General features: G+C 71.4%; 54 protein-coding genes and 5 pseudogenes (1 of these 59 running past the window's edge). 31 read left to right on the top strand and 28 right to left on the bottom strand.

Annotation, left to right across the window (positions count from 1 at the left end; all coding sequences use genetic code 11):
• Window positions 1–157 precede the first annotated feature (157 nt).
• Entirely contained in the window at window positions 158–685 is a 528-nt protein-coding gene (locus ACWGH1_RS05425; protein ID WP_453408444.1) for a winged helix-turn-helix transcriptional regulator, read from the bottom strand.
• A 101-nt stretch (window positions 686–786) separates the two neighbouring features.
• On the opposite strand from ACWGH1_RS05425, the gene ACWGH1_RS05420 reads away from it, so the two are divergent.
• Window positions 787–2,184, top strand: a complete 1,398-nt coding sequence (locus tag ACWGH1_RS05420; RefSeq protein WP_453352682.1) for an MFS transporter — start codon at window positions 787–789, stop codon at window positions 2,182–2,184.
• Window positions 2,185–2,988: 804 nt separating this feature from the next.
• On the top strand, window positions 2,989–3,645 hold the full coding sequence (locus tag ACWGH1_RS05415) for a hypothetical protein (protein WP_453352681.1): 657 nt from the start codon (window positions 2,989–2,991) through the stop codon (window positions 3,643–3,645).
• A gap of 267 nt (window positions 3,646–3,912) precedes the next feature.
• On the opposite strand, the gene ACWGH1_RS05410 is transcribed toward ACWGH1_RS05415, so the two are convergent.
• From ACWGH1_RS05410 to ACWGH1_RS05395, 4 genes are all read right to left on the bottom strand, one after another.
• Window positions 3,913–4,665 carry a hypothetical protein gene (locus ACWGH1_RS05410; protein WP_453352680.1) on the bottom strand — a complete coding sequence of 251 codons (753 nt, stop codon included), beginning with the start codon at window positions 4,663–4,665 and terminating at the stop codon, window positions 3,913–3,915.
• A 107-nt stretch (window positions 4,666–4,772) separates the two neighbouring features.
• A complete protein-coding gene (locus tag ACWGH1_RS05405) occupies window positions 4,773–5,567 on the bottom strand; it encodes a TIGR04222 domain-containing membrane protein (protein WP_453352679.1) in 795 nt (264 codons plus the stop codon).
• Window positions 5,568–5,667: 100 nt separating this feature from the next.
• Complete coding sequence (locus tag ACWGH1_RS05400) at window positions 5,668–5,991, bottom strand: hypothetical protein (RefSeq protein WP_453352678.1); 324 nt, start codon at window positions 5,989–5,991, stop codon at window positions 5,668–5,670.
• A 239-nt stretch (window positions 5,992–6,230) separates the two neighbouring features.
• Complete coding sequence (locus ACWGH1_RS05395; RefSeq protein WP_453352677.1) at window positions 6,231–6,494, bottom strand: hypothetical protein; 264 nt, start codon at window positions 6,492–6,494, stop codon at window positions 6,231–6,233.
• 705 nt (window positions 6,495–7,199) lie between these two features.
• Between ACWGH1_RS05395 and ACWGH1_RS05390 the strand changes: the two genes are divergently transcribed.
• The gene (locus ACWGH1_RS05390; RefSeq protein ID WP_453352676.1) at window positions 7,200–7,415 is read left to right on the top strand and encodes a DUF6243 family protein; all 216 of its coding nucleotides are present in this window, start codon (window positions 7,200–7,202) and stop codon (window positions 7,413–7,415) included.
• Between the two features lie 586 nt (window positions 7,416–8,001).
• Window positions 8,002–8,752, top strand: a pseudogene (locus tag ACWGH1_RS05385) (winged helix-turn-helix domain-containing protein); the annotation flags it as partial.
• 11 nt (window positions 8,753–8,763) lie between these two features.
• Here ACWGH1_RS05385 and ACWGH1_RS05380 read toward each other — a convergent pair.
• Window positions 8,764–9,591: a DUF2182 domain-containing protein gene (locus ACWGH1_RS05380; protein WP_453352675.1), complete on the bottom strand. Its 828-nt coding sequence runs from the start codon at window positions 9,589–9,591 to the stop codon at window positions 8,764–8,766.
• A 200-nt stretch (window positions 9,592–9,791) separates the two neighbouring features.
• Between ACWGH1_RS05380 and ACWGH1_RS05375 the strand changes: the two genes are divergently transcribed.
• The gene (locus ACWGH1_RS05375; RefSeq protein WP_453352674.1) at window positions 9,792–10,445 is read left to right on the top strand and encodes a DUF1326 domain-containing protein; all 654 of its coding nucleotides are present in this window, start codon (window positions 9,792–9,794) and stop codon (window positions 10,443–10,445) included.
• Between the two features lie 1,456 nt (window positions 10,446–11,901).
• Here ACWGH1_RS05375 and ACWGH1_RS05370 read toward each other — a convergent pair.
• Window positions 11,902–12,753: a helix-turn-helix transcriptional regulator gene (locus ACWGH1_RS05370; RefSeq protein ID WP_453352775.1), complete on the bottom strand. Its 852-nt coding sequence runs from the start codon at window positions 12,751–12,753 to the stop codon at window positions 11,902–11,904.
• A 168-nt stretch (window positions 12,754–12,921) separates the two neighbouring features.
• Here ACWGH1_RS05370 and ACWGH1_RS05365 point away from each other — a divergent pair, with 168 nt between their 5' ends.
• Complete coding sequence (locus ACWGH1_RS05365) at window positions 12,922–13,221, top strand: putative quinol monooxygenase (protein WP_453352774.1); 300 nt, start codon at window positions 12,922–12,924, stop codon at window positions 13,219–13,221.
• 125 nt (window positions 13,222–13,346) lie between these two features.
• On the opposite strand, the gene ACWGH1_RS05360 is transcribed toward ACWGH1_RS05365, so the two are convergent.
• A complete protein-coding gene (locus ACWGH1_RS05360) occupies window positions 13,347–13,976 on the bottom strand; it encodes a TetR/AcrR family transcriptional regulator (protein WP_453352773.1) in 630 nt (209 codons plus the stop codon).
• 63 nt (window positions 13,977–14,039) lie between these two features.
• Here ACWGH1_RS05360 and ACWGH1_RS05355 point away from each other — a divergent pair, with 63 nt between their 5' ends.
• The 7 genes and pseudogenes from ACWGH1_RS05355 to ACWGH1_RS05325 form a co-directional block, all read left to right on the top strand.
• Complete coding sequence (locus tag ACWGH1_RS05355) at window positions 14,040–14,522, top strand: SRPBCC family protein (RefSeq protein ID WP_453352772.1); 483 nt, start codon at window positions 14,040–14,042, stop codon at window positions 14,520–14,522.
• Between the two features lie 194 nt (window positions 14,523–14,716).
• Window positions 14,717–15,244 (top strand): GNAT family N-acetyltransferase, encoded by a 528-nt coding sequence (locus ACWGH1_RS05350; protein ID WP_453352771.1) that lies wholly within the window; start codon window positions 14,717–14,719, stop codon window positions 15,242–15,244.
• A gap of 459 nt (window positions 15,245–15,703) precedes the next feature.
• A complete protein-coding gene (locus ACWGH1_RS05345; protein ID WP_453352770.1) occupies window positions 15,704–15,859 on the top strand; it encodes a hypothetical protein in 156 nt (51 codons plus the stop codon).
• Window positions 15,860–16,226: 367 nt separating this feature from the next.
• Window positions 16,227–16,594, top strand: a pseudogene (locus ACWGH1_RS05340) (VOC family protein).
• A 175-nt stretch (window positions 16,595–16,769) separates the two neighbouring features.
• Window positions 16,770–17,258, top strand: coding sequence for a GNAT family N-acetyltransferase (locus ACWGH1_RS05335; protein WP_453352769.1), 489 nt, complete (start codon window positions 16,770–16,772; stop codon window positions 17,256–17,258).
• 404 nt (window positions 17,259–17,662) lie between these two features.
• On the top strand, window positions 17,663–17,989 hold the full coding sequence (locus ACWGH1_RS05330; protein WP_453352768.1) for a hypothetical protein: 327 nt from the start codon (window positions 17,663–17,665) through the stop codon (window positions 17,987–17,989).
• Window positions 17,990–18,212: 223 nt separating this feature from the next.
• Window positions 18,213–18,532, top strand: a pseudogene (locus tag ACWGH1_RS05325) (dihydrofolate reductase family protein); the annotation flags it as partial.
• 73 nt (window positions 18,533–18,605) lie between these two features.
• Here the strand turns inward: ACWGH1_RS05325 and ACWGH1_RS05320 are convergent.
• From ACWGH1_RS05320 to ACWGH1_RS05310, 3 genes are read right to left on the bottom strand one after another with little or no spacing between them, the layout of a single operon-like run.
• The gene (locus tag ACWGH1_RS05320) at window positions 18,606–19,304 is read right to left on the bottom strand and encodes a B3/B4 domain-containing protein (protein WP_453352767.1); all 699 of its coding nucleotides are present in this window, start codon (window positions 19,302–19,304) and stop codon (window positions 18,606–18,608) included.
• A 45-nt stretch (window positions 19,305–19,349) separates the two neighbouring features.
• Entirely contained in the window at window positions 19,350–19,997 is a 648-nt protein-coding gene (locus ACWGH1_RS05315; protein WP_453352766.1) for an FMN-binding negative transcriptional regulator, read from the bottom strand.
• Window positions 19,998–20,025: 28 nt separating this feature from the next.
• Window positions 20,026–20,862, bottom strand: a complete 837-nt coding sequence (locus ACWGH1_RS05310) for an EamA family transporter (RefSeq protein WP_453352765.1) — start codon at window positions 20,860–20,862, stop codon at window positions 20,026–20,028.
• A gap of 115 nt (window positions 20,863–20,977) precedes the next feature.
• Between ACWGH1_RS05310 and ACWGH1_RS05305 the strand changes: the two genes are divergently transcribed.
• Window positions 20,978–21,562: a helix-turn-helix domain-containing protein gene (locus ACWGH1_RS05305; RefSeq protein ID WP_453352764.1), complete on the top strand. Its 585-nt coding sequence runs from the start codon at window positions 20,978–20,980 to the stop codon at window positions 21,560–21,562.
• Here ACWGH1_RS05305 and ACWGH1_RS05300 read toward each other — a convergent pair.
• From ACWGH1_RS05300 to ACWGH1_RS05255, 10 genes are all read right to left on the bottom strand, one after another.
• Window positions 21,529–22,377 carry a hypothetical protein gene (locus ACWGH1_RS05300; protein ID WP_453352763.1) on the bottom strand — a complete coding sequence of 283 codons (849 nt, stop codon included), beginning with the start codon at window positions 22,375–22,377 and terminating at the stop codon, window positions 21,529–21,531. The genes ACWGH1_RS05305 and ACWGH1_RS05300 overlap by 34 nt on opposite strands.
• 140 nt (window positions 22,378–22,517) lie before the next feature.
• Window positions 22,518–23,591 (bottom strand): polyprenyl synthetase family protein, encoded by a 1,074-nt coding sequence (locus tag ACWGH1_RS05295; protein WP_453352762.1) that lies wholly within the window; start codon window positions 23,589–23,591, stop codon window positions 22,518–22,520.
• Between the two features lie 310 nt (window positions 23,592–23,901).
• A complete protein-coding gene (locus ACWGH1_RS05290; protein ID WP_453352761.1) occupies window positions 23,902–25,059 on the bottom strand; it encodes an LLM class flavin-dependent oxidoreductase in 1,158 nt (385 codons plus the stop codon).
• A gap of 10 nt (window positions 25,060–25,069) precedes the next feature.
• Complete coding sequence (locus ACWGH1_RS05285; RefSeq protein WP_453352776.1) at window positions 25,070–26,116, bottom strand: LLM class flavin-dependent oxidoreductase; 1,047 nt, start codon at window positions 26,114–26,116, stop codon at window positions 25,070–25,072.
• Window positions 26,113–27,495: an NtaA/DmoA family FMN-dependent monooxygenase gene (locus ACWGH1_RS05280; RefSeq protein WP_453408443.1), complete on the bottom strand. Its 1,383-nt coding sequence runs from the start codon at window positions 27,493–27,495 to the stop codon at window positions 26,113–26,115. Before ACWGH1_RS05280 ends, ACWGH1_RS05285 begins: the two co-directional genes overlap by 4 nt.
• Window positions 27,496–27,518: 23 nt before the next feature.
• Complete coding sequence (locus ACWGH1_RS05275; protein ID WP_453356797.1) at window positions 27,519–28,730, bottom strand: LLM class flavin-dependent oxidoreductase; 1,212 nt, start codon at window positions 28,728–28,730, stop codon at window positions 27,519–27,521.
• A gap of 176 nt (window positions 28,731–28,906) precedes the next feature.
• Window positions 28,907–29,683 (bottom strand): GNAT family N-acetyltransferase, encoded by a 777-nt coding sequence (locus ACWGH1_RS05270; protein WP_453356796.1) that lies wholly within the window; start codon window positions 29,681–29,683, stop codon window positions 28,907–28,909.
• Between the two features lie 42 nt (window positions 29,684–29,725).
• The gene (locus ACWGH1_RS05265) at window positions 29,726–30,742 is read right to left on the bottom strand and encodes an ABC transporter substrate-binding protein (protein WP_453408442.1); all 1,017 of its coding nucleotides are present in this window, start codon (window positions 30,740–30,742) and stop codon (window positions 29,726–29,728) included.
• A gap of 54 nt (window positions 30,743–30,796) precedes the next feature.
• Complete coding sequence (locus ACWGH1_RS05260; RefSeq protein WP_453354661.1) at window positions 30,797–31,561, bottom strand: amino acid ABC transporter ATP-binding protein; 765 nt, start codon at window positions 31,559–31,561, stop codon at window positions 30,797–30,799.
• Between the two features lie 14 nt (window positions 31,562–31,575).
• Window positions 31,576–32,580 carry an amino acid ABC transporter permease gene (locus ACWGH1_RS05255; RefSeq protein WP_453354659.1) on the bottom strand — a complete coding sequence of 335 codons (1,005 nt, stop codon included), beginning with the start codon at window positions 32,578–32,580 and terminating at the stop codon, window positions 31,576–31,578.
• A gap of 747 nt (window positions 32,581–33,327) precedes the next feature.
• Here ACWGH1_RS05255 and ACWGH1_RS05250 point away from each other — a divergent pair.
• The 8 genes from ACWGH1_RS05250 (at window position 33,328) to ACWGH1_RS05215 (ending at window position 42,129) form a co-directional block, all read left to right on the top strand.
• A complete protein-coding gene (locus ACWGH1_RS05250; RefSeq protein WP_453354658.1) occupies window positions 33,328–34,539 on the top strand; it encodes an acyl-CoA dehydrogenase in 1,212 nt (403 codons plus the stop codon).
• Between the two features lie 148 nt (window positions 34,540–34,687).
• The gene (locus ACWGH1_RS05245; RefSeq protein WP_453354657.1) at window positions 34,688–35,146 is read left to right on the top strand and encodes an RrF2 family transcriptional regulator; all 459 of its coding nucleotides are present in this window, start codon (window positions 34,688–34,690) and stop codon (window positions 35,144–35,146) included.
• A gap of 169 nt (window positions 35,147–35,315) precedes the next feature.
• Entirely contained in the window at window positions 35,316–36,083 is a 768-nt protein-coding gene (locus ACWGH1_RS05240) for a GntR family transcriptional regulator (protein WP_453354656.1), read from the top strand.
• Between the two features lie 65 nt (window positions 36,084–36,148).
• The gene (locus tag ACWGH1_RS05235; RefSeq protein WP_453354655.1) at window positions 36,149–36,376 is read left to right on the top strand and encodes a 4Fe-4S dicluster domain-containing protein; all 228 of its coding nucleotides are present in this window, start codon (window positions 36,149–36,151) and stop codon (window positions 36,374–36,376) included.
• Window positions 36,377–36,390: 14 nt separating this feature from the next.
• Window positions 36,391–37,734 (top strand): ABC transporter substrate-binding protein, encoded by a 1,344-nt coding sequence (locus ACWGH1_RS05230; RefSeq protein ID WP_453354654.1) that lies wholly within the window; start codon window positions 36,391–36,393, stop codon window positions 37,732–37,734.
• The gene (locus ACWGH1_RS05225; RefSeq protein WP_453408441.1) at window positions 37,731–38,609 is read left to right on the top strand and encodes an ABC transporter permease; all 879 of its coding nucleotides are present in this window, start codon (window positions 37,731–37,733) and stop codon (window positions 38,607–38,609) included. The genes ACWGH1_RS05230 and ACWGH1_RS05225 overlap by 4 nt, the downstream gene beginning before the upstream one ends.
• Window positions 38,606–39,361 (top strand): ABC transporter ATP-binding protein, encoded by a 756-nt coding sequence (locus tag ACWGH1_RS05220; protein WP_453357206.1) that lies wholly within the window; start codon window positions 38,606–38,608, stop codon window positions 39,359–39,361. Before ACWGH1_RS05225 ends, ACWGH1_RS05220 begins: the two co-directional genes overlap by 4 nt.
• Window positions 39,362–39,381: 20 nt before the next feature.
• A complete protein-coding gene (locus ACWGH1_RS05215) occupies window positions 39,382–42,129 on the top strand; it encodes a fumarate reductase/succinate dehydrogenase flavoprotein subunit (RefSeq protein ID WP_453408454.1) in 2,748 nt (915 codons plus the stop codon).
• Window positions 42,130–42,521: 392 nt separating this feature from the next.
• Here the strand turns inward: ACWGH1_RS05215 and ACWGH1_RS05210 are convergent, their stop codons facing one another.
• Together ACWGH1_RS05210 and ACWGH1_RS05205 are read right to left on the bottom strand one after the other, a co-directional pair.
• Window positions 42,522–44,189, bottom strand: coding sequence for an amidohydrolase (locus tag ACWGH1_RS05210; protein ID WP_453352778.1), 1,668 nt, complete (start codon window positions 44,187–44,189; stop codon window positions 42,522–42,524).
• 149 nt (window positions 44,190–44,338) lie between these two features.
• A complete protein-coding gene (locus ACWGH1_RS05205) occupies window positions 44,339–45,742 on the bottom strand; it encodes a purine-cytosine permease family protein (RefSeq protein WP_453352779.1) in 1,404 nt (467 codons plus the stop codon).
• A 205-nt stretch (window positions 45,743–45,947) separates the two neighbouring features.
• On the opposite strand from ACWGH1_RS05205, the gene ACWGH1_RS05200 reads away from it, so the two are divergent.
• A complete protein-coding gene (locus tag ACWGH1_RS05200; RefSeq protein WP_453352791.1) occupies window positions 45,948–46,505 on the top strand; it encodes a TetR/AcrR family transcriptional regulator in 558 nt (185 codons plus the stop codon).
• Window positions 46,506–46,626: 121 nt separating this feature from the next.
• Window positions 46,627–47,016, top strand: a complete 390-nt coding sequence (locus tag ACWGH1_RS05195; protein ID WP_453352780.1) for a hypothetical protein — start codon at window positions 46,627–46,629, stop codon at window positions 47,014–47,016.
• Window positions 47,017–47,373: 357 nt separating this feature from the next.
• On the opposite strand, the gene hpf is transcribed toward ACWGH1_RS05195, so the two are convergent.
• Complete coding sequence (gene hpf / locus ACWGH1_RS05190; protein WP_453352781.1) at window positions 47,374–47,670, bottom strand: ribosome hibernation-promoting factor, HPF/YfiA family; 297 nt, start codon at window positions 47,668–47,670, stop codon at window positions 47,374–47,376.
• Window positions 47,671–47,828: 158 nt separating this feature from the next.
• A pseudogene (locus ACWGH1_RS05185) lies at window positions 47,829–48,201 on the bottom strand (winged helix-turn-helix transcriptional regulator).
• Between the two features lie 66 nt (window positions 48,202–48,267).
• On the opposite strand from ACWGH1_RS05185, the gene ACWGH1_RS05180 reads away from it, so the two are divergent.
• On the top strand, window positions 48,268–49,146 hold the full coding sequence (locus ACWGH1_RS05180; protein WP_453352782.1) for an NADPH-dependent F420 reductase: 879 nt from the start codon (window positions 48,268–48,270) through the stop codon (window positions 49,144–49,146).
• A 365-nt stretch (window positions 49,147–49,511) separates the two neighbouring features.
• On the opposite strand, the gene ACWGH1_RS05175 is transcribed toward ACWGH1_RS05180, so the two are convergent.
• Window positions 49,512–49,931 carry an arsenate reductase ArsC gene (locus ACWGH1_RS05175; protein ID WP_266608171.1) on the bottom strand — a complete coding sequence of 140 codons (420 nt, stop codon included), beginning with the start codon at window positions 49,929–49,931 and terminating at the stop codon, window positions 49,512–49,514.
• 338 nt (window positions 49,932–50,269) lie between these two features.
• Here ACWGH1_RS05175 and ACWGH1_RS05170 point away from each other — a divergent pair, with 338 nt between their 5' ends.
• The 3 genes and pseudogenes from ACWGH1_RS05170 (at window position 50,270) to ACWGH1_RS05160 (ending at window position 52,200) form a co-directional block, all read left to right on the top strand.
• Window positions 50,270–50,584, top strand: a complete 315-nt coding sequence (locus ACWGH1_RS05170; RefSeq protein ID WP_453352783.1) for an ArsR/SmtB family transcription factor — start codon at window positions 50,270–50,272, stop codon at window positions 50,582–50,584.
• Window positions 50,585–50,619: 35 nt separating this feature from the next.
• Window positions 50,620–51,411, top strand: coding sequence for an aquaporin (locus ACWGH1_RS05165; RefSeq protein WP_453352784.1), 792 nt, complete (start codon window positions 50,620–50,622; stop codon window positions 51,409–51,411).
• Window positions 51,408–52,200: pseudogene (locus tag ACWGH1_RS05160) on the top strand (hypothetical protein). The gene ACWGH1_RS05165 and the pseudogene ACWGH1_RS05160 overlap by 4 nt, the downstream one beginning before the upstream one ends.
• Here ACWGH1_RS05160 and ACWGH1_RS05155 read toward each other — a convergent pair.
• The gene (locus ACWGH1_RS05155) at window positions 52,193–52,666 is read right to left on the bottom strand and encodes an N-acetyltransferase family protein (RefSeq protein WP_453352785.1); all 474 of its coding nucleotides are present in this window, start codon (window positions 52,664–52,666) and stop codon (window positions 52,193–52,195) included. The pseudogene ACWGH1_RS05160 and the gene ACWGH1_RS05155 overlap by 8 nt on opposite strands.
• Window positions 52,667–52,677: 11 nt before the next feature.
• A complete protein-coding gene (locus ACWGH1_RS05150; RefSeq protein WP_453352786.1) occupies window positions 52,678–53,001 on the bottom strand; it encodes an ArsR/SmtB family transcription factor in 324 nt (107 codons plus the stop codon).
• Between the two features lie 103 nt (window positions 53,002–53,104).
• Between ACWGH1_RS05150 and ACWGH1_RS05145 the strand changes: the two genes are divergently transcribed.
• The 3 genes from ACWGH1_RS05145 to ACWGH1_RS05135 all read left to right on the top strand — a co-directional run.
• Window positions 53,105–53,503 carry a hypothetical protein gene (locus ACWGH1_RS05145; RefSeq protein WP_453352787.1) on the top strand — a complete coding sequence of 133 codons (399 nt, stop codon included), beginning with the start codon at window positions 53,105–53,107 and terminating at the stop codon, window positions 53,501–53,503.
• Between the two features lie 90 nt (window positions 53,504–53,593).
• Window positions 53,594–54,655: an urease accessory protein UreH domain-containing protein gene (locus ACWGH1_RS05140; RefSeq protein WP_453408440.1), complete on the top strand. Its 1,062-nt coding sequence runs from the start codon at window positions 53,594–53,596 to the stop codon at window positions 54,653–54,655.
• Window positions 54,652–54,824 carry the 5' portion of a heavy-metal-associated domain-containing protein gene (locus tag ACWGH1_RS05135; protein ID WP_453352789.1) on the top strand. Its footprint extends 46 nt past the window's final position, so 173 of the gene's 219 nt are visible here — the first part of the coding sequence; the start codon lies at window positions 54,652–54,654; the stop codon falls past the right edge of the window. Before ACWGH1_RS05140 ends, ACWGH1_RS05135 begins: the two co-directional genes overlap by 4 nt.

The raw sequence follows: 54,824 nt of genomic DNA, 5'->3' as shown, positions 1-54,824 counted from the left end.
GTTCACCGCCGCCACCCGGCGGCGGTAAACGGCTGTGCCCGCGCTTCCGTGATGGCTACGGCTTGGTGCGGTACGGCCTGTGCTGTTGGAAAGAGGGGCCGCGCTGCCTGTCCGGCCAACCGAGGCGTTACCCCGTCACTCCTGATCGCTGCTGAGTTCAGGAACCTTCGATCGGACCCGCTCGATCCCATCCAGGCGCCCGCACGTCGATCGTGAGACCTCCCGGCCCGACCTCCTCGCCGCAGGTCCGGCACGTCGACGTGAGATCGAGGTCGTGCTCGGCGTCGTGCTCGGATCCGGGCCCGCCGCGATGCCGGAAGGCGACCGGCGGAGTTTCCACCGCCCAGCGATCGCCCCAGGTCAGCAGCGCGCGCATCACCGGTGCGAGATCGCGGCCGGCCTCCGTGAGGTGGTATTCGAAGCGCGGTGGGCGCTCTCTGTAGGCGCGGCGCTCGACCACGCCCGCCTCTTCCAGTGCGCGCAGTCTGGCGGCGAGGCGGTCACGGGGGGCGCCGGTGTTGCGGACGATCTGGTCGAAGCGCTGGTTGCCGTAGAAGATCTCGCGGATCGCCAGGAGCGCCCAGCGCTCGCCGACGAGTTGTAGGGCGGCGGCCACGGAACACGGCCGACCGGGCACTTCGGGGTGCGGAACCGGGTTCTCGCCCTGCTTCGGATTCGAGGTCACGCCTCCATTCTCCCCCCAGTCCGTTGTGTTTTCAAACCCACACGGCTAGCCTCCGGTCCATGACAGTTGGAATTCCAAACCCACCAAGGGCCTCCCGAGCCGTGTTCGCGACGGTCGCGGCTGCGGTCTTCATGTCGAACCTCGACCTCTTCATCGTCAACGCAGCCCTCCCGGCGATCGGCCGCTCGTTCGGCGGCAGCGGCCTCGGCTCCCTCTCCTGGGTCCTCAACGGCTACGCGATCGTCTTCGCGGCGCTCCTCGTAGTCGCCGGCCGCGTCGCCGACCGCTCCGGCCACAAGCCGGTCTTCCTGACCGGATTGGCGGTGTTCACCCTCGCCTCGGTCGGCTGCGCACTCGCTCCCGACGTCGGGGCGCTGGTAGCGGCACGACTCGTGCAGGCCGCCGGCGCTGCGCTGCTGATGCCGACGTCGCTCGCGCTGCTGCTCGACACGACAGCGCCCGAGAAGCGCGCCGGGGCGGTGCGGGCCTGGGCGTCGATCGGCGGGATCGCCGCCGGACTCGGGCCGGTGGCCGGCGGGCTGCTGGTCGAGGCCGGATGGCGCTGGGTGTTCATCGTCAACGTGCCGGTGGGGATCGCGGCGTTCGTCCTCGGTGTCAAGGTGCTGCCGTCGCCCGGACGCGCTGGGGCCAAGAGGAGTCCGCTGCCCGACTTGTTCGGCGCCGCCCTTCTCACCGGATCGATCGCAACGCTCGCGCTCGGCCTGGTCCAGGCTCCTGACTGGGGCTGGACGAGCACGGGCACCCTCGGTGGCCTGGCTGCCGCTGTGCTGCTCGGCGTCTGGTTCGTCCTGCGCTCGGCCCGCCACCCGGTGCCGATCGTCGAGCTGCCGCTGCTCCGGGTTCCGGCATTCGCATCCGCCGCGGCGGCCCTGACGCTGTTCACCGTCGCGTTCGCCGGAATGCTGCTCGGCGCGGTGCTGTGGTGCCAGGGCGTGTGGGGCTACTCGGCTCTGCGCACCGGCTTCGCCATCGCCCCGGGACCACTGCTGGTGCCGCCGGTCGCGTTGCGGATCGGGCCCGCCGTCGCCAGGTTCGGTGCGGGCCGCATCGCGCTGGCAGGATCCGTCCTGTTCGCGGCCGGCATCCTGTGGTGGGCCGCGACTCTCGACACCGGCTCGGCCTACGCGGCCTCGCTCCTGCCCGGCATGATGCTGACCGGCCTCGGTGTCGGCATGACGCTCCCGGTCCTGACCGGGGCATCGGCGGCCGCCCTGCCGCCGGCCCGCTTCGCCACCGGCTCGGCCATCACCTCGATGGGCCGCCAGATCGGCGCGGTCCTCGGCGTCGCCATGCTGGTCGGCATCCTCGGAACCCCGGCCCCCGGACACGCTGTCGCCGCGTTCCAGCACGCCTGGTACGCGGTCGCCGTGGCGTCCCTGCTCGCCGCGTGCGCGACGGTCCCGCTCATCCGCAAGCCGCGACCGGCCGCCGACAACACGGCCGACGTGGTAGCGGCCGCGGAGGTCGGCGCCGCCTGAGAAGCGAGTCCCGTCCGTCGATGGACGGGACTCGCACTCGCCCGAAGGGCCGCCAAAGCCGGGGCTCTCCGAGCACGGCACCCGCGACCAGGTAGTCAGAGGAGTGAGCGCACCTGGGGTGAGCCGGAGACCACCGAGGTCAGATGCCGAAAGGAACGGTCCGGCATGCTCTCAGTGGCAGCCCGAAGCCGATGGCGCCGCGCACCAGATGGTGCGGGACGGACGTGCTGGCGTAGTCCCCGGTTTTCCTGTTGTTCATGGTCGCGGCGCAGCTGATCAGGCGGCTGTTGTCCGGGGGGAGACGCTGAGGTCGCCATAGGCCGACAGGGTGTGCGGACATGTACAGGCCCGCGATGATCTCGGCCGCCCGGCCATCCCCAGGTCGGTGCACGCGGTGCCACATCGATCCCGGGTCGCCTTCGCATGCAACCGGAGTGGCAGTCCGAGACATGTCTGCCGTACGGCCAGAGTCGCATCCAGGCACCTCGCCTGTGACAACCGAAGTCGCGGTCGAGCACGCACGCCAGGTGTACGGCCGCTTTGCGACTGCGGAATACCCGCGCCCTGGCCGGCGCCGTACAGACCGCTGCCTTGCTGGGAGCCATGTCGGACCTGATGCCGTGCGGGTCGGACCCGGGTCGATCGGCCTTCGCTCCGGTGCCGGCCTTCGGGCGGGGCGGGGGGCCAGGCGGGTGCCACGTAGTGGTGGGCCCGATCGGACGAGTCGGTAGGCGCCGTCAAGGCGCACGGCCCCGCTTGTAGATTCACGGGATGAGGGATCAACATGCTGCAGGTTTGCGTTGGTTGGGTGAGCGCGCTTACGAGGATCCGGCGGGACGGCTGCCGGGGATGGGCGCGGGCGTCTCGCTGACGGCCGTTCGCGGCGTGGATGCCGAGGAGTTCCTGATCCGTCTCGGCGCGGATCCCGGGCAGCTGGAGTGCGGGGACCTGTACAGCGAGCGCTTCGGCCTGGCCTTTCCCGACGGATTGGACATGGGGAACGTCAGCAGCGCGATGTACGGGGTGTGCGGGGACTGGGTGTACGTCCTGGAGGACGCGTGGGCCGCCACGTGGGCTCGTGGGTACAGGGAGGTGCCTGAGATGGACCCCCTGGTGGGCGAGGAGGTCGTCTGTCTCTCGCTGAATCGTGGCGTCGGGCCCTGCGTGATTCTGCACGCGCCGGGGGACGACGGGCGGACATGGCAGGCCGAGTTCGGAGAGGCGACAGGCCGGAACTCGGAGCTGGACGCTGCGCTGCGTGTTGCCGGCGCTGTGTTCCCGTCCGAGTACGACGGGGTGTCCGGCAAGGGGGCGGTGTCGCGGTACTACGAGGAGTACGCGGGCGAGATCCCGGCGCGTGTGTTCGACGGTGTGGGGCGGTACTGCGGCATCACGATCGATCGGGCCTCGGTGGAGACCGGGGCGCTTCCCCTGGTCCTTCTGCCGTCCCCGCTGGGCTGACTCGCCGACGGGCGAGGGTGCCTCTCCTGGGCTGCCCTCGCCGGCTTCCAACGGGTCGCCGCCGTTGTGCGGCCAGCGCGCAGACGCGGTCGACGGGGCGTCCCGAACGTGTCGGTGGCCCCGCATCACCCGCTCGTGCGGATGACGGGCCAATGGCGTCCCCGTCATGGTGCACAACTGCTATGTGAAGCCGGAGAAATGGCCGCCCATCGCGCCCTGGTTGCGAACGCGGGAGTTGGAGGAACCTCCACCCGCCCCTGCCGCCGCTCAGCGGCGATCGGCGCCGAAGGCTTCGCTCTCGCGCACCACTGCCAATGCGAAGGCCAGGCGCTTGTCCAGCCGGCCATCGCGCTTGACGAAGTACCAGCGCTTGTCGTCCGTGGTGCGGGGGAAGGTCAGTACCGCTTCCCCGTACTGGCCGACCGCGCCCTCCTCCTGCCCGTCCTCCGCGCCCACCGCCCAGACCACGGGTTTGAGGGGTGAACCGGAGTCTGTGCCTTCGTCGGACCCGAAGGACAGCAGGGAGTCCACGACCCCGTCGAGGACATGACCCACCCCGCGCCCGAGGGCCGCCCCGGGGCCGCCCCTCGCCCAGTTGCGGGGGGCCACGATGGCCGGATGCCCGGGCTGTTCCAGCCACAGGCCGTGCTGAGTGAGCCGCTTCGTGACCGGAGTGCGGCGGACCGAGCCGATCTCCCGGCCGACGGCGTTCCTCACCCGGTAGCGGTCGGAGCCTTCCGGAAGCACCGTGCACACCAACATTCGGCCGTCCTCGTCCTCGAAGAGGCGGAAGCCGCCCTTCGAGACCGGCCCGGCCGGTTCCACGGGGACGACGTGGAGGGCGGGGACCATGTACTCGATGCCCGCGCGCATCGTCATGAACCGGACCGCGTGCGCGCCCTCGCCCCGCTTCGACTTACGGAACGTGCGTCGCATCATCCTGCCCACCGTGAACTGGGTGATCTCGTCCCAGTGCACCGCCTCAAAGGACTCGTCCCGCCGGTTCCTTACGAATGCCATCAACCCTCACCCTTCCGGTCTCCCGGAGTCGTTCCCGGCGGCACGAGGATACGAGAGAGCCTGAGGGCCGCGAGCGGGTGATGACTGCCGCCCGCCGCACGCCCGAATCAGCCCCCGCACCCCCCGCCGCCGCCCGGCGAATCGTGCCAGCCGCCGCGTCCGCTGCGCTCCATGGGCTCCCACGGGGGGCGGGTCAGCAGTCCGCTTTCCTCGGTGAACCGGGGAAGCTGCGCGCGCAGCGCCGGGGCGCCGAACAGGGCCACGCTCAGCAACAACGCGCCCGGATCATGCCGCTCCGCGGCCCGAGGAACCCCCGCAAGGCCTTGGCGCAGCCGGAGCAGCTGGGCGCCGCGCGGGGTGAGCCGAGGGCGCGTCCACAATACGAGCGCGGCGATGTCGGCGAGGAGCGTGGCCCACAGCCACACCGTCTCCCCGCCACCTGCGACGGCCCAGACCGGTGCTGCGGCGAACACCGGGAGCAGCAGGGCCCGTGCGGCCCAGCGTCGCTTGACGGACACCAGCAGCCCCGCACGCTCCAACCCCCGGGCGGTCTCCCGGATAGCCGCCCGTACCGGGGCTTCGTTTTGCAACCGGCGGGGATGTGTTTTCCGGTAGAGCACGTCGTACTGGGCACGAGCCACCGGAGAGCAGCCGCGCGGCGGCCGCCGGTGCTCAACCGTCCGCACCGTCTGTCGGAACCCGGCGTCCACGGCTCCGGCCAGGTACAGCTCGACGAGCCCGGTTTGCGCCGCCCCCCGCGCTCCCCCACGCAACAGCCCCATCTCCACCGCCGACGATGCCCCGCGCGACGACCCGGCCCCGCCGCCACCGAACCGCACCACCGACGCCAGCAGCACCAGGCACCACGCCACACCCGTCGGCACCCCACCCGTGAAACCCACAGAGACCACCCCCCGGTTCAGCCTTCCCCGGTTGTCCGCCGCCCCAAGCCCCCGCTACGGCGGCGGGAACACTCATGCCCCACGCACCTGCCGACCCCCGTCATCGATGCCGCCCACCTACGCGGCCCCCGCCATCACCGGCGTGCCGCGCTCGCGCCTCCTCGCCGTACTCACCGCTGCTCCCGCGCCAGTACGCGGCCCGCACCTCCCCCTCGGCGAAGTCCCGGCGCGGCAGCCGCAGGCCGAGGGACACCTCCAAGGCGTGGAAGTACGGCTCGAACGTGCCGGTCAGTTCGGGGTGGTCCAGCTCGGCACGGTGCACCGCCCGGTGTGAGGAAGTCGAACTCGCCGCCGCGTAGACGGGAGACGCGGCCGCGCTCGCTCCAGCATCCCCCCAGTCGTCGACGCGGCGACCGTCCCGCATGAGTCGAAGGTGCAGATGGCTTTCGCGGAGGTGGCGGTCAGCTGCACGCTCTCCTTGATCCCGAGCGCCGCGTACGCCTCCTTGTCGGCGAAGGCCCGGCGGCGTGTCGTGGTACAGCAGAAACGTCCCCACGCTCACCGCCCAGCTCCAGGGGGGCGGCGTGTCCGGCCCCGGTGCGCGCGCTAAGGCGTGATCCGCCAGGTGCCGTGGCGCATGTCGAGCGTCGCCGTCAGGTCGGCTTACTGCGGAAACGGAACGCCCAGGTGCCACGGTTCCGGCAGGCCAGCCAGCCCGATCGAAACCAGATCCTCGGTGACGTGGCCCAGGGCTCCGATCCAGTGGGGTGCCGTGGCGATCAGCCGCTCAGGCAGCCACGGCCCGGGCTCGAGAACGCGCAAGGAGGGACTCTCGGCACGTTCAGCGAGGGCGGATCCGGCCAACAGGGTCAGCAGCCGCGCCAGGACCGCGGCCGGCAGGGCGGGGTTGCGGGTTTCCAGCAGCACGTAGCAGTCGTCGTGGCCGGAGAACCAGACAACTACAGATCGACCTTGGACTGCGGCAGCACCCCGGCCCCCTCGTTGTACATGCGCGGCGTCGGCCGGGACGCTGCACGGGCGGCCCGGCAGCTGGTTGTGCAACGGCACGGGTGTACGGCACCGAGCAGTGCGGCGGCGGTTCGGACGGTGGCCGATCTGGCTGCTGCCTTCCAGCTCTTCGACGACCTCCTCGGCATCCGCGCGGCCGACAGCGCACCGGCAAACCGGTCGGCTCGGACCGTGCCGGTCACTACCCGTTGCAGCCGCGCTGGGCGCCAATGACCGGGCCGCACCCGAGTTGCACACCCCGTAGGCGCCCCGGCCCAATGTCCCCCGCCGAGCCGGGCCGGGCGGCCCGCCTGGTCGAGGAGGCCGGAGGACGTCCCGGGGCGCAGCAGACCGGACTGCGCCGTCTCGGGTGACTGGGGATCGAGAACGGCTCTGTCCCGGCCCCTCGCCGGTTGCGGGGCGGGGACAGGCCCATCGGGGTGTTACAGCACCTCGGGGGGGTGGTGTGGGGGGCCGACGGGACCGGGTAACGTCTTTGTCATGTTCTTCCAGACGCCGATTTACGAGTGAGAGCGTGACGGGCCCCGCTGACGTCCTTCGACACCGCCGCCCGTCCCCCACCGATGAATCCGTAGATCACTTCAATCAATACCGGGAGAACCCGTGACCGACAGCAAGAACATCAACAACCCCGTGGGCCAGGGCGGTGGCCAGCGCAAGAAGCAGTCCCGCGCCGAACGGCAGAACAACGGTCCCCACCGCAACCTCGACCGCCAGGGCGCAGCCGACAAGAAGGCGGAGCTGGTGCGCAAGATGCGCGAGAAGGCAGGCGCAGCGGAGGAAGCCGGGCAGACGGGCGACGACACCGCACACAGCTGACGCACCGCTGCCGTACCAGGCGCGGCCGGTCCCGCTCAGCTCCAGGCCGATCACCGCGTCTCAGCAGGCCGCCTCGGCAGCCGCAGGGTCAGCAGCCCCCGTCCTCCACTCCGAGCTGTGCCAAGAGCGTCACCACTGTTGGCCATGCCCCAGCGCGGCGACACCGCAGCGATGGGTTTCGTAACTGATCTCCGAACCGGTGTGGGCGAGATCGGTTGCCGATCCGCGGAACCGGATCTGCGCACCGCCACCACCGTCGCCACAAATGCTCTGCTGATCGCAGAAAGCATCTGAGTGGCCACCGCCGCGTTGGTCGCGGACACCGGCTACGGCGCGAACGCTGACTTCCGCCACGACTTGGCAGACCGCGGACTTCGTGCCCGCCCATGTCCGCCTCGCGGGCCGTCGGCCGTCGGCCGTCGGCCGTCGGCCCAAGCCTGCCGCGGACGGGACGATCCCCCTCGTCCGGCCGATCGCCCAGTCGCCCCGCGATGAAGCGGAGCCCATGAAGTACTGGCTCCCCCGAATCCGGCCGCCGAGGTCCCCCGGGGGCCTGACCGCTGAGCATCGGGCGTTTCGGTAGGGGATCCGGCTTCAGGCCGACAAAAGGTTCGCGGCGGATGAGAAGACCGCGGTGATCGCGAGGGGCTTACGGGTGAGTGTGCGGTCGGTGGAGGCCGGCGCCGTGCCCGGCGCGAGGGCGGCACGGAGGCCTGCGCTCCGCAGGCCCGGCGATTTCTCCGACCGTCACTCGAGGAAGAACTCGGCAAGGGTCCGTCAGCACACGGCTTCGACGACGAACGCTGAACCCCGGCCCGGGCGCGTACGGTGATCCGCCGCCGCCTGCGGATGAACCTGTCGGTAGCGACGTACGGCGGCGGCTGAAACGGCGCGACTGGTCATGGCAGGCACCCGCCCGCAGAGCCCTTGAGCGTGACGAGCGAGCGGTGGAGCTGTTGCAGGAGGAGGTGTGGCGGACCCCTCGGTCGCCCCCGGGCAGGACTACCGCGACCTGCTGGTACGGGTACACATCCAGCTCAGCGGCCCGATCGTGGTGGCTGGGACAACCTCAACAGGCATCCGGCCGCCGGGCTGAAACGGTACGAGGCCGAGCACGACCGGCTCACCACCATCCGGCTCCCGCGATGCACCCGGCCTGAACCCCGTCCAAGCCGTCTGGTCACTCCGGCGCAGGGCGATGGCCACCACGGCCCGGGGCACACCCGACGACCTCCACCGCGCACTCCGCCGCGAGTTGCGCAGGATCCAGCTCCCGCCCCGTGATGCACGGCTGCCTCACCGCCACGGACCTGACCATCGAGCCACCGACCCCGCCCTGGCATCCTCATCAGGGGCGGAGCATCTCCGTCATGGGCGACTGCGGCGGGGTCAGGCCCGGCAGCAGCCAGGGCTGGAAGAGGCTCAGGACCGCGAGCACGAGGAAGACGGCCCCGACGACCTGCGAGAAGACGGGACCCAGCCGCCAGAGCTTCTCCACGAAGATCACCACGGCCACCGCGGCCATCGCCAAGACGTTCATGACTCCCAGCGGGACGAGCACGACCATCAGCCCCCAGCAGCAGCCCACGCAGTACGCCCCGTGGTGCGCCCCGACCCGCAGATCGCGGGCCCGGGGCCGGAAGCTCGCGTAGCGCACGAGCTGGCCCATCGGGCTCCGGCAGTGCAGCAGGCAGAGGTCCTTCCACGGGCCGAACTGGTACAGCCCGGCGACCAGGAAGGCCCCGGCGCCGATCCAGCGCCCGGCGCCCGGGTGCTCGTCCACCAGGACCCCGGTCCCGGCGAGGAGCCCGTAGGCGATCAGACCGAAGGCCGTCCAGGCCAGCAGGTAGCCGCCGACGAACTGGGCGGTACGAGCCACCCGCACGACTCCCCCGGGCGACTGGCGTCCGATGGCCCGTGCCCAGGTGAGGGCCACCGGGGCCACCGACGGGAACATCATGGCGATCATCATGACCAGCCACAGCAGCAGGAACAGCGGGACGCCCATACCCATGGTTCCCGGCTCGGCCCCCATGCCACGGGCCTGGTCGGCCACCAGCACCCAGGCGAGGAGGGCGATCGACGCCATCACGGACCAGGCGAGGGCAAGCTGCCGGGCGGACAGCAGATTCGCCGGACGCAGAGGGGGTGACAGGGCCTTCCGGTCGAGGCGCACACCTCCAGCACAGCACGCCGGACCTGCGCGTGCGCGCGGGAACGTGTGTACGCGAAAAACACCTCCTCCGAGTGACCGCTGCGGTGGGACAATCGGGATGGATACCCCGTACGACCCGGGCGTGGGCCGGCGATGGTTCCCGGGGGCTCTGCCGTCCTCCCGAGACCGACGTCCCGGCACGGTCACAAGGAGGCAGGGAGATGTCCGAGACGACGGCGACCGTTCCCCGGTGGCACGCGGCGGGCGACTGGTTCGACACCTGCAACTGCAACGTGCCCTGCCCCTGCTCGTTCGCACAGCCGCCCACCCACGGCAACTGCGACGGCATTCTGGCCTGGCACATCCGCGAGGGCCGTTACGGTGACGTGCGGCTGGACGGCCTGAACGTGCTGATGCTGGGCTCGTTCGTCGGCAACATCTGGGCCGAGCACACGGACACGTACGCCGCGGTCTTCGTTGACGAGCGCGCCGACGCCCCGCAGCGTGAGGCGCTTCAGATGATCTTCGGTGGGCAGGCGGGCAGTTGGCCCGCCGAGATGGTGACCATGATGGGCGCCGAAATGCGCGGCATGGAGTTCGCCCCCATCGAGATCGAGGTCGCCGACGACCTCGCGGGCTGGCGGGCCGTGGTACCGGGCCGGGTCGAGGCGAGCGCGGTCGCGCTCACAGGACCCACGACCCCGGAGGGCGCGCGCGTCCAGTCGACCAACCTGCCGGGTGCGGAGACCGGACCGGGCCAGGTCGCGACCTGGGGCCGCTCGACGGCGGACCGCGCCGATGCCCACGGCTTCCATTGGAGCCACGAAGGCCGGTCCAGCAAGCACATCACCTTCGACTGGACCGGGCCCGGCTAGAGACCGGTGTCACCGGTCTGCGTTTCCTTGACCGCCATGGCGAGACCGTCCCGTGGTAGTACGGAATCGGCGCTGCTCAGCGGCTCGATGGCCAGGTCGGTCGGTGACCGCGCTTCACCGCGGCGCCGCTCCCCGGGCCGCCGAGAAGGAGGCCGATCTCGCCGCCGGCCCCCTGGAAGTCCAGCCCCGTAATGGCGTAGTGATCAAGAGGAAAGCGCGTGGTGTTGGGCGAGGACTCCGTCGTGCTCCGCGACGGGGGGCTCCGGCAACCACCGCGCCGAGCAGCACGCCCAGGGCCGTCGCAAGCACCGCCACGTGCTTCGCGGAAGCGGCGCTCGTCACTGCGGCCGCGGAGTGTTCGGCGGTACTCGTCGTGATGGGCATGGAGCCCGACAGCCCCACGAGGAGTGCGACCGGCACCACCGCGAACGGGGCCGCCAAGGCGACCGCGACCGGCAGCACCGGTGAACCAGCAGCGCCCCCTTCCCCGCCTGTCCAGTTCCAGCGGCGGCCGCGTAGCGGCCAGGCGCAGCCGGAAGCCGCCGCTCACCAGTACGCCGATCCCGGCGTAAGGGCGGCCGCGGGCGCGGGCCGGGAGATCCGCCGGGCCGCCAGACCCGTGGCGGCCAAGCCGACGACGAGTGTGGCGACCAGCGCGGGCCGGCATCGGCACCGGGGTCGACGGCACTTGCACGCCCGGTGCCGTGGACCCAGGCTCTGCAGCTCGGCGAGGCAGCGCCGGCCGCCGACGAGCCGACGAGCCAGGCCGGCACGGCCATCGGCAGCGCGTCGCGGGAACCTGACCGCGTACCAGCCGCCGGGCCCGTCGGGGCGTCGCCGCGATGGTGCGAGCAGGGCCAGCTCGCGGTGCTGCCGGCGCAGAGGGAAGCCCAGCGCGTTGACCACGACGAAACGCGACCAGCACCGCGATCTCACCGGGCACCGCCCCACCACACCGAACACGAACCCGAGGCGACGGCGCCGAAGGTGCGAGGGCCGCCGACAGAGGCCGCCATGACTTGAGGCCCGGGACCGCGGCCACGTCCCGTCCCGTACGAGGACGCGGCCTGAGCTGCCGGAGCTGCCGGAGCTGAAACAGCCTGCCGCCGTAGGCCTGGACGTGCTGCCGCGCCCAGCCGTCCCATAGGCCTGTCCCTACGGGTCCGACGTGCGACGCGGAAGCGCGCGAACACGACAGCGCCCGTGGCGACCGGCTCGGGAAGAGCCCCGGCACCACCCATGGCCGGGGACTGGCCACCCGGGGTCGGCTGCACGGTCGGCCCCGTCCAGCATCGAGACGTAAGCCCAGGCCGACAAGGAAGGCGTACGTTCTCCGGCGGTCTGACCGTTGCGGCGGAGTTGTACTCGAGCAGGTGCCGCCCAACGGCAGTGGAGGCGAGCCCAGCGACTACAGCAGGTGTGGTGCTACCCCTGATGAGCGTGACCCGCGGCAGCGTCAGCGCGCATTGTCGATCTTGACTGCGGCAAGGCCGGCCAGTAGCTGAAGGGTCGTGGCGGCGTCGGACCCGGGGGGCGCACTGTAGATCATCATGGTCATGTCCGGGTCGTCCGGGGCGCGCATGGCCACGTAGTCGAGGGTGAGGCCACCGAGTCGGGGGTGGGCGAAGCGTTTGTTTCCGCGGGTTTTGCCGCGGACGTTGTGGTCGGCCCAAAGACGGCGGAAGTCGTCACTGGCGAGGGAAAGCTCGCCGATGAGGCTGGCGAGCTGGGGGTCGTCGGGGTGACGGCCGGCGTCGAGGCGGAGGTTGGCGACGGTGTCGCGGGCTTTGTCATCCCAGTCGGGATAGAGGTCTTTCGATGCCCCGTCAATGAATACGAGCCGGGCCATGTTCCGCTCGGCGGCGGGCACGGCGCAAAAGTCGGCGATCAGAGCGCGGGCCATGTCGTTCCAGGCCAGGATGTCCAAGCGGCGGCCGACGATGTAAGCGGGGACACCGGTGAGGGCCTGGAGGGCCTGGCGCATCTCCGCGCCGACCTGCTGAGGGCGGCTGGGTCGCTTGCGGGTGGCGGTCGGGCGGGCAAGGTTGTGCAGGTGGGCGCGTTCGTCGCCGTCTAGGCGGAGGGCGCGGGCGACGGCGTCCAGGACGTCGGAGGAAACGTTCCGGGCGCGGCCTTGTTCGACGCGGGTGTAGTAGTCGACGCTGACGCCCGCCAGCAGGGCGAGCTCTTCACGGCGCAGGCCGGGCACTCGCCGCTGGCCCCCGAAGTCGGGGACGCCGGCGTCTTCGGGGCTGAGTCGGGCCCGCCGAGTCTGCAGAAACTCGCTGAGCTGCTGTGCGCGATCCATGTGCCCAGTGTCGCGGATGTCCGAATGACTTCACCTGGTCCTGCCAGACCCAGGCAGGGTGGACCCGGGCTGATCTGAGCCCTGGGTCGTCCCGGCACCGGCTTGCAGCATGGATGTCGTTCGCCTGGCGGGCATCCACTGCGAGAGCGCATCACCTGGAGTTTTCTTATGCCGAGCACCCTCGTCCTCATCGCCGACTTCGTCGCCAAGCCAGGTCAGGAGGAGCGTTTGCGGGACGAGCTGAATGCGATGATCGTCCCGTCCGTCGCCGAGGAGGGCTGCCTGGGATACCAACCCCTCACCGACCCCAACCATCCTGAACGGATGATCATCCTTGAGGAGTGGGTCAGCAGCGAGGCCCTCGAGTACCACTTCACCCTGCCGCACTTCCAGCACGTCGCGAAGGTCCTGAACGAGATCCTCGCGGAGCCCTTCACCCTGCGGAAGTTGACCGAGACCCCCGTCTGAGCACGGTCTTGCAGATGCCAACGAGGCTGCCCCGGATGACGGGAATTCCCCGAACACCGCTACGTCTGAACCGGCGCCCGGGCCTTCGGTCCGGCCGAGCAGGACCGTGGCCAAGAGGCAGTTCCTCAGCTGTCGGCCAGGGGCGTCGGCGGCGACGCCGGCCTCGCGGGAAGCGAGCCGAGCAGTGCCGCAGTGCACTCCTCGGCGAGGTCCTCGGCGTGGGCGGGGAGGGGGTCTCCGGCCCGGAGGTGCCGCCGGACCAGCGAGAGGGGCAGGTCGACCACGGCGAGCGCGACACGTTCGGCGGCCTGCGGACCTTCGGCACCCAGGGCGGTGGCAAGGGTAGCGAGAGTGGCACGCACCCGCTGGTGGCCGCGGTCCGCGCGCCGGAGGTGTTCGTCGGACCAGTCGGCGCGCCCGAAGTCCTGGGCGCCGTAGAGGAGGAGGGCGGCCTCCTGAGGGTGCGCGCGGCTCCAGGCGACGACGTGACGCGCCGCCGCACACCCCGCCCGCCGCGCGTCGACGCTTGCTTCGACGGCCTCGAAGTAGCCCTCCTGGAAGCCCTCTACCGTCCGGAGCCAGACCTCGGCGAGCAACGCGTTCCGGCTGGGGAAGCGGTGGTACACCGAACCGCTCGGGGCGCCCACCTCCGTGGCGACCGCGGACATCGTCACCGCGGCGGGGCCGGCCGCGGCGGCCAGTCGCACGGCGGCGTCGAGGAGCTGCTGCACATCGAAGCGAGGTGGTCTTGCCATGAGTTGGAGAGTACTCTCTACAATATTAGAGACCACTCTCTATATGGAGCCTGAGGAGGACGCATGGGCGTCTACAACGTGCATGAGCGCCTGCTGACCGCACAGCGCAGCGAGGTGGGAGCGCTGATAGACACCCTGGCGAGCGGCGATGACCAGCTGTGGCCGCAGGGCAGCTGGCCCCCGATGGAGTTCGACCGCCCTTTGTCGGCCGGGGCGACGGGCGGACACGGCCCGGTCCGCTACACCGTCGCCGCGTACGTCCCCTCGCAGTGGGTGCGCTTCGCCTTCAGCGGCCCGCGCGGCTTCCACGGATTCCACGAATACGCAGCTTTCGCTGTCGACCGGGACCACACCCTGCTGCGCCACACCCTGGCCATGGCCGCCAAAGGCACGGCCCGCCTCACGTGGCCGCTCGTCTTCCGCCCCCTCCACGACGCCTGCCTGGAGGACAGCCTGGACCGCGCCGAACTGGCCTGCACGGGTACCGTGGCCCGCCCGGCGCGCTGGAGCCCCTACGTACGCATGCTGAGTGCGCTTGCGCCCTGACCATTCGGCGGCCGGACGGAGGGCGCCGGGACGGGGACGCGGACCACGAGAAGGCCTCTACACGGACCAACGTGCGCCGTGGGCCACGTCGATACGCGATCTGCGGGCGGCATTGGAGCGGCAGCGCGAAGAGGCCGTAGTGAGCCCCGGTATAACTGGTCGACATTCTGATCTCGGGCGCATTGACTTGCGGCATGCCCGAACTGCGTACAGATCGTCTTCTGCTCCGCCGATGGAGGGAGTCGGACCTTGAGCCGTGGGCGGCGATGAACGCCGATCCCGACGTCCGGGGACACCTGGGCGAGCTGCTGACACGGGAGCAGAGCGATGCCGCGGTGACGCTCATGCAGGCCGAGTTCGACGGGCGTGGTTTCGGGTGGTGGGCGTTGGAAACGCGGGAGACCGGCGAGTTCATCGGCCGTGCCGGCTTGGACGAGGTGGCCGAGGACATGCCGTTCACGGGCGTGGACATCGGGTGGCGGCTGACGCGTTCGGCGTGGGGTCAGGGCTACGCCACCGAGGCCGCGCTGGCCTGCCTGGCCTTCGGCTTCCAGACCCTCCGGCTGGCGGAGGTGGTTGCGTCGACGACCGTCAACAACGTTCGTTCCCAGGCAGTCATGCGCCGAATCGGCATGACCCGGGATCCGGCAGACGACTTCGAGGATCCGAGCGTGCCCGATGGGCCGCTGCGCCGGTGCGTGCTGTACCGGACCCTCCGCTGAGAACTCATGGCCTGCACTCTCGGCAGGACGGGGCCCCGGGCGCCCCCACGAGTTGTCCCCGAAGCCGCGGTCCGGCCCCCGCAACGGGGCGCCGGGTGTTCACAGTCGTTAAAGCGCCGTGGCGCCGTCGACTGTGACGCCTCCGAGGCGTGCGTGCCGGAGCAGCTGCTCCGCGCCCTGAACCGGCGCGACGTGTTCGCCGCCCGGTGGGCAGATCCGCGCGCGAAGTGCCGGCCGGGCCGAGGTGAGCGGGTACTCCCCCGCGGGCGTGGTCGTCGGAGTCGGCCCCAGCAGCTTTCCGGTCACCAGGTGCGCGTGCGCCGCCGCCGAGTCTGTGGCGGCCCACGAGGGTATACGTCAGAGGCGGCAGCTCAGAGCGCGCATACCGCCTGACGCGCCCGGTCACCGCCGCTCGGCGCCAGCCGGGCTCCCGTCCAGTCGCCGGCCGCTCTGACAGCCGTGGCCTGCGCCATACCGGCGGTCCTCGCCGACACGCACCTCGCCGTCGTGGTTCTCGCCGCCGGTGAGCTTCGCGATGTCGGACCGCAGCTCCTGATCGACGTCCTAGTCGTAGCCGACCTCATGGACAACCTCACCCGACACATACCGGCGTGACCATCCGTAGACGGCATCACGTTCCTCTCCAACCCCCGGGCCGTCCACCGTGCACGAGGCGGGCCGGGTATTCGCCGCCGTGCCGCCGCTGCGCCGGATCGAACTCGTCCAGCCGAAGAACGGCCAGGAACCGAAGGGCCAGGAACCCTCGACCGCTCGCGCATCGACGCCTGAGCCGACCGGGGCGGGTGACGGACGGTGGCGGGTCTCCCTGTACTCAGTCGGTCGTGATGCGGATGGTCACTGCTCCTTCGGAAAGGGAGGCGGCGGTCCGGGGTGTAGATCGTCTGGCGGGGTGGTCCTGCCGATGAGTCCACCGTCCTCAAACGGTCTACCCAGCGATACGACCGTTCTCGACAGGAGTGCCATGTCCACCATCCAGCCAGTGATCGTGATTGCCGACCAGGACCGTCTGCTCGGCTTCCACACGAATTTGTTCGGCGCTGAGGAGATCTTCCGGGTGCCGGCGGAAGGCCCGGCCTTCTACCTCGGCTTGCGCATCGGCGATACCGATCTCGGGCTGGTGGCCAAGGCGGACCCGGGGACTGGGGCTGCGCCGCGGATCCTGCTCAGCATCAGTGTCGACAACGTCGACGAGACGCTCGGCCGGGTGACGGGCCTGGGCGGCTCGGTCCGCGGCGGCCCCAACGACATGCCGTGGGGACAACGCGTCGCACACATCCGGACCCCGACGGCAACCCGGTGAACCTCACACAGCCGATCCCGGTCCCGTGACGCCGTCCCGGGCGCGTGTGCTGATCGTGTGCTACCTGCGGTGCGGAACGCCCGCCCCCGGTCGGGAGCGCGAGCCCTTCCGGCTGACGTCGGGGCCGGGTCGAAACCCCTTGGACGGCACGGTGACCCGCAGGCTGAAATGGGAGCCGCTGTTGTCAGTCGAAGGGATGCGGCGATGACCGAGATCAGGATGCGCCTGTCGGTGCGCGGCCTCACCGACGCGGATCTGCCGTCCTGCGGCTGGGCCGGGTCCCGCAAGCACGTGCGCGGGCTCGTCCACCAGATCCGCCGCGCCGAGGCGGGCGAGACCGACTACCTGGCGGTGTGCACGCCGGTCGGGCTCCCGGTCGCGGTCGGTGGCATCGACTACACGGTCAAACCCAGCGCCGGCACCCTTTGGCAACTCAGCGTCCACCCCGCCCTGCAGTCCTGCGGGATCGGCACGCTGCTGATCCGCTCCGCCGAGCAGCGGATCAGGGCCCGCGGCCTGAACCGCGCCGAACTCGGCGTCGAGGAGGGCAACCCGCGCGCCCGCGCCCTCTACGAACGCCTGGGCTACCGCGCCTTCGGCCGCGAGCTCGACTCCTGGGACGTGGAGGCCGAGGACGGCTCGCTCCAGCGGTACGAGACGATGTGCACGCTGATGCGCAAGGACCTGGCGTGACGCCGGGTTTCGCTGCGTTCGTCACTGCGGCTACGTCATCCTCGCCGACGACGCAGCGAGCAAGCCGGCCGCGCTCGACGGCTCCCGCTCGTCGCGGCTCGACCTGGTCGTCACCACCCTCGAACGGTTGGGGGGCCGCCGGCTGGGTGCGCGCCGCGGCGGAGAGGTCGCTCGGGACCGTCGCCGCGATGGCCGCGGTGGCAGGTCCTGACCGCAGGAATGGCGCGGGCCGATCTCGGCCGCGCTGCCGACCTCCGTCAAAACGACCGTGAGATGCCGCGTGACAAAGCTGACGATACGGTGGAATAACCACCAGTACGGCGTAGCGGCTCGACCGCTGCCAGGGGTTTCGTAGCCGTCACGCCTCACCGACCGTACCGTCAGCGCCCAAGGCAGGTTGAACGATGAACCAGACACGTCGTCTTGCAGCACTCACGCTCTTGGTGGCTCCCGCTCTCGCAGTGGGTCCCGCCCTCGCCGCCCACGCCTCGACCACCACGGCCCCCACTGCCGCGAAGTGCAACATCGAGGCGGACTCAGGCGGTAAGTACCACGTGTGGGGCGAAGGATTCCCGGCCGGCACGACGATCACCTACTCCGGCTCCACCTCGGGCTCGGTCCCCATCGACGAGTCGGGAAGGTTCGACCTCGGCGGTCTCACCGGAAGCAAGTACGTGGTCAAGACGGCAGACGGCAAGACCACGGTCACCTGCACAGCGGTCCACTACTGAGACTTCACGAACGGCTGAGCGCCAGGCAGAGGAACCCCCTCGAAGTGCTCGCGGGCAGAGGCGCCATACCGGCTCAGTGAGGCTCCTCGCTTCCCAGCGCGGCATCACACGGCCGACGGAGGCGGGCTGCCGGCTGGTCGTTGCCGTCCGCCCGGGCCACCCGCTATGAGTGACGCCCGGTTCATGTGCGGCCAGTCAGTCATGCGCGCACTGACCGCCTGCTCACCTGGTGTTCTCCCGGACCCTGACCGAAAGCCCGGACCCGGCCGTCGAAGTGGTCGCCGACGACCCGGTAGCGACCGTGCGCGAGCTCAAGCAGCAGGACGGCAAAGACGTCTGGCTACTCGGCGGCGCCGAGTCGGCCGGCTCCCTCTACGCCGAGATCAACACGCTGATCCTCAAGGCCGGCCCGCTGACCATCGGCGACGGGATCCCGCCGTCTCCCGTAAGGCCGTCTTCGACCCGCGCACTTGGACACTCGCCGACCACACCGTTCTCCGGAGCGGCGCGGTGTCCCTCACCTGCACGCGCGTCGGCAGCTGAGTGCTCCGGCCCACCTGCCCCGACCTCGCACACGGCCAACGCCTCGCGGGCTGGGCGCAGGCGAGGAATCGGTTCAGGCGCCGGTGAAGGACTTGAGGTGGTGCACCATGATCTGTCCGGCGTGCGGGACCAGCAGTTCCTGCAGTTCGCCGGCGGCGGCCGCGAGGAGGTGGCCGTCGCGGCTGCCCTGGAGGGTTTCGAGGACGAAGGCCACGCGGGTGGAATCTTCGGTGACGCGGGTGCGGTGGGCGTCGCGGTGGTTCCAGTGGCGGGTGAGGACGTCGGTGGTATCGGTGTAGATGATCTCGCCCGGCTTGGGGTTCTCGACGGTGTCGGGTTCGCCGAGCGGGGTGAAGGTCTCGCTGCCGTCGGCGTAGCGGATCTCGATGTCGCCGGTGACGCGGTCGAGGTCGAAGGCGCCGGCGGGCAGGCCGTGGCGGACGGAGACGGTGTTGTACGAGTCGACGGCCGGGTTGATGCGCGGCAGGGTGCCCTTCTTCGCCAGGCGGCGGCCCAGGGCGTCGACGCTGGGCCGGATACGGCGGGGGTTGGTGCCGAAAGAGCGGTAGGCGGTGTGCCATGCCCCAATGCGCGGGTCGTTCTCGTCGGCGGGCTGCCAGGCCCCGTCGGCGAGCTGCTGCTCCAGTTCGGTCTGGCCGGCGGCGGTGGCGGGCCAGGGTTCGTGGCCGCGCAGTCCGGTGGCGGTGACGACGGCGATCAGGGCGTCGGGGAATGCCTCCGCGACGGCGGGGCTGATGCGGAAGGTGGTCATCAGGGGTCCGTTCCAGGTGGTGCGGGCGTCGGCGGGAGGGCGTGGTCAGGCTTTCCAGGTGCCGATGCGGTCCAGGCGGCGCAGCTGCTGGGTCGCAGTGGGCGCGTCCAGGCCGGTGCCGCGTTCGGTGAGGCGGCGGGCGATGTCGGTGCGCTGCCCGGCGGGCTTGTGGTCGTCGTACTTGAACTTCGCCCGCACGTCGGTGACGTCCAGGCGCAGGCCGCGGATGCCGGGCAGCATCCGCCCGTACGGGGTCTGGGCGGGGTCGATGGGGGCATGGTCGCCGTCGGGCTGGAAGTGGGCCATCTGGCTGCGCAGCAGCTCGGCCTTGGCCGCGGGATCGTCGATGACCGAGGCCTGGCAGGTGAACTGGACAGCCGCGTAGTAGCTGGTGGGGACGCCGTCGGTGGGCGGGACGCCGGGCTTGGCGCGCCAGGGACCGGGGATGAAGGCGTAGTCGCTGGTGACGGTGAAGGTGACGTTCGGGTCGGCCTCGATCGCATTCCAGACGGGGTTGGGACGGGCGAGGTGGATCAGCAGGGCGGTGCCGTCGACGGTGAAGTGCGTGGGCACGACGACGGGCGCCCGGCCTGGCGGCCCGTTGACGCTGAGCAGGCCGAAGTCGTGGCCGTCGGCGATCCAGGTCTGCCATTCGGCGTCGTCGAGGGCGGCGTCCCAGGGCTGGATGAACATGCCGGGCTCCTTCCGGTGGTGGTGGCGGTCAGGTGAGGGCGAGGAGGCTGACGGCAACCGCGGCGGTGCCCAGGCCGATCAGCTGGCCGCGGTGGATCCGCTCGGCGAGAACGCTTCGGGCGAGCAGGACGGTACCGGCCGGGTAGAGGGCGGTGATCACGGCGACGACGGCCAGGTCGCCGCTGCGGGCGGCGAGCAGGAACAGCAGGTTCGCCACCGAGTCCAGCACGCCGGCCGAGGCCGACATCGCGTACGCGGGCTTCTCCACGCCGAGCCTGCGGTACATCAGCCCGGCCGCGACCAGGGTGACCGCGGAGGACACGGCACGGCCGACGATCAGCGGGCCGACGCCACTGTCCGCGGGCGCCTGGTGCAGGAAGACCAGCTGCAGGGCGATCGCCCCGCCCGCTCCCGACGCCATCAGCAGTGCGGTGCGCGAGGGGCGGGCGCCGTCGGCGCCGTTTCCTGCGCTGACCAGCACTACCGCCGCCAGCGCCAGCGCCAGGCCGGTCAAGGCGGCCAGGCCCAGGTGCTCGCCTTGGAGCAGCCCGACGCAGACCGGCAGCACCGCCGAGACCAACGCGGTGACCGGGGACAGTACGTTCATGGGGCCGATCGCCAGCGTGCGGTACAGCAGGGCGAACGCGGCGGCCGACGCGATGCCGGAGGCGGCGCCCCAGCCGAGGGTCGCGGGGTCGAAGGAAGCGCCGAGGAAGGGCCACAGCAACAGCTCCACCGTGAGCGAGGCCGGGGCGGCGATCATCACGGTGCGCAGGACGTGGGCCTTGCGGGAGCCGAGGCCGCCGAGGAAGTCGGCACAGCCGTAGGCCAGGGAGCTGCCCAGGGCCAGCAGCAGAGCAATCACGGGTACATCCCTTACTATCAATGGAACGACTACACCGTACAACGCACCGACCGGCAGATGTCAACCAAACGACCGGACGGTGCATTGCATTGATCCATCCCTGGAGGGTGACGTGATGGCCGAGACCGAGATGGCGTTGCGGACGCTCGCGCACAACGTCCGCACGGCCCGAACCCGCGCCGGGCTGTCGCTGGACGAACTCTGCCGCCGCGCCAAGGTCAGCAAGGGAGCCCTGGCCGGGCTGGAGAAGGCTCAGGGGAACCCGAACTTCGCCACCCTGGTCCGCCTCGCCGACACCCTCGGCATCTCGGTGTCCGCACTGATGGAAGGGCCGGCCGAAGGACGCGTCCGGGTCGTGACCGCCGATGCCGTCATGCCCCTGTGGAAAGGCGAACACGGCGGCGAAGCCCGGCTCATGCTGACCACTTCCGGACCGGCCCCGGTCGAGGTCTGGCGCTGGACACTGGAGCCGGACGAGGAGTACCCCAGCCACCCCCACCAGGTCGGCGTCGTGGAGACGGTCAGTGTCACCGCCGGACGGATGGTGCTCGTCGTCGACGGCAGCGAGCATCCTGTCGAGGCAGGGCAGACCGCCACTTTCGACGGCGACGCCGCCCACACCTACCGCGGTGCCGGGACCGAGACCTGCCACCTGATCATGACCGTTCACATCCCGCCCGGCCCGGGCTCCGCGGGCTGACCGGCACGTCCCGAAAGGTGTGAGCGAATCCGCACGTGGACGCGCGGCGCGTGCCGCCAAGAAGAACGGGACGTCGGCTCCGTGTTCGTCGCGGACGGTGCCGTTGAACGCCCTGACCGAACCCCGGACACGGTCTTATGGCCGGCGTCCCGCATATTCGAGTTTCGCGAGGATCGCCCGGAGCGCCGTGGTGCGGTCACTGTTCGCGGGCAGGCGCGAGAGACATAGTCGCAGAGGGCGGAGCGTTCCCAGCGGTACGTTGGCGGCGCCGAGTTCATCGACCACCGTGCCGACTGCGTGGACGCTTCCGGTTGGGCGTGCAAGCGCGCGTAGGCGGTCAGTCGTGTGCCTCCATCGGCCGAGCCGAGGGCGGCGCTGATGTCGAAGTCGGCCACGTACGGGGTGGCCCTGACGAGCTCGGCGAAGATCTGTTCCTGGCGGTGGGTCCGTGCGGTGCCGGAGGGTTCGGTGCGGCGCAGCAGCGTGTACTCGCCGACGAGCCGCCTCACGATGGCTGCCGCCGAGTCACGGGCCACGTGTTCGCCTCCTGACGTCACCAGGGCCACCCGAGCCTGCCGGTTGGCGTCGCCCACGGCCTGCCGGACCTCGTCGGTGCGCTGTTCGGCCGCTTCGACGCGCTCCTCCAGGCGCCTGTACTGCAGCTTGGTGCCGCCGGGGAGTTCGATGCTCTCGAAGAGGTCACCGAGCCGTGGAACCACCGCTATTGCAGCAAGAACCAACGTGGCGCCGTCGATGTGCAGGTCGGGTCTGACGATGTGGAGGAGGCCGACACCAGTCGCTCCGAATGAGATCACGAAGGCTATGAGGCGTTCGGCTCGCTTTCAGACAGGTCATCCGTTCCGGCGGCTGCCACGCAGTTCATGAGCGGCCCGCGCCGGGCGGTCTCAGCGGATGGCACGTCGGCCGGGGCAGCATGCCCTGGTGCGATCGCCGGTCACCTGGTGCGCTCGACGCTCCACTGCGGCAGCAGTTCGAAGAAGGTGACGGCCTCCTCCCGCCACCGCGAGCGCCATCCGGCTGGCACAGCGGAAGCTTGCCGGGCGTAGTGACGCATGTCCGCCTGCATCTTGCCGGGCACACCGCGGCGCTCGCCGATCTCCCTGACAGCGGCGATGGTCTCCGGTGCACACGCCGGGTCCCCGAACGCGGCTTCCAGCAGGTGGCGCTCAGTACCGTCGACGGCCGACAGCAACGCGTTGACGGTGTAGCTCCGCTTGCCGTCGCGTAGGTCGGTTCCGATCGGCTTGCCCATGACTGCCGCGTCCCCGAACAGGTCCAGGTAGTCGTCGCGCATCTGCCCGCAGACCCCCACCAGGCGTGCGTACTCCCGCAGCTCCTCGTCGAAGCGGGCCGGCTCTTGGCCCGCGGCCAGGAGTCCGAGCTGCATGGGCGCGAGAATCGAGTAGCGGGCGGACTTGTAGTCGGCCACGCAGTGCAGGACGCCCTCGTCGGGCGCGGCCGCGAAGTCGCGTTCCAGGTCGACGATCTGGCCCACGAACGTATCGGTTGCCGCCCGGGTCTGCACCTCGATCATGGCCTGCCGCACCGCTACGGGTACCTTCGTCTCCTCCAGCAGCACCCGCAGCGCCAGGGCAAGGGCGAGGTCGCCCGCGAGCACGGTCAGACCAAGGGCCGCCTGCGGGTGACCGGGAAACCGCTCGCGGTAGGCGTAGTAGGTGGAGGGGGCGCCGCGACGGGTGGGACTGTCGTCGATGAGGTCGTCGTGCACCAGGCCGTGGGTCTGCAGCAGCTCAATACTCAGCGCGGCGGCCCCCAGTCCTGCAACCGGCTCCTCGGTCACCAGACGTGCGGCCTCATGCAGCAGCACGACCCGCATCCGCTTTCCACCGCGCAGGGACAACTCCCTCAGCAACTGCACGCAGTCCGGGGTGAACCGACTGAAGGACGGCGCATCGAGTCGAGCGCCCACCCTGTCGAAGTACTCCTCGAAGAGCGTGTTGAACCGGTGCTCGTATCCGGCGGCACGCTCGAGGATCTGCTGGGTCATGACGCGGTCTTCCTGCTCGGGGACTGCCAGGGGTCACATCTGTAGACGTGCGACGGCTCGGGTTGGTGCCCGAGCCGTCACCGTCGCGCAGGATCAGGACGTGTACCGGGTGGCCCGAGGGACTTCCGGCCGAGGCAGGCACTCGCGTATTGCTCGACAACGCCCGGCGCGCATCGGCGGCGAGCTGCTCGATGTCATTGATGCCCAGCGCCGCGCACCCCGGTTCGCTCACTTCCTCGTGCCCTTTCAGGGAACCTCAGCCCGTCCGCGCAGAGCACCTGTACGACGGGGCCATGCGACGCACATCGCTTCAAGAGCGTGCGGCAGCTCGGCCGGCGCCTGAACGGCGTTGCCACTCCTCGGCCAGCAGGCGATAGGACCGGACCCGGTCCGCGTGGTCGTGCGTGATGGTGGTGATCAACAACTCATCGGCCCCGGTGCCTGCTTGGAGCCGCTCCAGGTGATCGGCGACCGTCCGCGGCGAGCCGACGAACTGGGTGTCCACCCGGTCGGCGACGAGTTCGCGGTCCGCCTCCGTCCAGGGCAGGGCGCGCGCCTCGGCGGGTGTGGGGAAGGGGATGGCGCCCGCGGCCGTACGGATGCTGCGCACCCAGGGCGCGTATCCGGTGGCCAGTTCACGGGCGGTCGCGTCGTCCTCGGCGACGACGACGTCGGCGGAGACCGTCAGGTACGGCCGGTCGAGCTCGGCGGACGGCTTGAAGGCGGCCCGGTAGCCTTCGGCGGCCTCCAGCACCGAGGCGGGGCTGACGTGGTAGTTGGCCGCGAACCGCAGCCCGTTGCGGCCCGCGGTCTCCGCGCTGACTCCGCCACTGCTGCCCAGGATCCACACCTGTACGTCGGCGCCCTCGCCCGGGACGGCATGTGCCTCCACCCCTTCCGCGGAGCGGTAGTCGCCCCGCAGCAGCGCCAGGACGTCGTCGACCTGCTCGGCGTAGTCCTGTGGCCGGGCACCGGGCAGGTTCAGCAGCCTCTGCTGCAGCGCGACCCGCGGATGGCCCAGCAGGTGCTCGAAGGAGAACCGGGCCGGGATGAGCAGCCCGTTCGGGGTGTACCCGTCCACGACGGGGGTGCCGGGCCGGGCCGGTTCTCCGGTGCGCGGCTGCGGCCGGCCGGCCGAGCGTCCGAGACCCAGGTCCAGACGTCCGGGGTGCAGCGAGTCGATCAGGCCGAACTCCTCGACGGTGGACAACGCGGTGCGGTGCCCGAGCTGGACGGCGCCGGAGCCCAGCCGGATCGTCGAGGTCGCGGAGGCGGTCAGCGCGAGCACGACCGCCGGGGAGGTGCCGGCGACGCCCGGATTGAGGTGGTGTTCGGCGAACCAGTAGCGGGCGTAGCCGAACGCCTCCGTCTGCCGGGCGAGGTCGATGCTGTGGCGCAGGGCCTGGGCGGCGGTGGAACCGGACGGGACGGGGACGAGGTCGAGGACCCCGAGGGGGATGCCGGACATGCCGGGCTCCTTACAGGTCGGGGAAGACGGGGTCGGGGATCTCGCGGCGCAACACCGGGGCGATCTGCGACTGGAAGAGTTCGAGGGAGGCGCGGTGCTCCGCCGGCGTGAGGCCGCCCGGCTCCGCCTGGAGGTGCAAGGCCGTGTGCCCGAACGCCTCGTGGTAGCGGTGGACCTTCTCGATCACCTGTTGGGGGCTGCCGACGAGTGCCGAGCTCCGCTCGACGAAGTCCTCCAGTGTCGTGAAAACGGGGACCGCTCCCTGCAGTTCGTGGGCGGCGAGGTACCGGGCGAACGCCGGCCGGTACGCCGCCACGGCCTGCTGCGAGGTGGGGGCCGCGTGGTAGCCGGCCGTGCCCGCGCCGACGACCGCGTGCGCCGGATCGTGCCCGTGGTGCTCCCAGCGCTCCCGGTAGTGGCGGATCAGCTCGGCGTACGGACCGATCGGGTGGGTGACGTTCGCCGAGAAGAGCGGGTCTCCGTGGCGCGCCGCGAGTTCGACCGACTCCCGGCTGGTCGCACTGCCGTGCCAGACCCGCAGGGCCGGCTGGAAGGGCCTCGGCAGCACCTCGGCACCGGCCAGCGCGGGGCGGAAGCGCGGCTCGGCGCTCACCTTGTCGTCGCGCCAGATCCGCCGGAACAGCTCGTAGCCCTCGGCGTTGCGCTCCCACTGGTCCTCGGGCGTCACGTGGAACAGCTCGCGCTGGGCCGTGCCGTTGCCCTTGCCGATCATCAGCTCCAGGCGGCCGTCGCAGAGGTGGTCGAGCGTGGCGTAGTCCTCGTACGCCCGCACCGGGTCCAGCAGGCTCAGCGTGGTCACGGCGGTGAACAGCCGGATCCGGCGGGTCAGTGCGGCGATGTGGCTGAGCACCACGGGCGGCGAGGACGACAGGAACGGCCGCTCGTGGCGCTCGCCGACCCCGAAGCCGTCGAAGCCCAGCTCCTCCGCGAGCAGCGCGGCGGCGACAACCTCGCGAAACCGCTCGCGGGTGGGTGTGGGGGCGCCCGTCACCGGATCCGCGGAGTCCGTGATCAGGGTGATGGCCAGGAACTTCACGAGGCCGCGGCCTGCCTGGCCGGGGCCTCGACGCCGGGCACGGAGAGCCCGAGGTGGTGGCGCAGGGTGGTCCCCTCGTACTCGGAACGGAAGACGCCGCGCTCCTGGAGCAGCGGGACGACGGTGTCGGCGAAGACGTCCAGGCCGCCCGGTGTGATGTGGGGGACCAGGATGAACCCGTCGGCCGCGTCCGCCTGCACCAGGTCGTTGATCGACTCGGCGACCGTGGTGGCGGAGCCGACGAAGGTCTGGCGCGAGGTGGTCGCGATGACGAGCTCGCGGATCGAGAGCTTCTTGGCCTCGGCGAGCTCGCGCCACTGCCGGGCGGTTTCCAGCGGGTCGCGGAACTGGCGGACACTCGCCCGCCCCAGGGCGATCGTGTTCTCACCGGTCTCCGGGTCGACGGCGGGCAGCGGGCCGTCCGGGTCGTAGTCGGACAGGTCCCGGTTCCACACGTGCTCCAGGTACTTGATCGCGGTCTGCCCGCTGACCTGGAGGCGGCGTACCTCGTGCGCGATTTCGTGTGCCTCGGCGTCGGTGTCACCGAGTACGAAGGTGGCCGCGGGCAGGATCTTCAACTGGTCCGGGGAGCGCCCGTACGCGGGAAGGCGGCCCTTGACGTCGGCGTAGAACGCCCGGCCCTCGTCGAGCGTCCCGTACCGGCCGAAGATCGCGTCGGCGCTGGCGGCGGCGAACTCGCGCCCCTCGTCGGAGTCTCCGGCCTGGAACACGACCGGCCGGCCCTGCGGACTGCGCGGCACGTTGAAGTGCCCCTCGATGTCGAAATGCCGCCCCTGGTGGGTGAAGGCCCCGGCCCGCGCGTCCCGCAGGAACACGCCCGACACGGGGTCGGCGACTATCTCGGAGCCGTCCCAGGAGTCGAACAGCTCGGTTGCGGTGGCCAGGAACTCCTTGGCACGCGAGTAGCGCTCCTCGCGCGGCAGGAACCCGCCGCGCCGGAAGTTCTCACCGGTGAAGGCGTCCCAGGAGGTGACGACGTTCCACGCGGCGCGGCCCTCGGAGAGGTGGTCCAGCGAGGCGAACTGGCGGGCCACCTCGTAGGGCTCGTTGAAGGTCGAGTTGATGGTGCCGGTCAGCCCGAGGCGTTCGGTGACGGCCGCCAGGGCGGCGAGCACCGTGAAGGTGTCGGGCCGCCCGACCACATCCAAGTCGTAGAGCTTGCCGCCCTGTTCGCGCAGCCGCAGCCCCTCGGCGAGGAAGAGGAAGTCGAACTTGGCGCGTTCGGCGGTCTGCGCGAAATGGACGAACGAGTCGAAGTCGATGTGGCTGCCGGCCGCCGGGTCGCTCCACACGGTGGTGTTGTTGACGCCCGGAAAATGGGCCGCGAGGTGGATCTGCTTGAGCGGCTTGCTGCTCATGATGGGTCCTTCCGGGTCCGGGATCAGGCGACGGGACGGGCGGCGTAGCGGCCGGCCGGGCGCTCCAGGCCCAGCAGTCCGCGCAGGGTGTCCGCCTCGTACGCGTGGCGGAAGACCCCGCGCCGTTGGAGCTCCGGCACCAGCCCCCGGGTGATCGCGGGCAGGTCGTGGGCGAGTACGCCCGGCCGGAGCCGGAAGCCCGACAGGCCCGCCGTCCGCCAGTCCTGGAGCAGGTCCGCCAACTGCGCGCAGGTTCCCGTGAAGACGGCGGTGTCACTGCTGTACGGGGTTTCCGCGAGCGCGTCGAGGCGGTTTCGGCGGGCGTCGGCCGCCGGGGCGTCCTCGTCCAGGAACACGGTGAGGTCCGCGAAGAGGTGCAGCGGCTGCGCCGAGAGTCCGGCGGATTCCCGGGCCTGCCGGATCTCCGCGACGGCGGCGCGGGCCCCTTCGGCGTCGCGCGCGGCGATGTAGCCGACATCCGTGGACCTGGCGATGAGGCCGTACCCGGCGCTGACGTCACCGCGGGCGCCGTCGCCGAGGGCACTGGCGGCGCCCGCCGCACTGACCACCGGTTGCCCCTGCGGTGGACGGGGAGTGATCGAAGGCCCCCTGACGCTGAAGTGCCGGCCCTCGAAATCGATGTAGTGCAGTTTGTCGCGGTCCACGAACCGGCCGGTGCGCACGTCCCGGATCTCGGCGTCGTCGTCCCAGCTGTCCCACAACCTCCGGATCACCTCGATGTGGTCGGCGGCCTCCTCATAAGACTCCGCATCGGGGAGCGGGACCGGTCGGCGCCCGAAGTGCTTTGCTTCGTCGCTTAGTTGTGACACCTGGATGCGCAGGCCCGCCCGTCCGCGGCTGACGTGGTCCAGGGTGGCGATCGCCTTGGATATGTGGAAGGGCTCGGTGTGGGTGGCGGTCACGGTCGGGACCAGCCCGATGTGCCGGCTCAGCGGTGCGACGCGGGCGGCGGTGAGCACCGCGTCCAGTCGCCCGCGGACCTGGTCGGTGCGCCCGTCGGGACGGTCGGCCGAGGACGACTGGAGGGTGAGGGCGTCCTCGAAGGTGACGAAGTCGAGCAGTCCGGCTTCGGCCTCGGCCACGGCATCGGCCCAGTAGCGGGCCGTGAACAGTTCGCCGGGCCGGGCACCCGGCTCCCGCCAGGCGGCAGGGTGCCAGCCCGCGCCGTCGAGCGCGACGGCGAGGTGCAGCGGTGCGGAAGAGGCTGATCTGATCGTGGATGGGGGCGGGGATGCGGGCACGTCGAATTATGCCTTCCTGATCGGCCGTGCGAAAGAGGAGGCCGATGCGCGTCGCGAATGAGGGCATCTGAAAGGGCGGAGAAGAGCCCGTCACCGATATCTCTTCGAAACGCTACGCCCGATAGCGGTGCCATACAATGACCGCAATATTAAGAGGAGTTGGCAGCGGTGTTGCCGGGCGCGCGGACCACCATGAAGGACGGGCGGCGACGCAGGGTGAAGCCGATCGACTCGTACAGCCGGATCGCCGTGGTGTTGCTCGCGGCGGTGTGGAGGAACGGGACGTCGCCCCGCTCCCGGATGCCCGCGGCGACGGCGCGGACCAGCCGCGTCGCCAGCCCCCTGCCCCGGTGGTCGGGATGGGTGCACACCGCGCTGATCTCGGTCCAGCCGGACGGCCGCAGCCGCTCACCGGCCATCCCGATCAGCAGGCCGCGGTGCCGGATGCCGAGGTACGTGCCCAGTTCGACGGTGCGGGGCAGGAACGGGCCGGGCTTCGTGAGCCCGATCAGGCCCAGGATCTCCGGTACGTCGCGCGGGCCGAGCCGAACCGCCTCGGGGGCCGGTTCGGCGCGCAGCGAGGAGTCGATCAGCTGGACGCCGGGCACCGAGCCGACGGTCTCCCATCCGTCGGGTGGGGTCAGCACGCCGGCGAGCGCGGCGGTCCCGCCGTCGCCGACCAGCCTGCGCAGGTCCGCCCATGAGTCCGGGTCGGCCGGGTCCGCGAGGGCGGCGAACGGTGAGACGTCCGACGGGTAGCGTGCGGCGCGGGAGGAGGGGCCGATCTCGGGATGGGCGGCCCGCTCAGCGAAGGCGGCGTGCGGGCCGGACAACGAAGCCCAGGCCGGGTTGTCCAGGACGTGCGGGGACACGGAGGTGCCCGTTTCCGGGCTCGGACTCGTTCTCGGACTTGCGTGCGGGCTCATACGGCGGGATCTCCGTCCGTGGGGCGGCCTGGGGCCTGGGAGTCAGGAGTTGGTCACCGGCAGGCCCGGCGGGTCGACCTCCGAGGTGGTCACCGCCTCGTTGGACAGGTTCCAGGCGGCCAGCACCTGCGCGTACTGGCCGTTCTTGATCAGATGGTTGATCGCGTCCGCCACCGGCTTGGCGAGCCCGCTGTCCTTCTTCGCGGTCCCCGCGATCAGACCCTGGAGCGACTCACCGGCCCCCGAGAAGGAACCGGCGTTGCGCGTGGGCGCCTTGCCGCCCGCCGTCTGGGTGATGTGGTAGGCGATGGACGGGTTCGGGCCGAAGCTGAGGTCGATCTTCTTGCCGCTGAGGGCGAGGTAGGCGCTGTTGGCATCGGGGAAGTTCTTGACGGTGATGTCCTTGCCCTCGGACTGCAGCTTCTTCTGCCACTCCAGCAGGATCTTCTCCTGGTTGGTGCCGGAACTGACCGACACCGTCTTGCCCGCGAGGCTGTGATAGTCACCGCCGAAGTTCCAGGGGTTGTCCTTCAGGACCTCGAAGGCCAGGTTGTCCTGCCGGTAGGAGGCGAACTCGTACTTCTTCTTGCGCTCCTCCGTGACCGTGACGTTCGTGAAGGCCACGTCCACCTTGCCGCTGTCGATGCCGACGAAGAGGTTCTCCCAGGTGGAGTTCTTCACCACCGGCTTGAGCCCGAGGGTCGCGGCCACCAGGCGGCCGAGGTCCGGTTCCGCTCCGGTCAGGGTCTTCTGGTCGGTACCGACGTACGCCAACGGCGGGAAGCCGGCGGGCAGCGCGCCGACGCCGATGACGAGTTCGCCGCGTTCGCGGACGTCGGCGGGCAGCCCGGCGCGGAGGGACTCGACCACCGGGACGGACAGCTCGGCCTGCTGGGCGGCGCCGTTGGACACCGCGCCGACGGTGACCTTGCCGGAGCCCGGTCCGGTGGCCTTGGCATCGCCCCCGCACGCGGTGAGGCCGGAGGCGAGCGCCACGGTGGCGGTGGCGGCGCCGAGGCCGCGAAGGAGTCCGGTGCGCAGGGGGCGTCGGCGTTGCATGGTGTTCCTTTTCGGTTCGGGAAGGGTTGCTCGGGCGGGCGGGGCGCGGCGGAGTCAGAGCACCTTGCTCAGGAACTCCCGCGTACGGGCATGGACGGGCCGGTCCAGCACTTGCTCGGGTGGGCCCTGTTCGACGATGCGGCCGCCGTCGAGGAAGACGATCTCGTCGGCGACCTCGCGGGCGAAGCCGATCTCGTGCGTGACGATGACCAGCGTGGTGCCGCCGGTGGCCAGGTCCTTGATCACGGACAGCACCTCGCCGACGAGTTCCGGGTCGAGCGCGGAGGTGGGTTCGTCGAAGAGGATGACTCCGGGACGCAGCGCGAGGGCGCGGGCGATGGCCACGCGCTGCTGCTGACCGCCGGACAACTGCCTGGGATAGGCGGCGGTCCGGTCTCCGAGCCCGACGCGCTCCAGGAGTTCGCGCGCCACCTCCCGGGCCCGCGGCCGCGGCAGCCGGCCGGTGGCCACCGGGGCCGCGGCGACGTTGTCCAGCACGGTCAGGTGCGGAAAGAGGTTGAAGCTCTGGAAGACGAAGCCGATCCGCCCGCGCTGGGCGAGGATCGCCCGGTCGCTCAGCTCCCTCAGCCGGCCGCCGTGCCGCTGTACGCCGATCAGCTCGCCGCCCACGCTGACGTATCCGGCCTCGGGCTTCTCCAGGTGGTTGATGACCCGCAGCAGGGTGGACTTGCCCGAGCCGGAGCGGCCCAGGACCGCGGTGACCGTGCCCGGCCGCAACGTCAGGCTCACGCCGTCCAGGACCTGGCGGCCGCCGAACCACTTGTGCACGTCGTGGACCTCGATCGCGGCGGGCCGCATGGCGGTGACCTTCGTCATCGCGCCGTCTCCTTCCGGAAGCGGTCCAGCAGATCGCGCAGACCCGTCCGGGCCCGCTGCACGGGGGTGGGGGGTACGGTGCGCAGCGCCCCGCGCGCGTAGTACCGCTCGACGTAGAACTGAACGGCCGAGAGGACGCTGGTGAGGACCACGTACCAGAGGGTCGCCACCAACAGCAGCGGCACCACGTCGCCGGAGTAGGTGCTGCCGAGGCTCTGCACGGTGCCGAACAGGTCGAGCAGGGACACGTAGAAGACCAGCGACGTGGCCTTGACCAGCCCGATCAGCAGGTTGACGTAGCCGGGGACGATCGCCCGCAGGGCCTGCGGAAAGATGATCCGGGCGAACTGGTACCGCTTGGGCAGTCCCAGTGCGGCCGCCGCCTCGTGCTGGCCCTGGTCGACGGAGAGCAGCCCCGCGCGTACCACCTCGGCGGCGTACGCGGCTTCGGCCAGGCTCAGTCCCACGACCGCCACGACGATGTCGGTGGCCTGCCGCGACTCGTCGAAGGTGAAGAAGGCGGGCCCGAAGGGCACCCCGATGCTGAGGGTGGGGTAGAGGGCGCCGAGGTTGTAGAGGAAGAGCAGGACCACGATCAGCGGCACTGAGCGCAGCAGCCAGACGTACGTCCAGCTCACCGACCGCAGTACGGGGTTCGCGGAAAGCCTGCCGAGGGCGAGCAGGATGCCGCCCGCGAGGCCCAGGACCGCGCTGTACGCGGCCACCTGGAGGGTGGTGAGCAGGCCCTCCAGGATGACCGGCCGGGCGAACCAGTACGCGAACCGGTCCCACTGGTAGAAGGGATTGGTCAGCAGCCCGTGGGCCGCTTGTGCCACCAGGACCAGCACGACGGCGGTGGCGATCCACCGCCCGGGCCGGCGGAGCGGGAGCACCCGCTCGGCCGGGGCCGGCGGTCCCGGGGGCGCGCTGAGAACAAGCGATTCGGTCAAGGACACTCCAGCAGCACTCGATGAATCGAAAAATCGAAAAGCAGCCGTCATGCCGGACAGAAGAGGCCGCTGATGTCGTTATCTGCGGCGTAAGCTAGGCAGCCCGGAGAAGGGCTGTCAACGGTCCTGATATCGATGTCGGCGCAAGCGTGCGCCAATTTCATCCGCCATACACAAAACGCCTTCCGGTGAAATGAACCGGGCTGTTGTTCACAGCCCGGAGCTGGTGGGCCCCCTCGGGGCCTCCTCAGCCCGCGTCCGCGCACCGGCCGGCTTCTTGGAGTGACGTACGCGCGCCGCGCGTTCGGCCACCACATGGACGGCGGGAGTCGGCACGTCGCACGCCGGCCCGTACGGGAACTCGTCGCGCCCACGCCTCCCCTGACGGATGGTCCTGTGCGACCCACCCCTCGCGTCGGGTCGGCAGGTCTCTGACCTGCATCGTCTTCCATCCCAAGACCCAACTGTCCACCATTCGGTCAGGCTCTTGCCCGGGAGGGCCACTCCGGGCGAGTATCCCTACCAATTCGACGGGAAAGGTGGGGATGCGGAAGTGCGGTCCTCCGAACGGCGGTTGGTTCGGGGACACCGCCTTCCGATGTCCCCGACGCCGTGCCCCGCAGCGGCGGCTGCCTTCGGGCGCCCTGCCCCGGCCCGGGACGCCCGTCGTGCCCGCGGGCACGTTGAAGAGCCCGCCACCCGACAACGTTCCGGAGTGACCGACATGACCACCGCCACCCCCCACGGCATCACTGTCCGCCCGGCCCCCGCGCCGGGCAGCGGCACCCGGACCCGTCGATGACGCCCGTGCCGACGACACCGACCACGCCCGGCGCCCGGTCCTCCGACGCGCGGCGTCGCGCGCTCCTGCGTACAGCCCGCGACGTGGCGGACGACCTCGCCGCGGACGCCATAGCCCGCGACCAGGCGGGCAAGCCACCGATCGACGAGACGGCCCGGCTGCGCGAGGCCGGCCTGCCGGCGGCCCTCACCCCGCCCTCGTCGGGCCGCGGCGCGGACTGGCGTACCGGATGCGCCGTCATACGGGAGATCGCCGCGGCGGACAGCTCCATCGGCGACCTGATCGCCCGCCACTACGTACACGCGTGGAGCGGACGCTTCTACGCGGCTCACCACCAGGCGGCCGGACTCGAAGAGGAGTCGGTGCGCGAGCGGTGGCTGTGGACCGGCGCGATCCGCACTCCCGCACCCGATGACGACACCGGGCGACCGGACCTCACGCTGAGGCCGCGCACCACCGGCTACGTGCTGAACGGGTGCCGGTCCGTGGATACGGCGGTGACCGTCGCCGACCAGATCATGGTGGACGCCGTGTGCGCCGTGACAGGTGACGTCCTGGTCGTACGAATCCCGCCCGGCGCGCGGGGCGTGACCGTCGAACCCGCCCGCGACCGTCTCGGGCAACGCGTCGCCGGCGCGGGCCAGGTCGTCCTCGACCGGGTCGCGGTCGCGCCCGGGCAGGTGCTGGGCCGCCGGCCGCACGACAAGGAGTCGACCGCGCCGTTCACCGCGCTCGCCGAGCCGGCGCTCCGGCTCGCCCTGTGCCATGTCGGCCTCGGCATCGCCGAGGGCGCCCTCACGGAAGCGCGTGACCTCAGCAGGGGCGGCCGCGCATACCGGCCGGCCGGTGCGGACCCGGATCTCCTCCTGACCTACGGGGAACTCGCCTCTGCCGCTCAGACCGCCACCGCGGTGGTCGACCGGGCGACGGAGGTGATGGCGCAGGCCCTCGACACGGGCGCGCAGCTCGATGCCGAGGAACCCGCGGGCGTGGCCGCCCTGGTCGCCACGGCCGAGACCGTGACGGCGAAGGCCGCGCTGCACATCACCGCCCGGGTCCTGGAACTCGCCGATGCCCCCGGCCTGGACCGGTTCTGGCGCAACGCCCGCGTACTGACGGCCGACCGACCGGTCGCGCACCGCCTGCGCTCCATCGGCGAGCACTACCTCAACGGCTCCCACCGCGCGGTGGCGGCGGCCTTCCACTGACACGGAGCACCGCAAGGGGGGACGCGGAGCACCGCACGGGATGCGGATCCGCGACCCGCCCCCTCGGCTACCGGGCGCGAGCACCCGTCCTGCAGCCTGTCCCCACCCGCGACGGACGGCGGCCCAAGCTGTACGGGATAATGTCCGTATGCGGATCTCAGCCAGGGCGGACTACGCGGTACGAGCCGCGCTGCAGCTTGCCGCGTCACAGGATGACGAGCCACTGAAGGCCGAGACCATCGCCGACGCCCAGCAGATCCCGCACAAGTTCCTCGAGGGCATCCTGAACGACATGCGCCGAGGCGGTCTCGTACTCAGCCGGCGCGGCGGCAACGGCGGCTACCGGCTGGCCAAGCCGGCCCGGTCCATCAGCATCGCGGATGTCATCCGCGTCGTGGACGGACCGCTCGTCTCGGTGCGCGGGGTGCGCCCCCCGGACCTGTCCTACACCGGCCCCGCCCAGTCGCTGCTCCCCCTGTGGATCGCACTACGGGCCAACGTGCGCGAGGTCCTCGACGGCGTGACGCTCGCCGACGTCGCCTCGTCCGACCTGCCGGCCGACGTATCCGCGCTCACCCGGGCCCCGGAAGCCTGGACCAATCCATGACCCCCTGACCGCATCGTGGCCGCCCGGTCGTCCACGATGCGGGCGCCGCAGTGGCGGAACTCGCCACTTTTCCACTGAAACAGCAGGTCAGAGCGGTACGCATGGGGCGTCAGGTGGCGCAATACTGCGGCAACACCATGGGGATCGCTCTGCCGGTACGTTCCCTTCCATGCCAGCCGAACCCGCCCCCGCCACCCTCCCGGTCGCCGCCGCGCGCCGCCGACGGCTGCGTGCGGACCGGGCCCGGCAGCTCGCCGACCTGCTGCGCCACCAGATCCTGGCGGGCGGCTTCCCCGGCGGGGTCCTCCCCCCGGAAAACGCCATCGCCGCCGACTACCGGACCAGCCGCAACACCGTCCGGCAGGCACTGGACCTGCTGCGCGGCGAGCAGTTCATCGACCGGCAGCCCGGCGTCGGCACCGTGGTGGTCTGCGAGAAGTACCCGCACGGCCTGGACCGCCTCCAGGGCCTGGCCGAGACCCTGCACGAGCACGGCCGGGTCACCAACGAGGTCCGCACCGTCGGCCCCGTCACCGCCCCGGGCCCGGTCGCCCGACGGCTGGGCCTGCCCGAGCACACCGACGTGCTCTGTATCGAGAGGCTGCGCCGCCTGGGCGGACTGCCGCTGTCGCTCGACCTGTCCTACCTGCCCATGGACCTGGGCGGCGAACTGCTCGGCTGCGACCTGGAGAACACGGACGTGTTCCGGCTCCTGGAGTCACTGACCGGGGGCCCGCTCGGCCATGCCGAGATCACCCTGGAGGCCGTCAACGCCGACGCGCACTCCGCCGCGGTGCTCCAGGCCCCGCGGGGGGCCGCCGTACTGATGCTGGAACGGCTGACGCATCTGCCCGACGGCCGGCCGGTGGACCTGGAATTCATCCGCTTCCGCGGCGACCGCATCACCATGAACGGTGTGCTGCGCCGTTCCTTCTGAGCCCGCGAGCTCCGCCTTCCTCCATTCCCCGTGTTCCCGGCCCTTCCGGGCCTTAGGAGACAGCCATGCCGCTTGTTCCGCAACGCGCCGACGTGCCCGTGACCATCGACGAGTCCAAGTGCATCGACGGCTGCACGCTCTGCGTCGACATGTGTCCGCTCGACTCGCTCGCGATCCGCGAGGACACCGGCAAGGCCTACATGCACGTGGACGAGTGCTGGTACTGCGGCCCGTGCGCGGCCCGCTGCCCCACCGGCGCGGTCACCGTCAACATGCCCTACCTGCTCCGGTGAAAGGCCGAACTCCCATGAACAGCAAGAGAATCCCCCTCCTTCCGCTCGCCCTGCTGCTGCCGCTGGCAACCGGATGCGGCGCCGCGGCCGGCGCCGACGGCAAGGCCGGGCCGAAGACGATCACGGTGACGGTCGGCTACCAGTCGAAGACCATCAACACCGTCACCGCAGGCACCCTGCTCCGCTCCCTCGGTTACTTCGAGGAGGAGCTCGCGGCCCGCGGGAAGAAGGACGGCACCACTTACAAGGTCGACTGGCAGGACTACGCGACCGGCGCGCCGATCACGGCCCAGATGACCGCCGGGAAGATCGACATCGGTTCGATGGGCGATTTCCCGCTGCTGATCAACGCGGCCCGCGGCAAGGAGCTCAAGCAGCTGACCCGGCTGGTCGCGGTCACCGGCTACAACCTGCGCGGCGGCCTGAACACGGTGGTCACCGCCCCCGACTCGCCGCTGCGGTCGCTGGCCGACCTGCGCGGCAAGAAGGTCTCCACCAGCGTCGGCTCGGCCGCCGACGGCACGCTGGTCCGGGCCCTCCAGAAGGCCGGCATCGACCCGGACAAGGACATCCACAAGCTCAATCAACAGCCCAGCGTTGGTGCTTCGGCCCTGGCCGCGGGCAGCGCGGACGCGCTTTCCCAGTTCGTCGCCTGGCCCGGCCAGCTGACCTTCGAGGGCCGCGCCACGGCTCTGTACGACGGAGCCGAACTGGACCTGCCGACCTTCCACGGGGTCACGGTCCGGGAGAAGTTCGCCGAGGACCGGGCCGGGGTCCTCGACGACTTCCTCAAGGCGCAGCGACGGGCCACCGACTACCTGCGCGAGCGGCCGGTCGCCGCCGCCGAGTCGGTCGCCGAGGCCACGGGGCTGCCGGCCGAAGTGGTCTACCTCTACAACGGTGCCAACGGCATCGCCACCTTCGACCCGGAGCTCCGCCCGGAGCTGATCGCCGCGCTGAAGGAGGACGTGCCGGTGCTCAAGACCGCCGCGCTGGTCGGCGACGTCGACGTGGACGCCTTCGTCGACCCCGCGCCGCTGAAGCGGGCCGTGCAGGCCCCGGCCTACCCGCCGGCGAGCGCCGCCAAGCCCGAACTCTGGCTGAAGGGCCAGACCACCACCCGCACGTTCGACAACCCGAAGGAACTGCTGAAGGCCGCCAAGGGCGCGGACGTGCGGGCCGCGTACGTTCCGGACGCGCTGACCGGCACCCTGTGGTTCGCCGACAAGGCGGTGTGGGTGACGGACGGCGCCGAGCTGCGCGCCTTCGTCACCCCGGCCAGTGCCAAGCGGTACGTCGACGGTCATGCCGGGGCGCGCATCGTCAGCTACACGGACGCCGTGGGTCTGGCGTCATGAGCGCGGGCCGCCGGCTGCTGCGCGCCGCCTCACTGGTCGTGGCCCTCGGGCTGTGGCAGCTGCTGACGTCCCTGGACGTCAACCTGTGGCTGCGGTTCGAGCAGTTCCCGACGGTGGGCGAGGTGGCCTCCGCCTTCGCCGACCGGCTCGGCACCGGCCCGTACTGGCAGGACCTGGGATACAGCCTCCGGCGGATCGTGGTGGGTTTTCTGCTGGCCGCCGTGCTGGGGGTGGCGGCCGGCACGGCGATCGCGCGATCGCGGTGGGCCGCCGACCTGCTGGGTCCGCTGATGGAGGTGGTGCGGCCGGTGCCGGCCATCGCCCTCGTTCCGGTGGCCATCCTGCTGCTGCCGACCAACGAGCAGGGCATCGTGTTCATCACCTTCACCGCAGCCTTCTTCCCGGTGGTGGTGTCCACCCGGCACGCGGTCCGGGCGCTCACCCCGGTCTGGGAAGAGGCGGTGCTGACCATGGGAGGCGGCAGGCTCCGGGTGCTGTTCTCGGTGGTGCTGCCCGGCGCCCTGCCGGGCGTCTTCGGTGGTCTGTCCGTCGGCATCGGTGTCGCGTGGATCTGCGTGATCTCCGCGGAGATGATCTCCGGCGAGTACGGGGTGGGCTACCGCACCTGGCAGGCCTACACGATCCTCGACTACCCGGCAGTCTTCGTTGGGATGGCCACCATCGGAGCCCTCGGATGGCTCACCTCGACGGCGGTGGAGCTGCTGGGCCATCGCGCCACGGCCTGGCTGCCCCGCCCGGCCGCACGCGGTGGTGCCAGGGCGAAGCGGCCGGCGTCCCGCAGGGCCGCCGGCGCCCCCGCCGCCGCGGGCGCCGCGGCCCTCACCGCCGTTCCCCGGAAGGAACCGGTCCCGTGAACACCACGACCCTGCCCACCGTATCCCCGCCGACGGGCGCCGCACTCGCCCTGCACGAGGTTCGGCTCGGCCACCCGGACGGCGCTGCTCTGCCGGGCACGGTCACCCTGAGCATCCCGCCGGGCGAACTGCTGGCCGTGGTCGGGCCCTCCGGGTGCGGGAAGTCCACCCTGCTGCGCACCCTCGCCGGGCTGCTGCCACCGCTGGACGGGCAGGTCACCCTCGACGACGAGCCGATCACCCGGCCCGCCGCCGACCGGGCCCTGGTCTTCCAGCACGACGCCCTGCTGCCCTGGCGCACCGCCAGCGCCAACGTCCAACTCCCGCTGGCGATCCGCCGGGTCCCGCGGGCCGAACGGCGGCGGTGCGCGGCCGACTGGCTGGACCGGGTCGGTCTGGCCGAGTACGCCCACAAGCTGCCGCACCAACTGTCCGGCGGGCAACGACAGCGGGTCCAGCTGGCCCGCGCCCTGGCCGGCCGGCCCCGCGCGGTCCTGATGGACGAACCCTTCGGCGCGCTCGACGCGCAAACCCGCGCCGAGATGCAGGACCTGCTGGTGGACATCGTGCGGGGCACGGGCGCCACCGTCGTCTTCGTCACCCACGACGTGGACGAGGCCCTCCTCCTCGGCGACCGGGTCGCCCTGCTGGGCACCGGCCGGGTGCTTGACGTACCGCACCCGCGCGAGCGGGCCGCGCAACACGCCCCCGGCACCGCCGATCTGCGCCGCCGCATCCTCGAATCCCTCTGAAAGGCACCTCCGTGGAGACCATGGTGGACACCCCCCTGCCCGTTCCCGCTCTCGCCGACGCGACCGAGCTGTCCTGTGACGTCCTCGTCATCGGCGGTGGGACCGCCGGCACGATGGCCGCGTTGACCGCGGCCGGACGCGGTGCGCGGGTGCTGCTGCTGGAGAAGGCGCACGTACGGCACTCGGGCGCGCTGGCCATGGGCATGGACGGGGTCAACAACGCGGTCATCCCGGGCCGGGCCGAGCCCGACGACTACGTCGCCGAGATCACCCGCGCCAACGACGGCGTCGTCGACCAGTCCACCGTCCGGCAGACCGCGACCCGCGGCTTCGCGATGGTCCAGCGCCTGGAGTCGTACGGGGTGAAGTTCGAGAAGGACGAGCACGGCGAGTACGCGGTCCGCCAGGTGCACCGGTCCGGCTCGTACGTATTGCCGATGCCGGAGGGCAAGGACGTCAAGAAGGTCCTCTACCGGCAACTGCGGCGCCGCGAGATGCGGGAGCGGATCCGCATCGAGAACCGGGTCATGCCGGTCAGGGTGCTCACCCACCCGGGCGACGGCCGGGCGATCGGCGCGGCCGGGTTCAACACCCGCACCGGGGAGTTCGTGACCGTCCGGGCGGGTGCGGTGATCCTGGCGACCGGCCCCTGCGGCCGGCTCGGACTGCCGGCCTCCGGCTACCTGTACGGGACGTACGAGAACCCGACCAACGCCGGTGACGGCTACGCCATGGCCTATCACGCGGGAGCCGCGCTCACCGGGATCGAATGCTTCCAGATCAACCCGCTGATCAAGGACTACAACGGGCCCGCCTGCGCGTACGTCGCGAACCCGTTCGGCGGCTACCAGGTGAACCGGCACGGCGAGCGGTTCGTGGAGTCGGACTACTGGTCGGGGCAGATGATGGCCGAGTTCGCCGCCGAACTCGCCTCCGACCGGGGCCCGGTGTACCTCAAGCTGAGCCACCTGCCGGAAGAGACCGTCACCGCAGTCGAATCGATCCTGCACACGACCGAGCGGCCCACCCGCGGCACGTTCCACGCGGGCCGCGGCCACGACTACCGCACCCACGACATCGAGATGCACATCTCGGAGATCGGACTGTGCGGGGGCCATTCCGCCTCCGGGGTACGGGTCGACGCGCACGCCCGCACCACCGTGCCCCGCCTGTACGCGGCCGGAGACCTGGCCTGCGTGCCGCACAACTACATGATCGGCGCGTTCGTCTTCGGCGACCTGGCCGGCGAGGACGCCGCGCGGTACCGGGCCTACGAGGGCGAGCTGCCCCGGGACCAACTGGCCGTCGCCCACGAGCTCGTCTACCGGCCGCTGCGCAACCCCCAGGGCCCGCCCCAGCCACAGGTGGAGTACAAGTTGCGGCGGTTCGTCAACGACTACGTGGCACCGCCGAAGACGGGGGCGAAGCTGTCCCTGGCCGTGGAGGCGTTCACCCGGATGTCGGAGGAGATCGCCGGGATGGGGGCGCGCACCGCACACGAACTGATGCGGTGCGCGGAGGTCGGCTTCATCCGGGACTGCGCGGAGATGGCCGCCCGGGCCTCGCTGGCCCGCACCGAGTCCCGGTGGGGCCTGTACCACGAGCGGGTGGACCACCCGGAGCGCGACGACGCGGGCTGGCTGCACCACCTCGACCTGCGCAAGTCGCCCTCCGGAGCCATGGAGTTCACCGCACGGCCCGTCGAACCGTACGCGGTCCCGGTGCCGGGGTTCGCGCCGGCGCCGGGGCCGGAGCGCCCGCTGGGCGAGGTCGCGCTGGTGCCGGTGGCCACGGCCGGCCCGCGGGACGCCGCTCCGGCCGGCCGCCCGACCGCGGCCGCGGCGGGGTCCGCCCCGACGCCCGCCCCGGCCGAGGCTCCCGAGGTGGCCGCGCCCGGCGCCGCCCTCCTCCGCCTGCTCTCCCTCGCCGAGGAGTCGCCCGACCTGGACGCGCTCCGCCCCTACCTGGCCGACGCCGACCCTGGCGTGCGGGCGGCCGCGGTCGCCGCCCTCGGCGAGACCGTACCGATCGGCGCCGGGCCCGCGCTCGCCGCATGCCTACGGGACACCGCACCGCGGGTCCGGGCCGCTGCCGCGGCCGCACTGCGCGAGCTGGTCGAGGTACTGCCGGCCGAATCGGAGTTGGGGGACGGCCTGCGGGCGGCACTGGGCTTCGCCGACCCGACCGTCCGGGCCGCCGCGCTCGACGTGCTGCGCACGCTGCGGCTGGGTGAGGCCGCAGTGTACGCCGCCGCACTCGCCGACACCGACATAGAAGTCCGTACCACCGCCGTCCGTGCCCTGGTCTCGGTCGACGCCGTGCCGGAACTTGCGGTGGCCGCCGCCGACCCGGCCCGAGAGGTCCGGGTCGCGGTGGCCCGGGGACTGGCGGCCGTGCACGCCCCGGCACCGGCGCCGCTCGACCCGCTGCTGGACGACGCCGACCCGTTGGTCCGCGGAGCCGCCCTGGCCGCGCTGGGCGTCATCGGCTGCCCGCCCGAGTACGCCGCGCGCGCCGCGGCGGCGCTCGGCGACCCCGCGTGGCAGGTCCGGACCGGCGCCGCGACCGCCCTCCGGGCGGCCCCACCCGCCTCGGCGGTCCCCGTCCTTGCCGAGGTGCTGTCCGACCCGAACGCGGATGTCCGCAAGGCCGCCGTCCTCTCCCTCCTCGCCCACCGCGACGTCCCCCAAGCGCGCACCGCCCTCGCCACGGCGGCCACCGACCCCGACGCCGACATCCGCGCCTACGCGTCCCGCGCGGCCACGTGACCGGCACGGTGACGAGTCCTGCGGCGACCGGCGACCGCGAAAGGGTTCAGCGCGTCGTCCTTCCCTGGCCGGACGTAGACATTGGGACCGGGGAGGGCGGCGAGCGTCGAGACGATCGCTTTGACCGCGTCGACGCGATCGGGCCAGCAGCCCGCGGGGCGGATACCGGCGGGTTCGCCGTGCGGCCGACCCGCCGGCACAGGCCGGCGAGCCGCGTCGACTCCGGACCGGCACCCCGCCCGGCCACGGCAGGACCACTCCTCCACCGACCCGACACCGGCTCGCTAACGGCTGCGGTGCGGGATGCGACGCCCGGCAGTCGATGCCCGTTCAGAAGTGGACCACCTGACCCCCGCGGCGACCTCCCTCGCACGGCGCCGGAGACGCCTCGCCTATGACCCCGGTCGCGGGGCAGCCCGGTGGACCACCTCGCCCGCGACCACCACCGTCTCGGCCACCGTGCCCGGGATGCGTTCCGGGGCCACGGCCAGGATGTCCCGGGACAGCACCACGAAGTCGGCCGCCTTGCCCACCGTCAGCGAACCCCGCTCCGTCTCCAGGAAATTGGCGTACGCCGAGCCCATCGTGTAGCCGTACACCGCCGTCGCGACGTCCACCGTCTCGGCCGGCTGCCACGGATCGCCGCCGCCCAGCGGGCGGCGGGTGACCGCCGTGTAGATACCGATCATCGGGTCCATCTCGGCCACGTTCCAGTCGCTCGAGAACGCCAGCACCGCGCCGGCCCCGTGCAGGCTCCGCATCGGCCATGCCTTGTGCCAGCGCCCCTCGCCCACGTTCTCCGCCCAGTCCTGGCCGGGCCCGGCGATCTCCGGCGCGCAGTGCCTCGGCTGCATGCAGGCCACCACACCGAGCCCGGCGAAGCGCGGCACGTCCGCCGGGTCCAGGCATTCCACGTGCACCACTTGGTGGCGGGCGTCGCGCGGCCCGTTGACCGTACGGGCGTGTTCCACGGCGTCCAGGACCGTACGGATTCCCCGGTCGCCCGTGGCGTGCACGAAGCACTGGAACCCGCGCGCGTCCAGCCGCGCCAGCAGCTCCGCGAACTCCTCCGCCGGGTAGAAGGTCTCGCCGCGGTGCACACCGCAGCCGGTGTACGGCTCCAGCAGCGCGGCCGTGCGCGGCTCGACCACGTCGTCGATGTACAGCTTGAGCGGCCCCACCCGCAGACGGTCCCCCGCGTACGTCCGGGCCGCCGACGCGAACGCGTCGAGTTCCTCCTCCGTGGTGCCGCGCGGGTGGAACAGCGCCGCAACGATCCGCGAACGCAGCCGGCCCTCGGTGCGGGCCCGCTCGTACAGCTCCAGGTCGTCCAGGGAGTTCTGCGGTTCCACCACCGTGGTGATGCCGAAGCCGATCGCGTCGTCCAGGCTCTTGGCCAGCCGGCCGTACTGCCGGTCCGGCGAGGCCCACGGCACCCCGAGCTCGCGCAGCGCGCGGTGGCCGTCCCGGGAAAGGCCCTTGATCGCGAAGTCCTTGACGAAACCGGTGGGTTCACCGGTCTCCGGGTCGACGGCCGCGGTGCCGAAGGGCAGGTCGGTGCGGTCCTTCGCGACCCCCAGCCGGCGCATCGCCGCCGTGTTCAGCCAGGCCGTGTGCACGTCGTACGAGAGCACGATCGCCGGGACGTCCCCGGTGACCGGGTCCAGGTCGGCGGCGGTGGGCATCCGTCCGCCGGGGATCGCGGAGTAGTCGAACGCCTCGGCCTCGATCCACGCGGCGTCCGGGTGGGCTTCGCGCCAGGCGCCGATCCGGTCGAGGATCGCCTCCAGGGTGCGCACCCCGGCGAGTTGTACGCACGCATCGTCGGAGCCGAGCCGGACGTGGTTGTGGGCGTCGATGAAGCCGGGCAGCACCAGCCGACCGCCCGCGTCGATCCGCTCGGTGTCCGGGCCCGCCCACGCGACGGCTTCCGCGTCCGGGCCGATCCAGACGATCCGGCCGTCGGACACGGCCAGGGCCTCGGCCTCGGGGAGGCCAGGATCGACGGTGTGGATACGGGCTCCGGTGAGCAGCAGATCGGCAGGGAAGGGGTGCGGCATGGTTGGTGCTCCTGTGCAGAGGTGTCGGTGCGGGGGTGGGGCGGGCGGGTACGTCCCCTCGCACACGGGGGGGCGCACAAGGGGCGCACATGGGCGTGCTTGAGGGCGTACGGAGCGAGTCGGGGGCGCAGCCGGCGAGTACGCCGCGCTCAGGCGGCCGGGGCGTACGCCGGGCGCAGCGTCCGCCGGGCGAGGGCCCAATACGTGAGCGCGGAGACGACCGAGCCGAGCAGAGTGAGGTCGGCGCCGCCGAGCGGGGCCACCAGCGGGCCGGTCCACAGCTCGGAGTCGCAGGTCAGCGCCGCGAAGGCCAGGCCGGCGAGCAGCGCGGCCATGCCTGCGGGGTGGTAGCCGGCCCGGTACCAGTAAGCGCCGGCGCTCCCGGCGTGCAGTGCGTCGGAGTCGTAGTGGCAGCGGCGCAGAAGCATGTCGGCGAGGAAGACCCCGCCCCAGGGAGCGAACACGATGATCAGCAGCGAGAGGAACGAGAGCAGCGAGGTGGTGAAGTCGGTCAGGAAGAGCGCGGCGAGCGATCCGGCTGCGGTGACCGCGGCGCTGATCACGATGGCGCGGGCGCGGCTCCACGGGATGCCGAGGACCTGGAGGTTCAGGCTGGAGGAGTAGAGCGTGATGATCGAGTTGGTGACGGAGCCACCGAGGACGAGGGCCAGGAACACCGGCTTGAACCAACTCGGAAGCAGACCCTCGGCCCCTGCCACGGCATCGGTCATGTCGGTCCGGGTGGCGGCGGCGACCCCGGCGACGCCGAGCGCGACGGAGGAGACGAACCCGCCGAGCGCCCCCATCCAGGTGATCGACTTCAGCGAGGTGGTCCGGGGCAGGTAGCGGGTGTAGTCGGCGGGCATCGGAAGGTAGGAGAAGGGCCCGGCCAGCATCACGACGAAGGCCAGGCTCCAGCCGGACAGGCCCGGGGCGGCGGCGCCGGCCCGGGCGGCGGTCTCGGCGCCGGGCAGGACGAAGACGAGGAGCGCGCCGAAGCCGACGGCGAGGACGTACGCCATCCATCGCTCGGCGAACTGGACGGTGGCGTGTCCCCACATCGCGACGGCGAAGGTGAGCGCGAGGGTGATGCCGAGCGCGAGGGCCCGTACCGCGGTCCCTGCGCCCAGGCCCACTTCGGCGAAGAACACCTCCAGTGCGAGGGTGCCGACCACGGTGTTGACGATGGTGTAGCCGATGCTCACCACCCAGTTCAGGACACCGGCCGGGAAGTTCCCGCGGACCCCGAAGGCGGCCCGGGAGATGACCAGGGTGGCGGTGCCGGTGCGGATGCCACTGAGGCCGGCGGCGCTGACCGCGAAGAAGGACAGTCCGCTGACCACGACCACGGCGGTGGCCTGCCAGAAGGAGAGGCCGAAGGCCACGGCGAGGGCGCCGTTGATCACGTAGGTGAAGGTGAGGTTGGAGCCGAACCAGAGCCAGAAGAGGTCCCCGGCGCTTCCGTGCCGCTCGGCGTCGGGAATGGGGTCGATGCCGTGGGTCTCGACCCGGAACACCTCGTCGACGTCGGCCGTCGTGTCCTGCTGCGTCATGCGCCGTACCCCTGACTGTGGACCCAATGAACCTTGAATGTCGTTCTAAGTTCTTGAATGGCATTCAAGATGCGCCGCCGTACGGGACCGCGTCAAGACCTTGTCCGGGATAAGGTCGGGCCACGAAGATCGGGAAGGGCGGGCACGGGTGGCGGGAGCAGCGGGGTCGGCGCGACGGCGCGACGGACGGATCGCCCAAGAGCGGATGCTGGAAGAGGCCATGGCGGCGATCGCCGAGGGCGGCCTCGCGGAGCTCACCATGTCCGCGCTCGCCGAGCGCCTCGGCACCAGTGGCGGCCACATCCTCTACTACTTCGGCAGCAAGGACCGCCTGCTGATGGCCGCTCTGCGCTGGAGCGAGGAACAACTCGCGGCGGAGCGCAGACAGTTGCTGGAGCGCCGGATCACCGCGCACCGCAAGCTCGCGCTGTTCCTGGAGCTCTACCTGCCGCGCGGCCCCCGCGACCCCCGCTGGACCCTGTGGATCGAGCTGTGGGCCCGCACCCCTTCCAACGAGGACCTGCGCGCCGCCCAGCAGGAGATGGACGACGGCTGGCAGCGGGACCTGGAGGCATTGCTCGCCAAGGGCGTGGCCCAGGGACGCTTCGCCGCCGACCTGGACGTGGCCGCCCGCGCGTCGGAACTGCTCGCGCTGCTGGACGGACTGAGCACCCGGGTGGTGCTCGGACAGCGCGGCGCCGACCGCGCCGCCTCCCTGAAGCACGCCACTTCGGCGGCGGCCCTGCTGATCCCGCACGCCTGAGGGCCGAGCCGGGGATGACCCGTTCACGCCGTCTTCGGCCGGCCGGACCAGCCGAAGAACCCCCGCTACGGGCACCCCCCGCACGGCGTCGGATAACCGGGGCGCTGGATAGGATTCCGGCATGGCGAAGACATCTGCGGAGAAGCTGGGCGTCAAGGAGGGCACGACCCTCCTGACCCTCGGGGCGCCGGCCGACTGGGCGCTCGGACCTCTTCCCTCCGCCGCCACCGTGACCTCGGAGGCCAAGAGCCCGGACCTGGTGCTGCTCTTCGCCCCCGATGCCCCGACCCTCGACGCCACCGTCAAGCAGGCACTCGATGCGGTCCCCTTCGACGGTCTGGCCTGGGTCGCCTACCGCAAGGGCGGCGCGAAGGCCGGCACCGACCTCGACCGCGATATCCTGCAGAGCCGTCTCTCCGGCCACGGCCTGGTCGGCGTCACACTGATCGCGCTCGATGCCACCTGGTCAGCCATGCGCGTCCGCCCGCTGGAGCGGCCCGGCCGACGCTGACACCACACCACTGGCCCCGCGAACAGATCGACGGTGCCGTGTCCGACGTAGTCGAAACCCGGCCGCTCGGGCATCCGGGCAGCATCGGAGCGGTCCGCTCCAAGGCCTGGGTCTGCGGCTTCTCATCCGACGCGAACACGGCCGCGCCGGCCGGCAGGGCGAAGCCGAGACCGACGACGTCGCTTCTTGCAGGCCGAGCGCGCGTACGACATCCACCACGGCCTGCTGCTACCCGCCCGCCGAGCGGCCGCCGGTCACCGTCGGGCAGCATGCCTCCGCCTGGTCTGCCTGGGTTGTGTCGATCCGGCGGCCCTCGGCGCTCCCGATCGGACCGACGGTGCGTGCTCGTGGCCGTGACTACTGGGGGCGTCCGTACTGCCTCTGCTTGTGCCTCTTGAGCTGGGCGGAGAGTTTGTTGACGAGTTGGTCGATGGCCGTGTGCATGTCGGAGGCTGTCGCGGTGATGGCAGTAAGGTCCTGGCCGTCCACCTGGAGGGTGCCCGAGGCGCTCTGCTTCGAGCCGTCCATCTTCAGGGTCACGCGGGCGCTGCTGGTATCGGTGCCCTGCACATCGAGCCTGGCCAGCTTCTCGCCGACGAACCCGCGGAGTGCGTCGGTGATCTCGACGTTGTCTCCGTTGAGCGTGTGGTTCATGGATTTCCTCTCGATTGTCCGGCCGATCCTCGCAGGTCAGACTAGCCAAGTGCTACCAAGCACTGGCGTGCGCCGGAGCGCTTGGCCGGGTCAGCGGACTACTACGCGCCGGTTTCTTGCGCGGCCGGGTGCGCGGCGGGGCAGCTGACAAAACGCTGCTAAGACCTGTCCGACCGGCCTTCCCGGGACCCGAAGCTGGTCTGGGCGGCCAAGACCGCCCCGGCGTAGCGTCCAGCCCATGCGCCCATCGCACGGATCGGGCCCAGCAGCGCGACACCCGCCTCGGTGAGGGAGTAGTCGACGCGGGGCCTCGGCGTATGCCTGGCGGGCGACCAGACCGTTGCACTCGAGGCGGCGCAGGGCTTCGTTGAGTACCTTGGGACTGATGCCGCCGATGCGGGTGATCAGCGCGAGCGGCCTCGTGGGCCCGCTCTCGCCGAGGATGTACACGATCACGCTGTCCCAACGGTTGGACAGTACTTCGAAGGCCACCCTCGCCTTGCAGTCCGCGGCGTACTCGGCGCCGCCCATGTCGTGGCCCAGGTCCTGTTCTGCTGTGTCTAGCACATGCGCATCGGAATTCTTGATACCGGGGCAATGGCCACCGCCCTCGGCACGGCCTGGGCACGGTCCGGCCATGACGTTCGAGTGGGCGGCCGGGACGCCGAGGCCGCTTCCCGCACGGCCCGGCTCAGTGGCGCCTCCGGGCACGGCAGCCTCGCCGAGGCTGCGGTCCACGGGGAGGTGGTACTGACCGCCGTCCCGGCGGATGCCGCGCCACAGTTGGCCAAGACGCTGGCCCACCAGCTCGCCGGGCGGACTCTGATCGACTGCACCGTTCCGATGGCGCCGGGCCCGGACGGCCCGGCCTTGACCACGGGTGGCGCCACCTCGGTCGCCCGGCTCATCGCGGACGCCGTCCCCGGCGCCCACGTGGTGAAGGCGTTCGGTATGTGCCACGAGAGCATCTGGACACTGGACCAGCCGGCCTTCGAAGGGGCCCCACTGGCGGTGCCGTACTGCACCGACCAGTCGGACGCCGCCGCGCGGGTCGCGGAGCTCATCACCTCCATGGGCTGTACGCCGCTGCCCTGCGGCGGGCTCGGTCGCACTGCCCTCTTGGAGGCCACTGCCGTCTTCGCCGTCGGCGCCTGGTGGTCGGGCGCCGAGGCCCGCTTCGCGTTTCCGGCGCCGGCTCTGCTCCGGGTGCCGTGGACGACTAGGCAGTTGCTGATGCTCTTGCCCGGGTGGTGCATCTGTTGTCGCTGCGGGCATGAGCCGGTCGGTCATGGTGCGTCGGCACGGACTGACGAATGCCCGGTGCCCGCAGCTGCCGGCGGCCTGCAACTCCTGCTCGCGTTCTGGACGGTCAAAGGTATAGCGGTACTCCTCATTTGCCGGGCCATCTCAGCGATGCTGCCCGTGCCCTGGCGGAGTCGCTGGCAGCGGGAGCCGGGGCGGACCCGTCGGATGTGAACGACCGGGCCCTCCACGACCATGGCGGTGTCCGGAGGTTCCTCCGCCGTGGTGACGTCGCCTGTCGCCGCGCCTGTCGCAGGTCAGGCTGCGTCGGCCCTGCTCACGCCGGCTTTGCGGCGCTTGCCGGCGGCGTTCTTCTTCCGCCAGATGATGTGGCGGCGGATCGTGCAAGACGGTCGCCATCTTCGCCCTCCGCTGCGATGCGCCCCAGACCAGGCGGCACGACGAATCGCCCGAGCACTGGGCTACGAGCTCCACCCCGACCCGAGAACGACGCCGCCAAGCGGACCGGGCCGGAGCCTGTGACGGTAACGGTACGTACGTCGTCCGTCGGAGTCGTCTCCGTCACTTCCTTCGTCGCCTCAGGCCTTCGACTTGGCGTCGATCTCTGCGATCAGGCCCTCGATGAGGCCCTTGATCTCGTCGCGGATGGGGCGGACGGCCTCGACGCCCTGGCCGGCCGGGTCCTCGAGCTGCCAGTCGAGGTAGGTCTTGCCGGGGAAGTACGGGCAGGCGTCGCCGCAGCCCATGGTGATGATGTAGTCCGAAGCCTGGGCGGCCTCGGGGGTGAGGACCTTCGGCTTCTGGTCGGAGATGTCGATGCCCAGCTCGGCCATGGCGGCGACGGCCGAAGGGTTGATCTGCTCGCCGGGCACCGAACCGGCGGAGCGCACCTCGACACGGTCGCCGGCGAGGTGGCGCAGGAACCCGGCCGCCATCTGGGAGCGGCCCGCGTTGTGGATGCAGACGAACAGGACGGAGGCGGCGGGAGCGGAGGACATCTGTTCTTCCTTGAGGTGAGGCGACTGCGGTGGGTACGTGCGCGGGCTTCAGTACGCGAGTTGGGTGAGCAGCTCACTGATGTGGGCGTCGCGGATGTCGCGGATGTGCGGCTCCGCCGCGTCGGCGGGGCGGGGCCCCCGGAGCAGATGGTGGCGCGCTCGGCGGTCAGCCGTCCCCCCGGCCGGCGTACCGGAAGGCGGGACGGGCTGCCCCCGCGGCCAGGCGTTCGTCCGGCAGGAGGGGTGAAGAGGGCGTGGGCATGGCGATCCCGTTCCAAGGAGCCAATAACGTCAACTCGGGCTGGTGTCAGCTCCAACTGATATGACAGTATCAGCCCATGATGACGTCAGTCGACACTGATCTGATCCGGGTTCTGGCCGACCCGCTCAGGCTCCGGATCGTGACCCTCCTGGCCCAGGAGACGCTCTGCACCACCCACCTCGTGGAGGAGACGGGCGCCAAGCAGACCAACCTCTCCAACCATCTGAAGGTGCTGCGCGAGGCCGGGGTCGTGGATACGGAGCCGTGCGGGAGGTTCATCTACTACCGCCTGCGCCCGGAAGTCATCGAGGCCCTCGCCGGTCAGTTCGCCGACCTCGCCACGACCGCGCGCGCCACCGCCGAAGCGAACCTCAAGCGGTCCTGCCCATAGCCCGCTCTGCCTCACCAGTCCGAGGAGAACCCGTCTTGACCGCCACCGAGCCTGTCGCCGCGCCCGCAGCGGACACCGGCATACCCGCCGGCGAGCCCCGGCCCGCACCCGGCGCGACCCCGCCGCGCACCCCGCTGACCGCCCGCGCCGCCGCCGAGCTGGTCGGCACCGCCGCCCTGGTCGCGATCGTCGTCGGCTCCGGCGTCCAGGCCACGAAGCTCACCCAGGACGTGGCCCTCCAACTGCTGGCCAACTCCACCGCCACCGTCTTCGGGCTCGGCGTCCTCATCACTCTCCTCGGGCCGGTCTCCGGCGCCCACTTCAACCCGGCCGTCACCCTGGCCGAGTGGTGGACCGCCCGCCGCGGCGGCGCCGGAGTCACCACTCGCGAGCTCGCCGTCTACGTGCCGTCGCAGATCATCGGCGCGATCGCGGGCGCGATCCTGGCGGACGCGATGTTCGGTGAGCCGCTGGTGAAGTGGTCCACGCACGACCGCTCCGCCGGCAACCTCCTCCTCGGCGAGGTCGTCGCGACCGCCGGCCTGATCCTGCTGATCTTCGGTCTGGCCCGCACCGACCGGCTCCGCTTCGCGCCCGTCGCGGTCGCCTCGTACATCGGCGCCGCGTACTGGTTCACTTCCTCCACCTCGTTCGCCAACCCGGCCGTCACCATCGGCCGCGCGTTCACCGACACCTTCGCGGGCATCGCCCCCGCCTCCGTACCCGCCTTCGTCGGCGTGCAGCTGGTCGGCGTGATCGTGGGCCTGGCCTTGGTGGCGGTCATCTTCATGCGCGGCGAAACCGAGCAGGGCCGGCCCGCGGCATGACGCAGCGCGCCGACGTGGTGGTGATCGGCGCGGCCAGTCCGGGCATGCCGCCGGTTACCACCTGCGCCGCCTGGGCTTCGAACACGTCATCCTCGACGCCCAGGCGGCTCCCGGCGGGGCCTGGCAGCACACCTGGGATTCCCGCCACCTGTTCTCCCCGGCCCAGTACTCCTCCCTGCCCGGCCGGCTCATGCCGCCCCAGCCCGGCGCGCAGATCGCCGCAGACCTCTCCGGTGCGGCCGAGCTGACGTGGGTCATCCCACGGCCGCCCCGCTACCTCGCCGACGACACCGACGGCCGGGCCCTCTTCGACCACGCGACCGCCCGCCGCCGGGCCCTCGATGCCGGCCGCACCGACACCGGAGGTGTCGCCTCCCTGGGTGACATCGTCGCCGTACCCCCGGTACGCGAAGCCCGCGACGCAGGACTCCTGGACGCGAAGCCGATGTTCAGCCGCTGCACCGCCACCGGTGTCGAACGGGCCGACGGCACCCTCGGGCCGCGGCGGACGCGGTCATCTGGTGCACCGGCTTCCGGCCTGCCCTCGCGCCCCTCGCCGCCCTGCGGCTGCGCGGTACCCGCGGCCACGTCGCCACCAACGGAACCCGCGCCGTGGACGAGCCGCGCCCGCACCTGCTCGGCTACGGCGATGGGACCGGACCCGCGTCCGCCGCTCTGATCGGCGTCGGCCGCCCCGCCCGCGACGCCGCCCGGCAGATCCGCGACCTGCTCATCTGTGAGCTCCGGGCCCCCGTTCGGGTACAGGTCGGCTTGGATCGGTTCACCTGACGAGCGGGCTGCGGCGCTCCAGCAGGACCACATCCCGCCAGACGCCCAGGTGGCGGCCGATCCGCTCGCGGGTCCCGACGATCCGGAACCCGGCCCGCTTGTGAACGGCGAGGCTCGCGGCGTTCTCGGGGAAGATCCCGGACTGGATGGTCCAGATCCCTGCGGTCTCGGTCGACTCCACCAAGGCCGTCAGGAGGCACCCGGCTACGCCGCGGCCGCGGGCAGCGGGGTGGACGTAGACGGAGTGCTCGACGACGCCCGCGTACGCGCAGCGGTCCGATACCCGGGAGGCCGCCACCCAGCCGAGGAGCATGCCGTCGGCGTCGAGCGCGGCGAAGCGGTGGCCCGGCAGCTTCGCCGCGTCGAACTGCGCCCAGGTCGGGGCGGTGGTCTCGAAGGTGGCGTTGCCCTCGTCGATTCCGGCCTGGTGGATCCCGAGGACCTCGGCCGCGTGCGCGGCGGTCATGGGGACGACGTTCACGGCCGCCGCCCCGTGATCGCGTCCACTGCGGCGGGGAAGCACTCCAGGCAGGCTGCGTTGACCTCGTAACGGACGGAGGTTCCCTGCCGCTCGGGGAGCACGAATCCGACTTCGGCCAGCACCTTGAGGTGGTGGGAGACCGTGGACTGGCCGATCGGCAGCCGCTCGGTGATGTCCCCTACGGACACGGGCAGCCGCTCGCGTGCGAGCAGGTTGAGCAGGTGGACCCGCATGGGGTCGGCGAGGGCCTTGAACCACCCGGCGTACGTTTGCGCGTCGGCGGGGTCCAAGCCCTGTCCGGGGTTCCGTGTCCCATTCATCGACCATCGACGGTAGTCGATGAACGGGACCCGCGGCCGGCTTCCGGCGAAGCCACGCAGGGCCGCGTGTGATGACCCCACGGCGCCGTCGTAGCATCGCGGAGTGTTCGCCCGCCGTTGCCGGCATGCCCGGCCCGCTCTCGCCGTCTTCCTGACCGGCGTACTGATGACGTGCGCGTACGTGATGTGGGGACCGGCGCATCTGAGCGGGATGGCCACGGCGGACGGCATGGGTACGGCCGGGCCGCCGGTGACCGCAGACGCGGACACGCAGGGGCAGAGCATCGCATCGGAGCGCAACGGCGGCTGCTTCGCGATGGGTACGGAGTGCCCGCTGGCCTCCGCGAAGGCTCCGGGGCCTGTCACTCTCGTAGCCCCGGCGCCCTCGCTCCTGCCCGAACCCGGGCTCAGCGCCACTCCGGCACCCCGTGCCTCCAACGTCGGCTGCGGATGGCCCCGCGCGCCCGACCCCGTCTCCCTCCTCTGCATCAGCCGGACCTGAGGGCACCCGGCGTCCCGCCATGCCCGTACGGGCTGCGGGTGCCTCAGCGTGACCTGTTCCGGCTTCCTTTCAGAGGAGAGCTCTTCCTCCATGGCATCAACCAGCACCCTCTTCATCACCGGTGTCACCACCGGCCTCTTCGCGGGGGGCGCCTCCTGCGCCGCCGTCCAGGGCGGCCTCCTTGCCGGCGCCGTCGGCCGCCGTGCGACCGCGTGGTCCGCCGAAGCCTGGGCGCGCAGCGGCCTGTTCGCCCCGGTGGGCGCGTTCCTCGGCGCCAAACTCACCTCCCACACCCTCCTCGGTGCCGCCCTCGGCCTCGTCGGCGCAGCCGTCCAGCCCAGCCCGCAGATCCGGGCCGCGCTGCTGATCGCCGGCGCGGCGCTGATGGTGCTCTTCGGGCTCGACATGCTTGGCGTGCGAGTCGTACGACGGTTCGTCCCCAGGCCACCCGCCTCATGGGGGCGGCGGGTGCGGCGCTCGGCGAAATCCACCACCGTCACGACACCGGCGGTGCTCGGCTTCCTGACCGTTCTGATCCCCTGCGGGGTGACGCTCAGCGTCGAGCTGCTCGCCGTCACCTCCGGGTCCCCGCTGACCGGTGCGGCCGTCATGGGCGGCTTCGTCCTCGGCACCGGCCCGCTCTTCGCCGTCCTCGGGTTCTTCCTCCGCTCGGCCGCCAAGCTGTGGCAGGGACGCCTGACGCTGATCACCGGACTGGTCGTCCTGCTCGTCGCCGTCTGGACTCTCGGATCCGGGCTGCGCCTCGGCGGCTGGTGGCCCACCGGCACGCCCCGGGCCGTCGCCGCCCAGACCCCGGCGCGGACCGTGCGGCTGGCACCGGACGGCACGCAGACCCTGACCATCGAGGCCCGCACCAACTCCTACGCCCCCGCCGCCATCACCGCGACGGCCGGAGTACCGACCACCCTCGTCGTCACCACCTCGGGCACGGGCGGCTGCGTACGCGCGTTCGTCGTCCCCGACCTGGGGGTGCAGAAGGTCCTGCCCGTCACCGGCGAGACCCTCATCGACCTGGGCACCCCGAAGCCGGGCAGCGTGTCCTTCACCTGCGGCATGGGCATGTACGGCGGTCAGATCCGCTTCGAGACGGCCCCTGCGCAGCCCGTAGCCCCCAAGGAGACCGTCCAGTGAGCACGATCCGCATGACGTTCGCCGTCACCGGCATGCACTGCAACAGCTGCGGCCTGCTCATCGACGACGAGGTCGAGGAACTGGCCGGGGTCGCCTCAAGCACCACTGACGTACGCAGGGAACGGACCGTGGTCGACCTGACCCGCGCCCTGCCCGCCGAGCAGATCAC

The sequence above is a fragment of the Streptomyces sp. NPDC054883 genome (assembly GCF_053610645.1).
Note: the sequence above shows the minus strand (reverse complement) of the source record. Positions and strands in the feature narration are given on the sequence as shown.

What these genes read in the sequence shown, in the direction of transcription:
- ACWGH1_RS05410 (WP_453352680.1), bottom strand. Translation starts at nt 4,665, where the DNA reads ATGGCATTCGTAAGGAACCGGCGGGACGAGTCCTTTGAGGCGGTGCAC.
- ACWGH1_RS05400 (WP_453352678.1), bottom strand. Translation starts at nt 5,991, where the DNA reads ATGCGGGACGGTCGCCGCGTCGACGACTGGGGGGATGCTGGAGCGAGC.
- ACWGH1_RS05375 (WP_453352674.1), top strand. Translation starts at nt 9,792, where the DNA reads ATGTCCGAGACGACGGCGACCGTTCCCCGGTGGCACGCGGCGGGCGAC.
- ACWGH1_RS05370 (WP_453352775.1), bottom strand. Translation starts at nt 12,753, where the DNA reads ATGGATCGCGCACAGCAGCTCAGCGAGTTTCTGCAGACTCGGCGGGCC.
- ACWGH1_RS05365 (WP_453352774.1), top strand. Translation starts at nt 12,922, where the DNA reads ATGCCGAGCACCCTCGTCCTCATCGCCGACTTCGTCGCCAAGCCAGGT.
- ACWGH1_RS05360 (WP_453352773.1), bottom strand. Translation starts at nt 13,976, where the DNA reads ATGGCAAGACCACCTCGCTTCGATGTGCAGCAGCTCCTCGACGCCGCC.
- ACWGH1_RS05355 (WP_453352772.1), top strand. Translation starts at nt 14,040, where the DNA reads ATGGGCGTCTACAACGTGCATGAGCGCCTGCTGACCGCACAGCGCAGC.
- ACWGH1_RS05350 (WP_453352771.1), top strand. Translation starts at nt 14,717, where the DNA reads ATGCCCGAACTGCGTACAGATCGTCTTCTGCTCCGCCGATGGAGGGAG.
- ACWGH1_RS05335 (WP_453352769.1), top strand. Translation starts at nt 16,770, where the DNA reads ATGACCGAGATCAGGATGCGCCTGTCGGTGCGCGGCCTCACCGACGCG.
- ACWGH1_RS05330 (WP_453352768.1), top strand. Translation starts at nt 17,663, where the DNA reads ATGAACCAGACACGTCGTCTTGCAGCACTCACGCTCTTGGTGGCTCCC.
- ACWGH1_RS05320 (WP_453352767.1), bottom strand. Translation starts at nt 19,304, where the DNA reads ATGACCACCTTCCGCATCAGCCCCGCCGTCGCGGAGGCATTCCCCGAC.
- ACWGH1_RS05315 (WP_453352766.1), bottom strand. Translation starts at nt 19,997, where the DNA reads ATGTTCATCCAGCCCTGGGACGCCGCCCTCGACGACGCCGAATGGCAG.
- ACWGH1_RS05305 (WP_453352764.1), top strand. Translation starts at nt 20,978, where the DNA reads ATGGCCGAGACCGAGATGGCGTTGCGGACGCTCGCGCACAACGTCCGC.
- ACWGH1_RS05295 (WP_453352762.1), bottom strand. Translation starts at nt 23,591, where the DNA reads ATGACCCAGCAGATCCTCGAGCGTGCCGCCGGATACGAGCACCGGTTC.
- ACWGH1_RS05290 (WP_453352761.1), bottom strand. Translation starts at nt 25,059, where the DNA reads ATGTCCGGCATCCCCCTCGGGGTCCTCGACCTCGTCCCCGTCCCGTCC.
- ACWGH1_RS05280 (WP_453408443.1), bottom strand. Translation starts at nt 27,495, where the DNA reads ATGAGCAGCAAGCCGCTCAAGCAGATCCACCTCGCGGCCCATTTTCCG.
- ACWGH1_RS05270 (WP_453356796.1), bottom strand. Translation starts at nt 29,683, where the DNA reads ATGAGCCCGCACGCAAGTCCGAGAACGAGTCCGAGCCCGGAAACGGGC.
- ACWGH1_RS05265 (WP_453408442.1), bottom strand. Translation starts at nt 30,742, where the DNA reads ATGCAACGCCGACGCCCCCTGCGCACCGGACTCCTTCGCGGCCTCGGC.
- ACWGH1_RS05260 (WP_453354661.1), bottom strand. Translation starts at nt 31,561, where the DNA reads ATGCGGCCCGCCGCGATCGAGGTCCACGACGTGCACAAGTGGTTCGGC.
- ACWGH1_RS05255 (WP_453354659.1), bottom strand. Translation starts at nt 32,580, where the DNA reads ATGACGGCTGCTTTTCGATTTTTCGATTCATCGAGTGCTGCTGGAGTG.
- ACWGH1_RS05250 (WP_453354658.1), top strand. Translation starts at nt 33,328, where the DNA reads ATGACGCCCGTGCCGACGACACCGACCACGCCCGGCGCCCGGTCCTCC.
- ACWGH1_RS05245 (WP_453354657.1), top strand. Translation starts at nt 34,688, where the DNA reads ATGCGGATCTCAGCCAGGGCGGACTACGCGGTACGAGCCGCGCTGCAG.
- ACWGH1_RS05240 (WP_453354656.1), top strand. Translation starts at nt 35,316, where the DNA reads ATGCCAGCCGAACCCGCCCCCGCCACCCTCCCGGTCGCCGCCGCGCGC.
- ACWGH1_RS05235 (WP_453354655.1), top strand. Translation starts at nt 36,149, where the DNA reads ATGCCGCTTGTTCCGCAACGCGCCGACGTGCCCGTGACCATCGACGAG.
- ACWGH1_RS05230 (WP_453354654.1), top strand. Translation starts at nt 36,391, where the DNA reads ATGAACAGCAAGAGAATCCCCCTCCTTCCGCTCGCCCTGCTGCTGCCG.
- ACWGH1_RS05225 (WP_453408441.1), top strand. Translation starts at nt 37,731, where the DNA reads ATGAGCGCGGGCCGCCGGCTGCTGCGCGCCGCCTCACTGGTCGTGGCC.
- ACWGH1_RS05215 (WP_453408454.1), top strand. Translation starts at nt 39,382, where the DNA reads ATGGTGGACACCCCCCTGCCCGTTCCCGCTCTCGCCGACGCGACCGAG.
- ACWGH1_RS05210 (WP_453352778.1), bottom strand. Translation starts at nt 44,189, where the DNA reads ATGCCGCACCCCTTCCCTGCCGATCTGCTGCTCACCGGAGCCCGTATC.
- ACWGH1_RS05205 (WP_453352779.1), bottom strand. Translation starts at nt 45,742, where the DNA reads ATGACGCAGCAGGACACGACGGCCGACGTCGACGAGGTGTTCCGGGTC.
- ACWGH1_RS05200 (WP_453352791.1), top strand. Translation starts at nt 45,948, where the DNA reads ATGCTGGAAGAGGCCATGGCGGCGATCGCCGAGGGCGGCCTCGCGGAG.
- ACWGH1_RS05195 (WP_453352780.1), top strand. Translation starts at nt 46,627, where the DNA reads ATGGCGAAGACATCTGCGGAGAAGCTGGGCGTCAAGGAGGGCACGACC.
- hpf (WP_453352781.1), bottom strand. Translation starts at nt 47,670, where the DNA reads ATGAACCACACGCTCAACGGAGACAACGTCGAGATCACCGACGCACTC.
- ACWGH1_RS05180 (WP_453352782.1), top strand. Translation starts at nt 48,268, where the DNA reads ATGGCCACCGCCCTCGGCACGGCCTGGGCACGGTCCGGCCATGACGTT.
- ACWGH1_RS05175 (WP_266608171.1), bottom strand. Translation starts at nt 49,931, where the DNA reads ATGTCCTCCGCTCCCGCCGCCTCCGTCCTGTTCGTCTGCATCCACAAC.
- ACWGH1_RS05170 (WP_453352783.1), top strand. Translation starts at nt 50,270, where the DNA reads ATGATGACGTCAGTCGACACTGATCTGATCCGGGTTCTGGCCGACCCG.
- ACWGH1_RS05155 (WP_453352785.1), bottom strand. Translation starts at nt 52,666, where the DNA reads ATGACCGCCGCGCACGCGGCCGAGGTCCTCGGGATCCACCAGGCCGGA.
- ACWGH1_RS05150 (WP_453352786.1), bottom strand. Translation starts at nt 53,001, where the DNA reads ATGAATGGGACACGGAACCCCGGACAGGGCTTGGACCCCGCCGACGCG.
- ACWGH1_RS05140 (WP_453408440.1), top strand. Translation starts at nt 53,594, where the DNA reads ATGGCATCAACCAGCACCCTCTTCATCACCGGTGTCACCACCGGCCTC.